Raw genomic sequence first — 57,671 nt, 5'->3', positions numbered from 1 at the left:
GGTAAAGTGAAGAAAAAATAAATTCCGGCAGCCTACCCACTGAATTGATAAAAATGCGTCATCCATAAAATTGCGATGGCGCATTTTTTTTGTGTATCTGTTGAAAATCTATCTACCAATCATCGTGTTGTAGGGTATTTTGAATTGCTTGGACTGTGTTAGGTGAGCGCAATGCCTTCTAAACTTGACCAATCGCCAATAAATTCATGAATTTGCTGCTCTGGTACTTCTTCATGCGCAGGATAAAACCATTTCACCAATTGCTCTGCCACACTCGGATGATATTGCAATTGAAAGTGGTTCAGACCATAGAACACAGCTTTGTGCGATTCAGGCAGTTTTAATTGAAAACGTGGGTTAGGATGTTCCCCCAAAGCACTTTTTATACTGACCAAATAATCGCCAATGACTTTGCGGGTCAGGTTCTGCTTTTTCTCAAACTCAATGCTGCCTGCCACGAAATAAGCATTAATGTGGGTTGGCAAAGGTGCAGGTTTACGGTTGTCATCTATCTGCCCAATTCGTGCCTGATTGTGTTCCCAGTCATCATCTCGCACACTACCATAGCGCAAATCTAAAATACCGTTGCTGCGAATATTGACCAAATGCCCGACAATTTTCACAATGGGGAAGCGACCTAATTTTTCCTGTAAATGGAAACCAAAACGCTCTAAAACTGCCCCATGATGTGGTGAGCCCAAACAAACCAGATTTTCAACCAAGTGAATCCAGTGCTGTAAATTTTGCTTGCCGTAAAATAGCGCACTGCGCGATACCAAACCGCCCATGCTGTGCCCAATTAAATCAATACTGGTAATTTTAGGATGGCGTTGAATTAAATCATCTAAGGTATTGGCAAGGCTGCGACCATTGGCAGAAATGCGACGTCCTGTATTGTAATTCAGATATAGCATGGTGTTATGGTCACGTTGTGCCAGTAATTTTTCACCAAAACCACCAAATTGATGTGTCGTCCAATCGAGGTGATTACGGCATAAACCGTGCACAAAAATTACCACACGCCCAGACAAATCGCCCTGTTGGACTTCGCCATAATGGTCATAGAGCACCATGGGTAAGGCGAGCGGATTTTGCTGTTCGAGTAGATAATCTCCCAGTATGCCATTCAGTACACCCACTAAAAAATGTAGGCTTGGTGTAAGTGCCTTGTCATGTAAGTTGGGAAATTGCGCAATAATTTTACGTAAACCAGGCGCAATAAAGTGATAGCCGTATTGTTGTAAGCTGTGGAATGTAAACTTATACAACTTTTGAAAAGTCGCAGTTTTTTGAAACTTTTGAGAGCGTTGTTCGCTCATGCCAAATACGCTGAGCAAAACTTCACGCTGAATAGTTTGAATCACTTCGCTCATCACGGCATTCAGGCGCGTGCTGACCAACTGCGCCAAGCCTTCTAGTACATCGGCCTGACTTGGAGGTGTACGGTCCCATCTACAATAGGTTTCATGGAGCGGTGTTAAACTTGGCATACTGTGTTGCCCCTTATGTTCCCATATACCGAACGCTTTATTTTTACTTGGGTTCGCGGTATAAACTCAAGGGTCTGCTGGCATTTCATGAATTTACAGGACTGTAAATTTTTAGCTGAATTGTCACCAAACCCGATACTTTTATTTTATCGTGTTCATCTTGAACTACTTGTAAAATACCGATGAATGCCAAGATGTTCGCATCTTTTTGTCTAACAATTGCATTTTTCCATGAAAATTAAATTAAAAACGCAAAATAAGTGCTGTATCAGCCAAAAAATGAATGGTGTTGCTCAGAAATGTCACGCATGAATTTAATTTACTTACATGGTTTTCAAAGTAGTCCCTTGTCCATGAAAGGGCAGTTATTGCATGCTTATGTACAGCAGCATCGCCCTGATATTCAAATGCACTTGCCCGATTTAAATGCCCCACCTTTACAGGTCTTAGCAAACGTTTCGGGATTGATTCAAAGTTTGACCAACGTGGCGTTGGTAGGGAGCAGTCTAGGCGGCTTTTATGCGACACAACTGGTCGCACAGCATCATGTACCTGCTGTTGTGATTAACCCTGCTATGCGACCATGGCAATTGTTTCAGGACTTGTTTGGCGATGTGTTGCCATACGTGGTACATCCGAACTGGAGCTTAACTGCAGCGCAATTGGATGACTTAGCAGACATTGCGTTGCCAGTTGCGCAAGATGCAGACAAAATATTGGTGTTATTGCAACAAGGCGATGAAGTTTTGGATTATCGTGAAGCGCAGCGTTATTATAGTGCTGCCTCGCCTTCGGCCATGATCATGACTGAAGCGCACGGCAATCATGCCATGGATGATTTTGCAGACAAAATTCCGATGTTACTGCAATTTTTATCGGATTCCCTAGCTTAAGGAAACAGTACAACGTGTCTCAATATACCGCTCAATCTCTTGAAGTTTTATCTGGTTTAGATCCAGTACGTCGTCGCCCGGGCATGTATACCGACACCACACGTCCGAACCATTTGGCGCAAGAAGTTATTGATAATTCGGTGGATGAAGCACTTGCAGGGCATGCCAATAAAATTACCGTAAAAGTCTATAAAGATGGCTCTTTGTCGGTAGAAGACAATGGCCGTGGTATGCCTGTCGATATTCACCCAGAATACGGGCAAAGCGGGATTGAAATTATTCTGACCAAGCTGCATGCAGGCGGTAAGTTCAGCACCGACAACTACCAATTTTCGGGTGGTTTGCACGGGGTCGGTATTTCTGTCGTGAATGCCTTATCCAGTCGGGTTGAAGTGACCGTACAGCGTCAAGGCAACCTGTATAAAATGGCTTTTGATCAGGGCGAAGCGGCAGCCCCTTTAGAAGTTTTAGAGGGCAAAGCACCAAAACGTGCTTCGGGTACGTTGGTACATTTCTGGCCTGAAGCTAAATATTTTGATTCGCCTAAATTTGCGCTTAAAGCCTTAAAACACAATTTAAAAGCCAAAGCTGTACTGGCTGCTGGTTTAGAAATTCATTACATTGATGAAATTAACGATGAAAAAATTGTTTGGCAGTTTGAAAATGGTCTAGTCGACTATTTGATGGATGAGCTGGAAGATCGTGAGATTGTACCTGCTCCTGCTTTTGTGGCCACAGGTGAGGCAGAACGTGCCAGTGCCGAATTTGCAATTTGCTGGAATGTAGAAGGCGGCGAGCAAATTCAGGAAAGTTATGTCAACTTGATTCCGACTGCGCAAGGTGGTACGCATGTCAATGGGCTGCGTTCTGGTGTGACCGATGCTTTACGCGAGTTTTGTGAATTACGCAATTTATTGCCGCGCAATTTAAAACTGTCTGCCGAAGATGTCTGGGATGGGGTCAACTATATTTTATCGTTAAAGTTCCAAGAACCGCAGTTTTCAGGGCAAACCAAAGAGCGTTTATCGAGCCGTGAAGCGGCAAGTATTATGCAGAATATCGCCAAAGATGCCTTTGCCTTGTGGTTGAACCAAAACTCTGACATTGCCATGCAATTGGCAGAAATGGCTATTTCCAAAGCAGGTCGTCGTTTAAAAGCGGCGAAAAAAGTAGAACGTAAAAAAATTGTTTCAGGCCCAGCCTTGCCAGGTAAACTGGCCGACTGCGTGGGGCAAACCCGTGAAGAATCGGAACTGTTTATTGTAGAAGGTGATTCTGCAGGGGGGTCTGCCAAACAAGCGCGCGATAAAAACTTTCAGGCGATCATGCCAATTCGCGGAAAAATTTTAAATACGTGGGAAGTATCTTCGGACGAGGTTTTGGCTTCACAGGAAGTACACGATATTGCAATTGCGATTGGGGTTGACCCAGGCAGTGATGACTTGTCTGAATTACGTTACGGCAAGGTTTGTATTTTGGCCGATGCCGACTCAGATGGTTTACACATTGCTACCTTGCTGTGTGCTTTATTCGTGAAACATTTCCCAAGCTTGGTGGAAGATGGGCATTTATACGTTGCCATGCCGCCATTATTCCGTATTGATGACGGTAAAGATGTGCATTATGCGCTAGATGAAGATGAGTTGGAAAATACGCTTAAAAAAGCCAAAACCAAAAATCCGCAAATTACCCGATTTAAAGGTTTGGGTGAAATGAATGCCAGTCAACTACGCGAAACCACGATGGATCCAAATACACGCCGTTTGGTGCAACTCGATTTAGATGACAGTCATTTTACTGCAGGTTTATTAGATAAATTGCTGGCTAAAAAGCGTTCTGCAGACCGTAAAGTATGGTTAGAGCAGAAAGGTAATTTAGCCGATTTAGCGGTTTAACTGATTTAGTTTGGAAAAAGCATCCATTATTTCAAAAAACTAATGGATGCTTTTTAGTGTGATTTTGATTGGTATTTTATAATTCAATATTTTCAGGCCATAAAAAATACCCACCATATTGACTGGTTTTAAATTCTGCACCTACGTCTTTGCCTTGTTGAGTGAGTATGTGTTTTCCAGCATCATTGATATTTAAAAAGCCTTTTTCGGTAAAATGAGCCAATAATTCATTGGTTTTCATTTTATGTTTTGCTGCAAGTTTAGATGATGTTAATTTACCAACATTATTGTCATTGGTTCCTTCAACAGATTCATTGGTTGGTTCGGCTTTCACTTCATCTAAACTAATTCTAACTTCATCACTAATACGGATAATACGCTGAGCTTCTTCATAAGCATCTTTAAAGACATCTTGATCTTCATATTTACGAATCAAAATGCCCATTTCGTTATTATTAATTTGGCTAAATTCATAAAGATTTAGACTGGAAATAATACATTCAGACTCATTGAGATAGCATTTAGCATGTAAGTTTTTACAAAAACTGAGCCGAACAAAATCAAGTTTTTGCATCCATTTTATTTCATCAGGATGTAAATCGCTTTTTCCATAAACGATTCGAATATCAATTTTGAGTCGATCTTTATCTTCAAGTAACTCTTTAATACGGTCATTTAAACGTAAATATGGGCTAATTAAAATTAACCTTTCTTTGGCATTTTTTATAAGTTCTTCTAAGAAAAAATTGGTCGCGCTCGTATTCAAAAACTTAGCCATTTAACCCTCCTCATCGTGTCTAAATTATTAAGTCCTGAGTATAGCGAATTTATTTAGGTAATTATTTGATGATTAAAATATTCTAAAATTAAGGTGAAAAAAATGGAGCATCTTGTGCTCCATTTTTATTGATACTTAACTAAAGAACCAATATACGAATAATGAAATAATAAATACGCACATGACGTTCAAGACCATGCCCACACTCATCATTTCACTTTGTTTAATTTGACCAGTACCAAATACAATCGCATTTGGTGGCGTTGCCACAGGAAGCATAAAGGCACAAGATGCCCCAATACCAATAATCACCACTAAAATTTCTTTTGGAATACCCATTTGGTCTGCAATTGCAGCAAATACAGGAACCAATAACGCAGCAGACGCTGTATTACTGGTAAATTCAGTTAAGAAAATAATGAAGATGGTCACCGCAAAAATCACTACCAATGGCGAAGTATCACCAAAGGTATTGGCAAGGGTTTGACCCAATACCAAAGATGCTCCTGAATCTTTTAAGATTGCACTGAGGGTTAGACCACCACCAAACAGTAATAACACGCCCCAATCGGTATTTTCAGCCACTTGCCGCCATGATGCAGTACCTAGCATGACCACCAAACATGCAGCAGCTAATGCAGTCCATGTATCGGGTTGGCTAATACCAAAGGTTTCGCTAAGTTTTTTACCAAAAATCCATGCCACTGCAGTACATGCGAATAAAATCATCGTTGCAATACGGGTTTTGGTCCAAGGAATGACTTCAGTTTCAAAATGAATTTTCTGGTTTAAATTTGGACGCAATACCAAGTATAAGCTGACCAACATCGCTGGTAGTAAAATCAGCATCATTGGTAAACCAATTTTCATCCAGTCAGCAAAGTCATAGTCTAATGCTTTGGCTGCAATGGCGTTTGGCGGCGAACCGACCAAAGTACCCAAACCACCTAAACTGGCAGAGTAGGCAATCCCCAATAAAATGAAAACGAAGGTTTTACGCTCTTTGGTGGCATCAAGGTGTGACAATAAACCCAGTGCTAACGGTAGCATCATTGCCGCGGTGGCTGTATTGGAAATCCACATTGACAACGCAGCAGTGACCGCAAAAATAGATAAAACCGAAATCCCCAAGTGACCGCCCGACATGGAAATAATCCACATTGCAATTTTACGATCCAGTTTCTGAATGTGCAGTGCAGTCGCTAAAGCAAAACCACCAAAGAACAGGAAAATAACAGGATCGGCAAAAGTTGCCAATGCCTTGCTGGTGCTAATTGGCTCAAGCACTTTGCTGGCATTTTCTACAGGCATGCCCAAAATTACGGCAAGCACTGGCACCAAAAGCGCGGTAATGGTAATATGTACAGCTTCGGTGAGCCATAAAATACCAATAAAAAGCAACAGACTTAGACCCTTATTTGCATTTTCGTCATAAGGCAAGACATTGTATAAACCGAAAGAGAGCAGGGCTGCAATTGCAACAATCACCCAGGTCTTGATCAGTTCTTTTCGCTTAATATTGGCTGGCACTTCTATATGGTTATTTTCCATAGAAGTTCACTCCGTCAAAAAGGAATTAAAAGAAAAGAGGGAAGATTGGTCGATGCAAACGACCGAAGCAGTCTGAATAGACTGTCTTTTAAGCTAGCTTTAATTATAGGTTTAAAAATTTATTTAAGCCAAAAAAATCTAAATAATTTTCCATTTGTTATGTACATTTTAATGATTTATACCATCAATGCAGGCTGTTTTAAAATGATGGATAATCCTTGAGCAATTGCGTAAATAGCCATAAGACCCAGTAAAGTAAATACAATCTGCTTAAATACAGCCTGAGAAATATTTTTACGAATCTGACTGCCCACATAAACCATTGCCACAGAAATTAGGCAAATTAGGGCTAAAACTTGTAATTGTATGTGATTAAATTGTTGAATGACAGGAAATAAAACTGCCAGTTGAATGAGTTTGGAAATAATAAAATTTAAGTTACTAATCACTACAATATCAGTTTTGCTGTGTTGGGTGCTGAGCAAATACATCATCAGAAATGGTGCCATGGCATTCGTTGCACCACCAATCACACCTGCTAGAAAACCAAAAATCAGCATATTTTTCAGTGAGGCAGAAATTTGCAAAGGATGCTGTCGAAATTGATCGGCCACGTAAAGCAGAATTAGTAAACCCATCGCAAATTTTAAATAGCCTTCATTTAGAATCAGCAGCAAACTGACGCCCAAATAGCTGCCAATCAGCGCACTGAGAATTAAGCCCCAATATTTTTTGCAGTAGCCATATAAACTGCTCAATAAAGATTGCTGTGTATCGCCCCGCAGCATGAATAGATTTAACAGTAAACAGGGAATAAGGACTAAGGCAACTGCGGTACTGAGTGGATACAACATCGCCACCGCAGCCGTGCTGAGCATAGGAAAACCAAAACCGCTCATGCCATGCAAAATTGCAGCAATCGCACAAAACATCAGAATAATGAAATCGGTTTTTTGCATGTGGGGGTTCACAGTGCTTTTTATTTGAAATTTAACTCAATGTAGCGGAGTTTTGCACCAAGTACAAATGGCTTGTGTGGTGGTGAGCAATGTATAACGATTGAAAATTATTTTAACGACCAATAAAAAAGCAAGACTGAAGTCTTGCTTTTTTGAATAGCGATGAGGCTGGCTTAGAAGTGGTATTTGACCAATGCGCTGACATCGTTTTGATTGATGCCTGATTTATTACCGTATTTGTTGTTCCAAACAGAGTGTTCGATACCGACATATAAACGTGTATTTGGCGAAATGTGTTTGCCTGCATTCCATTTATATTGTGTAGTCCAGTTGAGTTCGCTAGCGTGGTCATCTTCTGCAGTAGACCAATCAAGGAAACCATCTACTAAAAAGTCTTCAGCACCGACTTTAAATGGAAGACCGTAAGCAAACGTCATTTGATAATCATCTTGAGAGATATCTTTATCATTATCTGCTTTGTAGAAGTTCAATTGCGCATATTTGAAATATGGAAGCTCAAGATCAAAACCAATACCGTATAGGTAATTGTTAAAGCCTTCGCCACCTTCCCAAGTGGTTGCAATTAAAACATCTTTAATTGGACCAAAGGCAAGTTTTTGACCAGAAACAGCGCCTAAGCTTAAGCGTGGTGATACTTCAAAGTAAGTGTCATTGCCATCTACATCATTGTTTGAACGGTCAGCAAAGGCAAAAAAATCACCATATTTAAAACCAGCAGCGTATTCAAAAGTTACAGTGCTTTGTTCAATCTCTTGATCGCCAGTTAAAAAAGGTGATTTGTAATTTTCACCGTATAAACCTGTCACGCTAAAATCTTGCCAAATCGGTGCAGCTTGCGTAAAAGTTGCAGCAGTGGAGATTGCGCACAGCGCAGCAATATGTGTAAGTTTCATAAAAATAGACCCCAATAAAAGCGTTTCAAGGATACAGATCCTTTAGCAAAAATAAAGCAAAATTCGATTATTGACGGGTCATTTTTGGGTGTTTTTTATCAGTTTTTGGGTTGAGTGTTTTTTAAATGATTTAAAACCAATGGTCAAAATGTAAAGGTGAATATTGCAGGTGTGACTAAACCCTTTAAAAGCATCAAGTTTCTCATTGGCAATAGATTGAAAAACGTAGTGCTATCCAAATTGATCGCTTATTGAGCATCTAAGCTGAATTGGTGATAAAAGGGTTATTCTTTTGCTGCTTTTCTATAAATATTGCTTGCATATTTTTCAGATAGGCCCGATATTCAAGGTATAGGGACACGGTTCTGCAGAATTAAAAGTGTTCATCATTCACGTAGGAGGAAGTGATTCCAAACTAAGTTGAAGATGTACTTTATGCTGTAAAAACAGCACATTATAAACACGCCAAAACATATATATAAAATTATGTGTAAGATTTTGGCACAACAAGATTCAGAAATAACGAACGCAAGAGGATGAAATCATGAACATTGAAATCCGTACCGATAAAAACATTCAAAACAGTGATCGATTAATTAGTTACGTTCGTGAAGAACTGAATAATGAATTCCAACGCCACAGTGAGCGTATTACCCATTTTTCAGTGCATTTTAGTGATGAAAATGGTGAAAAAGGCGGTGATGACGACATTCGTTGTATGATTGAAGCACGTCCAGCAGGTTTAAAACCAGTGGTTGTGAATCATCGTGGTCATAATATTGATACAGCCATTCACGGTGCGATTGACCGTTTAAAACGCAGCCTAGAACATGCGTTTGAGAAAAATGAGAATCCTCGTGGTGCTCGCCCAGAATTTGTAGATACAGATGTTGGTGGCGACGACGAATAAGGATCAGACAGATTCCAAGAGCCTCGCAAATTTTGCGGGGCTTTTTTGTGTTTGCATGCAGCCAATGCACTAAATTCACCATTTCCTGACATTTATCTCATACAAATGTCGCTTTATTGGGCATAATAGTTCTAAATTAAACATTGAATAAGAGAGCTCTCTGCATGTTAACTGCGCAACAACAAGTCTTGGTGCAAGCAATAGAAGAATTAGACCTTGCCCAAGTGCAACGCCTATTGGCAGACGGTTTAGACCCTAACTTTATGGATGCCGAAAAAGGCCCTGTGATTTCAGTTTGGTCAGATGGTTTATTTCAATGGTGGGAAAAAGTCTGTGAAGCATACGAAGCGGGTCAACCACTCACAGAGCAGCAAAAACAGCAAGATTTACAAGTGCATCTTGATATCTTAGATGCACTGATTCAAGCTAAAGTGAATTTGCATTTATGGGATGCCGAAGAAATTTATGGCCCGTTATGGGATGCGGCTTCTGCAGCGTGTGTTCCTGCTGTACAGCGTTTATTGGATGAAAAAGTCGATCCGAACAGCAAAGATGAAGATGGTTTAACTATTCTATCTTCAATTAGTGATTTATTGTTTGATTGTGATTTTGACGAAATTCAGTGGTCGGATGCTTTGCCAGAAGAACAACAGACTTTAGAATTGTTGCGTCGTTATGGCGCAAAAATGAGCAAAGAATTGGCCTAAGAGCAGAGATAATAATATGTCAGCATTAAAAACAGTTGGTTTGATCGTGGCGGCAGGCATCAGCATGCAGGTGAGCGCGGCAGATTTTGAATTTGATCGTCCTGGTGCAGGAATCAGTACGGGTATTACACCTGTAGGGAAATTGGCTTGGGAACAGGCTTTGCCAAATGCAAGTTATCAGGAAAGCAACAATGCTTTGGGCGAAAAAGTTAAAACCACTCGCCTCAATGCTGACATGCTGTTACGTACAGGGTTGGCACAAGATTTAGAGTTGCAATTGGGCTGGCAAGGTCCTGCATGGAGCAAAAGCAAAACCGCAGGTCAATCGGTTGAAGAGGATGGTTTAGGTGATGTCAGCATTGGTTTGAAACAAGCCATTGACTTAAATGACGACAAACTTTCTATGGCTGTGTTGCTGCAAGCGTTAATTGCCACAGGCAATGATGGCTTTAGCGAAGAAGATGATATTTATAGCTTGGCTACGGCAGTCAACTATCAATACAGCGAGCTGTTAAAAACAGGCATCAACATGCGTTATGATGTGCAAAATAGCGATTGGGCGATTACAGCGATTCCCAATATTCAATACCGTTTAAACGATCAATGGTCAGGTTTTTCAGAATTGGTCTATCGTAAAGCTGAAAGTCAGGATAATGAATATGGCTTAACTTCAGGTGTAATTTACGCACTGAATGACCGCACTCAACTGGATGCCAGTGTCGGTGTCGATTTAGACGGTGCAGATAAAAGTTACCGTGCAGGTTTAGGTATGGCGTTCCTATTCTAAGCAATCAAAACCATTTAAAGCTTTAAAATACGTAGTATGCTGCAGCAGGCTAAACTCATCAAGCTTGCTGCAGATTCGTTTTCATCCTAATCAAGTTCATGCCGAGGCGAGCAGAACATGAAGCAGTTCTTATTTCAGACTTTTTGGCAAGCTGCTGTTGATCTCATGACTGACATTCTGCGTTATTTGACACAGGGCTTATCTTGTCTGCTCGCAAGTCTATTTTTGCTATGTTCGTTAAGCCTGCACGCAGAAGCGCCTTTACTCCCACCCGAACAAGCCTTTCAGTTTAGTGTTGAATCGCTCAATCCCCAGCAAGCCGAACTGCGCTGGAACATGCCTGAACAGTATTATTTGTATCAGCATCAATTTAAGGTTGAGCATGGACAGCAAATACTGGCTTTAGAGTTGCCTCCCGCAGAAGATATCTATGATGAAAACTATGGGCACACACAGGTTTATTATCGACAAGTCAGTTTTAAAATCCCCACGCAGGCTGCACAGCGCTATCAAGTGAGCTGGCAAGGTTGCGCACAAGATCGACTTTGCTATCCACCACAGCGCATTGAATTTCAGACCGACAGTACGGGTTTGGTGATTTTAGACAATCAAAGTGCAGCACAAAAAAATCTGTGGGGCGGACACAGTAACCCACCCCAGAATGTGTTTTCGACAACTCAGACCAACTCCACGCTAGCATCTTCAACAAGTCCTGCAGCAGCGCAACCCATCACCGCACAAGATCAAATGTGGTCAGAAAAATTGGCTCAGAGTTCGTTTGCTTATGGCTTGCTGCTGTTTTTTGGTTTAGGGGTTTTATTGGCCTTTACCCCATGCTCCTTGCCGATGTTGCCGATTTTGACCTCCTTGTTGGTGCGTGAACATAAAGGTGTCAAAGCGTGGACGATTGCACTGGTCTTTGTCTGTAGCATGGCAATGGTCTATGCCATATTGGGTTTGATTGCGTCATCCGCAGGTTTGAATTTTCAGCGTTGGTTGCAGCAACCTGTGACTTTAATTGCTTTTAGTTTGCTGTTTGTGCTGTTTGCCTTAAATCTGTTTGGACTGTTTGAAATCAAGTTGCCGCGTGCTTGGGTCAATCGACTCGATCAGGCACAATCCATGCAAAAAGGCGGTAATTTGGCAGGTGCTGCACTCATGGGCATGTTGTCGGCACTTTTAGTTGGCCCATGTATGACTGCACCACTGGCAGGGGCGTTATTGTTTATTTCACAAACCCAAAGTCAGATGCAAGGGGCGCTGCTGCTATTTACGCTCGGTTTTGGTATGGGCACGCCGTTATTGTTGGCCAGTGTGCTTGGTGCAAAAGCTTTGCCACGCGCAGGTTTGTGGATGCATCAAGTCAAAGTGCTGTTTGCCTTTATTATGTTGGCATTGGCATTGTATTTTATTCGTCCTTTATTGGGTGAAGCATGGATGCAATGGCTTAGTTTGGCACTTGGACTGGGTTTTGTCGGCTATGTGCTGCATCGTTTGAGTGGCTATTATGGCGTGCTGCGGGCGATTTATCTGAGTGCGTTATTGGTGGTGGTGCCGTATCTGATTTATAACCAATATCAACACAGTCAGCGTTTTTGGCAGCAGGAAAACGATGCCGTCTTAGAATGGCACCGAGCAACGACTGCAACAGAATTAAAACAGTTACTTGCCCAAGCTCCGAAAAATCAGCGCATGATTATAGATGTCTATGCCGATTGGTGTGTGGCGTGCCGTCCGATTGAACAGCAGGTATTGACATCCTCCACCGTAAAACAGGCACTTGCAGAATTTTATTTAATTAAACTCGATTTAAGCCATTACGATGCCAGTCATCAAGCCTTGTTGAATCAATGGGAAATTTTAGGGCCACCTACCTTTTTATTTTTGGATGCACAACAACAAGAAATTCGCAGCCTACGTTTAACGGGTGCATTTAACGAAAGCACTTTGTTAAATCAACTGCAGCAACTTCAAACCACACAGGAATCATCGCCATGATGCAGCTGTACATTGCCAATAAAAATTATTCGAGCTGGTCGATGCGCCCGTGGTTGGTACTAAAGGCATTTGAGTTAGCCTTTGAAGAAATACAACTGAACTTTCCATGTGAACGTGGCGAGGGTGATTTTAAAAAACGTGTCCTAGAAATTAACCCCAATGGTAAAGTGCCTGCCTTATTAGATCGGGGTAGATTGGTTTGGGATTCTCTCGCCATTTGCGAATATCTGGCAGAGCAATATCCTGAACAGGCACTTTGGCCACGTGATGCACAGCAACGAGCTTGGGCGCGTAGCATCAGCGCAGAAATGCACAGCGGTTTTACCGATTTACGCAGTTTATGTGGCATGAATATTCGCGCTAATTTAGCAGAAGTGGGTGCAAAATTATGGCGAGAACATTCGGCTTTAAGACTGGATGTGGCACGCATTGAACACATTTGGTCGGCACGTCCTGCAGCAGATGGTTTCTTGTGTGGTGAATTTAGCATTGCCGATGCGTTTTATGCTCCTGTGGTGATGCGTTTTATGAGCTATGCTTTACCTGTGAGCGCAAAAAGCCAACACTATATGCAGCGGGTCATGCAACATCCAGCCATGCAGGCGTGGGTGCAGGCAGCTTTACAAGAACCGATGTGGGTTAATTATTTAGAGCCTTATCAAAACCAAGCAAAATGAATTGTAAAAAAGTAGGATTAGGAAACATACTGCATAAGTTTTCGTGCGGTAAAAAAGGTCTTTTGTTCCAAAAAATAAAACCGAGTGTCTTATTTTTGCTAATTATTCTATTTTCGCTGCAAGATTAAAATAGCGTTATTAAATGAATACGAGAGTGGAACATCCTCATGAAAATTTTACACATCGACTCAAGTATTTTAGGTGAAAACTCAGTTTCACGTTAGTGAAGCCAAGAGAATGTGCACAATTGACTGCAAAAAATAGCAATGCGCAGATCGGTTATTTAGATTTGGCACAACAGCCAACTCCGCACTTAACTGCCGAAATTTTAATGGGGCAGGATGCAGAACAAGCGGCTTTGGGTGAAAAAATCATCCAGCAATATATTGATGCCGATGTCGTGGTGGTGGGTGCAGCCATGTATAACTTTGGTTTGACTTTAACCTTAAAAGCATGGATTGACCGCATTAGCGTGGCGGTGGGTATGGTGATAACAGCCTTGCCGACCTTGAGGAAGATTTCTTAAAAACCCTCTTCAACTTTACAGGGATGAATGATGTAGAAATTATTCGCGCTGAAGGGGTGAGCATGCCGGAATTTAAAGACCAAGCTGTTGCCAATGCAATGCAAAAAATTCAGGCGATTTAACGTATCATTGCAACAAAAAAGCTCAGTGCTTTAAGGTACTGAGCTTTTTTATAAACATGGATCGACTAAAAGGGTAGGTGAGCAAAGCCTTGTTATGGCTGAACTTAGCTCTGATCTTGCCGATGTGCAAACTCTGCCAAATCTGCCAATGCACGTTGAGCTTCTTCAAACCATGGTGAAAACATTTGAAAATTGTGCCACATACCCGTGTAGAGTTTGTAATGCACTTCTACGCCTGCTTGTTCGGCTTTTTCTTTAAAACGTGTTGCATCGTCTAGCAAAATTTCTTTAGAACCAATTTGTACTAAAACGGGTGGCAATTCATGTAAATCATCAAACAATGGCGAAATTTGCGGGTCTGCCCGATCAAGTTCAGGCGGTACATAGTAATCAATACCTGTTTCCAGCGTTTCAATTGACAGCAGGGCATCATGCTTGCTGTTATAGCGCAACGATTCACTGGTGAGGGTTAAATCTAAAAATGGTGACAGCAGCATTAAACTACTCACTTGCGGCAATTGCTCATCACGTATTTTTAAAGCCAACGCCAATGCTAAATTTGCACCACAAGAATCTCCCGACAAAATAATATCTTTGGCTTGTATACCTTGCGCCAACAGACTTTGATAGACATCAAATACAGCTTCCAAAGCATTTGGAAAGGGATACTCAGGCGCAAGCGGATAATCGACATGAATCACTTGCATTTGGGTACGTGCTGCAACTTGACTCAAAAATGCCCGATGAGTGTTTAAGGAACCCAGAAAAAAAGCCCCGCCATGAATATGAAAAATAAGTTGTGTCGCAGCATTCTGTGGTTTTAATTCTTCGGCATGCAGACCTGCTAAACGTAGTTGGCGTACCTGCACCGACTTTTGCATGGGAAATAAACGGCACATTTGCTCTAGTGCAAAACGTATAGAATTGGGGGGTAAATTAAATTGGCTTGGTTTGCGAATGGTGTTTTTTAAAAACTGCTCTGTAATAATTTGTTTCCACATCGGGTTAATCTTCATGATTTTTCCATCTTGTTATTTATTTGATCGGATATTTGTGTATTTACCAACATAATTTACAAGGGTACACTAAACGGTCACATTCAAAAATTGCAAATTTGTTGTGGATTTTTAATAATAAAGTTGTCTAATAGTAGACCAAGGAAACAAAACAATGAAAAAAATTGCACTTGCATTCGGGCTGTTAGGTTTAAGCGCTTTGGCCAATGCTGCAGATCCGCTTAATGGCACAGTTTGGAAAACAATTGACGACAAAACCAAACAACCCAAAGCCACGGTAAGATTTACTGAGCAAAAAAATGGAACTTTAACCGCCAGCATTCAGTCAATTTTAACGCCTGGTGAAGAAAATGCCTGTACAAAATGTGAAGGTCCGTATCACAACAAATCACTCAAAGGTTTGACCATTGTTCGCGGTCTGAAAAATACAGGTGGCACGAGCTACGATGGTGGTTCAATCCTTGATCCCCAAACAGGTAAAACCTACAAGCTCAAAGGTAAACTTGCCGATGGTGGTAAGAAACTTGAATTGCGTGGTTTCGTTGGTGTAGCGGCATTGGGTCGTAACCAAACATGGGTTCGTGCGAACTAAGTATGTATTCCAACCTCTGCAATTGAAATCATATTGCACTGGATGTAAAAAAACCTGCTCCAGATGAGCAGGTTTTTTATTGGTATTTTTAGAACTTAACCCAAAGCACGATAAGCCACTTCATCAAAACCCGCAATAAAGCCTGATTCGGTTTTTAAGACAGGACGTTTAATTAAACTGGTGTGGGTGCAAAGTGCCTCAATTAAGTTGGCTTCACTGGTCAAAGCGGCTTGCTGTTCTGCTTCGCTAAGTTTGCGCCAAGTAGTACCTTTTTTATTCAGTACCACATCTTGCCCAAGTGCATCTAACCAACTTTTGACAGTGCTGGCATCAATCCCTTGCTTTTTATAATCGTGAAACTCATAACTTAGCCCCAATTCATTGAGTAAATCGAAGGCTTTTTTCATTGAGTTGCAGTTTTTAATACCATAAATTTTTAACATATTTTTTCACGTTAATATCATCAAATTGGCTATAGCCTAGCCCAAAATAGCGTTAAGCGCTAGAAACCTGCAGTGAACAATGATTGGCTGTTTAAATGGTATGTGTCATCAATACGTCATATCGATGTCACCAAATTGACACTTGATCGCTCTAAAATGGGACGTATAAACAGAACAAAATAAAAAACTTGATAAGAACAGACTCAAGTGAAAATAAAAAATACAGTGAAGAACAACAGTAATAGCGCAAAATAGAAAATAAGAGGATAAAAAGAGAAAACCCGCATTTAATCATCCTGATTATGCGGGTCTCATTTTAACGTCCATTGTTACTTCCTTGAAACTAACTAAAACCAGTTAGTTTATTTTCCATCCTTCGGCTTCCAATCCTTTTGTGTCATCCTGACTGTCCCTTTGCCGTGATGCAATAATGCGCTGAATCGACTTGAAGATAAATACACAAAGTCGACAGATTATGTGCGAATTGAACCTCAGTTGAGTGAACAATTGTTCACTCATATAGACCGTGAAATTTGGTTGAATATTAAATCTTATAATCAATAATCACAGGAGCATGGTCACTAAACCATTCGTCTTTATACACCCAAGCATTGACAGTACGTGCTTTCCAGTCGGGTGAACAGGCATGATAATCAATCCGCCAACCAACGTTTTTGGCACGTGCTTGCCCACGATTTGACCACCAAGAATACAGCTCTGCTTCATGGCGTACTTCACGGAAGGTATCGACATAGCCTAAGTCATTATAAATATGATCTAACCATGCACGTTCATGTGGTAAACAGCCTGAAGACTTTTGGTTACCCGACCAGTTTTTAATATCAATACGTTTATGTACGATGTTGTAGTCACCACAGACAATGATCGATTTATTCTCTTCACGCCACTGTTTTAGAATTTTTTGATACTCTTCTAAAAAGTGATCTTTGCGCATTTGCGCTTCTTCACCTGAAGAGCCAGAAGGCAAATACAGTGAACAGATGTAAATTGGGTGATCTAGTCCTACATCAAATTCAGCACTGATAAAACGACCCTGAGAATCGGCCAATTCAAAGCCTAAACCATTTTGCACAGAAACAAAGGGCAAACGGCTATAAATGGCTGTCCCTGCGTAACCTGCGCGTTCTGCAGGGAAAAGATGCGTGTGCCAGCCTTCGGGCTTAAATTTATCGGTCCATTGGGCGTGGGTGATGCGGCTTTCCTGCATGCAAATCACGTCTGCTTCAGACTTTTCTAACCATTCGAGTAAGCCTTTGCTTACCGATGAACGCAACCCATTGACGTTAATTGAAACCACTCGAAGAATTTTTTGATCACTCGGATAGCTACTCTTTGGTATCATGCTCGGGTCTTACCTCAATGTATTAATTTGGAGCACCTCATGACATCGCCAGCTCAATTTAACCCGCAAGCTTTTATCGAACTCGCCTTATCACGTGGTGTGCTTAAATTTGGTGAGTTTACTTTAAAATCGGGTCGTGTGAGTCCTTATTTTTTTAATGCAGGTTTGTTGAATGATGGAGAGGCTTTATCGCTATTGGCTTCGGGCTATGCAGATCAACTCATGCAATGCAAACACGTAGATGTTATTTTTGGGCCTGCTTATAAAGGTATTCCATTTGTAGCAGCTACAGCAGTGGCTTTATCACAAAATCATGGCGTTAGTGTGCCGTGGGGTTTTAACCGTAAAGAAGCCAAAGACCATGGTGAAGGTGGTGTGTTAGTGGGTGCTGCAGTTGAGGGCAAAAAAGTTTGGATTATTGATGATGTGATCACTGCGGGTACCGCTATTCGTGAAGTGGTGACCATTTTGAAAAATGCGGGTGCGCAAATTGCGGGTGTATTGGTCGCTTTAGACCGTCAAGAAAAAGGTCAGGGCGATTTGTCTGCCATTCAGGAAGTACAAAAAGAGTTGGAAATTCCTGTGCATGCTTTAATTACCATGAAAGATTTAATGAATTATTTGGATGCCAAAGGTGAAAAAGAGGCCTTGGCGAAAATGGAAGCGTACCGTGTGAAGTATGGGATTTAAGTCTCATGCGCATTATTTGATGATCGTGTGAAACGTTGATCAATAATTTAGCGTGGAATGTGATAAATCTGTAAAAAACCCAGATCGGTAGGTTTGGGTTTTTGGATAATACATTTACATTGAATTGTAATGAATATTTTTTGTTTGAGAGTTGCGTGTTGTTAAGCTTATAAAATTAAATTTTTGTTTCTTTATCGATCAGCGTATATAAGAAAACAGAAGAAGCTGAACTGCTCATTTTGAAGTTAGTTTGATTAGATAGTCATAGTCAACTGGCAATTTGAACTGTAATATTACCTCCCCCTGAGCTTGATTATTCCTATTGAGGGTTCAATTAGTAGATCTAAGTGTATTCACTCAGTCTCCTCCTCACACTTCTTACACTCGAGCATCACCCCCAACTTTTCCTTGCGCCCTTGCTCTGTGATTACCCACGGGCGGTTTTGCCACGGCGGATTATGCCGCACATGCTGCCCGTGACCGCAGGCCAAATCTGCGACCCAATCATTTTCTTCATCTAAATGAAAACCAATAATTGCTTGTTGCATCGCGTACTCCCAAGTGCATGATGATTGTGGATGAAGCGTTACGAAAATTGCAGCAACACCAAAACCAAACTCAGCTATACTTTTGCTTATTCAATTCTTCAAAAGAGCACCGAAATATGCGCGTACTTGTGGTGATGGACCCTATTGAAACAGTCAATCTCAAAAAAGATTCCACCATGGCAATGCTATGGGCTGCTTCACGTCGTGGGCATACCTTGGGCTATGCATTACAGCAAGACTTATATATTGATCAGGGCAAGGCATTTGGTCTGATTGCTCCGCTTAAAGTCTTTGAAGACTATAACCATTATTACGAATTGGGCGAAAAACACAAAGAATCCTTAGCCGATTATGATGTCATTCTCATGCGTAAAGACCCGCCTTTTGACATGAATTTCGTTTATACCACGTATATTTTAGAGCAAGCTGAACGCGAAGGCGCATGGATCATCAACAAACCGCAAAGCCTGCGTGACTGTAATGAAAAGCTGTTTGCGACCCAATTCCCAGAACTACAAGTTCCGACATTGGTTACTTCACAACAAAGCCTGATTCGTGAATTTATTCAGCAACATGGCGATGTAATTGTTAAACCGCTCGATGGTATGGGTGGCATGGGTATTTTCCGTTTGTACCAAGACGGGGTCAATATAGGCTCAACCCTTGAAATTTTGACCAATAACGGCACTCAGCCCATCATGGCGCAGCGTTATATTCCAGAAATTGTAGAGGGTGATAAACGCATCCTGATGATCAATGGCGAGCCTGTGCCGTATTGTTTGGCCCGTATTCCACAAAATGGCGAAGTGCGTGGCAACTTAGCTGCAGGTGGTTTGGGTGAAGCACGTCCATTGACTGAAAATGATAAAGCCATTGCTGCCAAAGTTGGACCATTTTTACGTGAAAAAGGCTTGATTTTTGTCGGATTGGATGTGATTGGCAACTATGTCACTGAAATTAACGTGACCAGTCCAACGTGTATTCGTGAAATTGACGCACAGTTTGGTACATCTATTGCCGATGATTTATTTAAAGTACTTGAAGCAGGTCGTTTAAACTAAGTTTGGGCTTTAATGTTCACTGTATCAATACAAAAGCCGTTTTCTGTTTGAAAGCGGCTTTATTTTTAGAGACGTGGAGACAAAAAACAATTTAAACACTTTGCAAAAGGGTTCAAGCAAAGCATCTAAAATTGAATAAAACTTAACATTTTCCGTAGATTAATAATAAAACTAGTTTAAACTTGAAAATCTGTAGAAAAAAACAATCAAGCACTTGGTGAAAAAAAGTAAATAACCTTTCAAGCCCATGCGTTTGTGATTACAATTGATAGCTTATACAAGATTTTTATTTGCCTTATTTTAAGTTGAAGAATTAAACCGTGACTGATGCACAGCAACAACAGCCTAAACATGTCATGATGATGGCCGCAGGTACAGGTGGACATGTTTTTCCCGCTTTGGCCGTTGCAAAACAATTACAGCAACAAGGGATTCAAGTATCATGGTTGGCGACCCCAGCGGGCATGGAAAATCGTCTGCTTAAAAATCACAGTATCCCAATTTACCAAATTAATATTCAAGGTGTGCGTGGCAACGGTTTGATCCGTAAACTGGCTGCACCATTTAAAATTTTAGGTGCAACATTAAGCGCCATGCGTTACATGAAGCAATTAAAAGTTGATGCAGTTGCAGGTTTTGGTGGTTATGTAGCAGGACCAGGTGGCTTGGCAGCACGCGCTTTGGGTGTTCCTGTGCTGATTCATGAACAAAATGCAGTCGCGGGTTTTACTAACACTCAATTGTCACGGGTAGCTAAAACTGTGTGTCAGGCTTTCCCAAATACTTTTCCAAACAGTGAAAAAATCGTTACCACAGGCAACCCTGTACGTGAGGAAATCACCGCGACCTTAAGTCCTGCATGGCGCTATCAAGAACGTGAAAAAGCAGGCTTGCCAATCCGCATTTTAATTGTGGGTGGTTCGCTTGGTGCACAAGCCTTAAATGAATGTGTACCTGAAGCATTAAAGCAACTGAATGTTGCTTTAGATGTCTATCATCAATGTGGGCAAAACCAAGCCGAAACGACGCAGGCACGTTATGCACACAGACCTGACCATTTACAGGTTAAGGTACAGCCTTTTATTGAAGATATGGCCAAAGCCTATAGTGATGCCGATTTAATCATTTGTCGTGCGGGCGCGCTCACGGTAACCGAGGTCGCGACTGCAGGTGTTGCAGCAGTATTTGTGCCACTGCCTAGTGCGGTGGATGATCACCAAACTGCCAATGCCAAATTTTTAGCCGATTTGGGTGCAGCAAAAATCTGTCCGCAAGCCAGTATGACCCCCGAAAGTTTAACAACATTATTAACCCCGTTAATGAATCGTCAATTGTTGTCTGAAATGGCGGTCAAAGCCCGTCAGCAGGCACAGCCAGATGCAACTCAGCACGTGGTTCGTCTTATTCAAGCATTGTTCGAGTAAAATATGTCTCCATCTACACCCGCTGATCAAGCGAAAAAATTAATCAAAGTGCCTGAAATGCGCCGTATCAAACACATTCATTTTGTGGGTATTGGTGGCGCGGGGATGTGTGGTATTGCCGAAGTCTTGAAAAACCAGGGTTATAAAGTATCGGGTTCAGACATCAAAGCCTCAAAAACCACAGCGCAATTAGAAGAAAACGGCATCAAGGTTTATATTGGGCATGCGGCAGATCATATTAAAGCCGCAAATGTGTTGGTGGTGTCTACTGCAATTGACCCAGAAAACCCAGAAATTAAAGCAGCAATTGACACCCGTATTCCTGTGGTGCGTCGTGCTGAAATGCTGGGCGAGTTGATGCGTTATCGTCATGGTATTGCAGTGGCGGGTACGCATGGTAAAACCACCACCACCAGTTTAATTACCTGTATGTTGGCCGAAGAAAATATGGATCCAACTTATGTGATTGGTGGCATGCTAAACCGTACTGGTGTCAATGCAGCATTGGGTGCGAGCCGTTATATCGTGGCAGAAGCCGATGAATCTGATGCATCGTTTTTATTCCTAGAGCCCATGGCGGCTGTGGTGACCAATATTGATGCCGACCATATGGACACCTATGGTGGTAGTTTCGATATTTTAAAAGATACCTTCATTCAATTCTTGCACAAACTGCCATTCTATGGCTTAGCTGTCGTGTGTGGTGATGATGCCAATATCCGTGAAATTATGCCACGTATCGGGCGTCCTGTATTGACCTATGGTTTTAACGAAGACAACGATATTCGTGCCATTGATGTCGATCAAGACGGTATGCGCACACACTTTACCGTATTGCGTAAAGACCGCGAACCGTTACGCGTGACGGTGAATCAACCTGGTCTGCACAACGTATTAAATGCTTTGGCTGCAATTGGAATTGCCACCGATGAAGGTGTTTCTGATGGTGCAATTTGCCGTGCTTTAGAAGGCTTTAGCGGTGTTGGTCGTCGTTTCCAAGTACAAGGTGAGTTTGCGGTAGCAGACGGCAATGTGAAATTGGTAGATGACTACGGACATCACCCGAAAGAAGTGGAAGCCACTATTAAAGCTGCGCGTCAAAGTCATCCTGATCGCCGTTTGGTGATGTTGTTCCAACCACACCGTTTTAGTCGTACTCGTGACTGTTTTGATGACTTTGTTGAGGTGTTGTCACAAGTCGATCAATTGCTATTGCTCGATGTTTATCCTGCGGGCGAAAAACCAATTGTTGGTGCAGATAGTCGTACTTTAGCGCGCAGTATTCGTTTGCGTGGTCAGGTTGAGCCAATTTTGGTCGATCCAAACGATGGCAACTTACCGAATATTGTGAAACAAGTGTTACAGGCTAATGACTTGTTATTGACCCAAGGTGCAGGTAATGTGGGGGCGATTTCAATCGAACTTGCACAAAACCATTTGTATTTAAAATAATCACAACCTGTGATGTTTGAATTTGATCGACCAGTTTAAAGTTTAAGGATATAAACGTGTCAAATGCTTCAAAGTTCGGCAAAGTTGCCGTGTTATTGGGTGGAAAATCTGCTGAGCGTGAGGTTTCTCTAGACAGCGGTCAAGCAGTACTCGAAGCACTGCTACGTTCAGGGGTCAATGCAGAAGCATTTGATCCACAAACACGTAGTGTGACCGAATTGGTCAATTATGATCGTGCCTTTATTGTATTACACGGGCGTGGTGGTGAAGATGGTCAAATTCAAGGTGTCTTGGAATGGTTGAATATTCCATACACCGGTACGGGCGTGCAAGGTTCAGCGATTGGCATGGACAAAGTGAAAACTAAGCAAATTTGGCAAGGTTCGGACTTGCCAACTGCGCCATATCGTATTGTCAGCAAAGATTCCAATATTGAAGATGTGGTTGCTGAATTGGGCTTGCCACTCATCATCAAGCCTGTGCATGAGGGTTCAAGTATTGGCATGAGCAAAGTCGAAAAAGTTGAAGACTTTGCTAATGCTGTGGCGAAAGCAACTGCACATGACGCCATTGTTATGGCTGAAAAATGGATTACAGGGCGTGAATTTACCATCGTACTACTCAACGGTCAGGCTTTACCGATTATTCGTTTAGAACCCCCGAAAGATGTAGCGTTCTATGATTATGAAGCCAAATATCAGCGTAACGATGTGCAATACGGTATTCCGTGTGGTTTAAACGCTGCCGAAGAGCAACAGTTACAAGCTTTGGCATTGCGTGCCTTCCAAGCGGTGGGTGCAAGTGGTTGGGGGCGTATTGATGCCATGCAAGATGAAAAGGGTAATTTCTGGTTACTCGAAGTGAATACCGTACCGGGAATGACCAGCCATTCTTTAGTTCCGAAAGCGGCAAATGCAGTCGGCTATAGTTTTGATGAGCTGTGTGTGGCAATTTTGGCACAAACCCTCACAGGTGAAGCACACTAAATATGGCTCAACTTCCTGCATCCTTGCGCCGTAAACGGGCAGCGATTACCTCGATTCATGACAAACCGCCAACAGCCAAAGAAAAGCTGATCCATTTTGGCGGTTGGGTAATGCTTTGCGTTGCAGTGCTCGTGCTGGCAGTGGGTGCGTATGGGCTATATAAAGTCATGACCGACGCACAAATTGCAAAGCTAGATGTAGTGGGTACACGTTCAGATGCGGAACATCGTCAAGTGATGACGCATGTGAACCCTGTGATGACCAAGAACTATTTCACTTCTGATCTAGAGCAAATCCGCGATTCTGCTTTGGAGTTGTCTTGGGTAGATCGAGTGGTGGTTTCACGCGCGTGGCCGAATGCCATTCGTGTGCGGGTCATGCCGCGTCATCCAATTGCCCGTTGGGGTACAGGTCGTTTGCTCAGTGACAGCGGTGAGGTCTTTACCGAAGTCACGCCACAAAATAATCAACATTTACCGTTATTACACGGACCAACGCATCAATCTAAAATGATGATGCGTCGTTATAATGAAATTAACCAATTATTCTTGCCCATCAACGATCGTTTAAAAGAACTATATTTAACAGAACGTATGACGTGGTTTATGCAGTTTGATTCAGGTCTACGTGTTATTGTAGATAAAGATCAAACCATGAGTAAGCTGCAGCGCTTGGGACATCTTGCACAAAGTGATTTGAAACCTGTATGGTCTAAAATCTCCGCCATCGATTTGCGTTATCGCAATGGTTTGGCCATTCAATGGAAAAACTCAATTCCGCCAAAAATTGCAAATGGTCACTTTGTTGTAACGATTGATGACACAAGCATTGCAGAGGGAATAAGAGCAAAGCCATAATATCGGGCTTTAAAAAAATAGAGGCATTAAGCCATAAATTAAACATACTGGTAATGGTAGTGAATAAATGAGTGAAGCTGTTCCCTCGGTTGTTGCGATTGACATCGGGACGCACAAAGTTTCAGTTTTGATTGCTAAGGTCCATGCGCCAGACAATATCCAAGTCATTGGTATGGCCACCGCACGTAATCGAGGCATGAGTAAAGGAAAAATTGTCAGTCTCGATAAAGTGATTACTGCAATTAAAAATGCCGTACAAGAAGCGGAAGATATGGCGGAATGCCGTGTGCATTCGGCATGGATTTCTATTCCTAGTGCAGAGCTCAAAAGCTTTTATGCTTCAGGTCGAACACCTATTGAAAGCAGTGATCACACCATTACCACCAGTGAAGTGGTGCGCGCACTGGACTTGGCTAAAGCCAGTCATCTCACTTCAGACCATTATTTGGTGAGCGCAGTGCCACTCGGTTTCGATTTAGATGATTCGGGTGAGTGGGTACAAAACCCAATTCGGATGTCGGCACATAGCATGACAGGGCATTATCAATTGATGATGTTACCTATTAGCACCATGCAGAATTTAGACCGCGCTTTAAAAGGTGCCAATATTGGTGTCGAAAAAATGGTGGTGTCAAATTTAGCCACTGCAGAAGCCAGTCTGCTTAAAGATGAAAAAGAATACGGTGTGTGTCTGGTAGATATTGGCGCAGGCACGACCAGTATTGCGGTTTATTTAGATGGGCGTTTGGCCTTGGCGCACACTTTGCAGCGTGGTGGTGAGCATGTCACCCGCGATATTGCAGCAGTGTTACAAACCACAACTGAAGAAGCTGAACGGATTAAGCTATTGTATGGCTGTGTAGATATGAAGGTGGTCAAACCTGATCACATGATTCAAATTCAAGGCATTGATGGGCCACAAACCATTAGCCGTATTGAACTGGCGGAAATTATTATTGCGCGTTATGAAGAAATTTTCGCACAAATTCGTCAGGAACTTGAAAAAAGCGGCGCCATTCATGGTCTGTATCATGGTGTGGTTTTGGCGGGCGATGCCTCACAAATTGAAGGTATGATCAGCTTGGTACGTCGTATGTTAGGTGTTTCGGCGCACTTGGGGAATCATCCTTCACAAGTTTATGCTGATGAACCGCATCAGGCTGCTTTACGCCGTTCACAATATGCAACGGCCTCAGGCCTATTGCTTTATAGTCAAAACTATACTCAAGACACAATTGTAGAACATGAAGACCCTGAAACCTTATCGGTTTGGGGGCGTGTCGGACGGGCATGGTCAGGCTTGAACGAAAAGCTAAAATCTATTTTTTAGTTGAGTTTTTTGGGGAATATTGTTAGGAAGTTGTAAGGATCATCGCTGGTACTTGACAAGCCAGAAGTTGAACAGCATTCTTAAAAATAATTTTTATGAAGATCAAGGCAGTATACGGGCTTAAGTGACTGCCAATAACGTATTAGGAAATCTAAAGGTCATGGCCTCATTTGAATTTATAGATGATCAAACCGATAGCAACGGTCAAGCCCGTTTCACTGTGTTTGGTGTGGGTGGTGCAGGCGGTAACGCTGTGCAGCACATGCTTGAGTCAGATATTCAGGGTGTAAAATTTGTTTGTGCCAATACGGACAAACAAGCACTCGATCGCATGAATTCGCAATTCAAAATCCAGCTAGGTGAGCAAAGCACCCGTGGTTTAGGCGCGGGCGGCGATCCTCAAGTGGGTCAAACTGCAGCAGAAGAAAGCCGCGAGCTAATTTGTCAGCAACTTGAAGGTACAGACATGGTGTTTGTGACTGCAGGGATGGGTGGTGGCACAGGTACAGGTGCTGCGCCAGTAGTTGCTGAAATTGCCAAAGAAATGGGTATTTTGACCGTTGGTGTGGTGACTACGCCATTTAACTTTGAGGGTAAGCGTCGCTTACTTTCTGCGGAAAAAGGAATTGCGGCATTAGAGCAGCATGTAGACTCTTTAATCATTATTCCAAACCAGCGTTTAATGAAAGTTTACCGCGATATTTCAATGAAAGATGCGTATAAAAAAGCAGATGACGTTTTGTTGAACGGTGTACGTAGTATTTTTGATTTGGTGGTGCGTCCGGGTCACATCAACCTTGACTTTGCTGACTTGAAAACGGCAATGAGCACGCGTGGTTATGCGATGATGGGTGTTGGTTCAGGGCGTGGTGAAAACCGTGCGCGTCAAGCGGCTGAACAAGCCATTCGCAGCCCATTGCTCGATAGCGTGACTATTGCAAATGCCAAAGGCTTGTTGATTAACGTCACGGGTGGAGATGATGTGACCTTCGGTGAAATTGATGAGATTATGGAGGTAATTCATCAACTTTCAGATACTGAACAAACCCAAGTATTCTATGGTACGGTATTTGACCCTGAAGCGCGTGACGAAATCAGTGTAACCGTTATTGCTACAGGTTTGGCGCGTAACACAGGCGACACACCAGAGCCTGCGAAACGCACTGTGACACAAACCGCTTCTGCAGCACCAACAGCGGCAGTGGAAGAAGACGATGTTCCTGCAATTCAGCGTCAACAAGCAGAAACTGCACCTGCAATTAGTGCGACAACCACATCAGGCTCTGCGCGCCCAACGCCGATGAGTATTCAAGACTATTTGAAAAATCAGCAGCGTAAATAAGCCAAGAGGCTCAATTTCATCGTGTGATCGGGAAAAGGCAGTTTTAAACTGCCTTTTTTGTTTTTTATCAATGGCTAAATATGCTAACGTATAACGGTTTTAAAATTTAGATGAATTGAGAACATGCTGAAACAACGTACCCTACAACGTGTCGTCAAGGCGAGCGGTATTGGTCTGCACAGTGGTCAAAAAGTATTGATCAACTTTGTGCCGCATCATGCTGATGGGGGAATTGTGTTTCGTCGTATCGATTTAAATCCACCTGTTGATATTCCAGCCGATGCCATGCTGATTCAAGAAGCATTTATGTGCTCGAATTTGGTTCAGGATGATGCCAAAGTTGGCACCATCGAGCATATCATGAGTGCCATAGCAGGTTTGGGAATTGATAACTTGATTATTGAGGTGTCTGCTTCTGAAGTGCCTATTATGGACGGCAGTGCAGGGCCTTTTATTTATTTGTTGATGCAGGGCGGTTTAAAAGAACAGGAGGCTCCTAAAAAGTTCATCAAAATTTTAAAACCTGTAGCAGCATTAATTGATGATAAGCGCGCGGTATTCAGTCCGCATGAAGGTTTTCAGCTCAATTTTACTATCGACTTTGATCATCCTGCCTTTAACAAAGAATTTCAGTCTGCCACTATCGACTTTTCTACAGAAACCTTTGTCTATGAAGTTAGTGGCGCACGTACTTTTGGCTTTATGAAAGATTTGGACTATTTAAAAGCCAATAATTTGGCTTTGGGTGCGAGTTTAGAGAATGCGATTGGGGTAGATGATACAGGCGTGGTCAATGAAGAAGGTTTGCGCTTCTCGGACGAGTTTGTACGGCATAAAATTTTAGATGCTGTGGGGGATTTGTTCTTACTTGGACATCAAATTATTGCCAAGTTTGATGGTTACAAGTCAGGACATGCCTTAAATAATCAATTACTACGCAATGTTCAGAGCGATCCAAGCAGTTATGAAATTGTAACATTTGATGACATAAATTCTTGCCCGATCACTTATGTGCATGTGACATAAGTCATTGTCTTTTATTAATACGTTATAATGTAACAATACTAAAGTGTGCATTTCATCACATATTTAAGTACGAGTATTTGGAGTTTTCTGCAAACAATTATTTTTTATTGCTTGCCAAACGTAACAAAGCTTGGCTAAGCTTAGGGTCGCTCACAAAGTCAGCAGCACCTCGTAACATATCTTGAGTTTCTGGACTAAGTGTTTTTAAAGGCTTTTCGCTTTTTGGGGGCGTTTGAGATTCAACTCTTAATCGTACCTGAATTTTTTGTAAGTCTTTCAGTTCATGCAGTTGTGACAGTTGAGTAATGTATTGCTTTTGCAAATAGCCAAGTTGGCTCACCATCGCTTGATTGGTTCCGGTAATGGTTAAGACACCTTGTTGATAACAAACCACCTGCCATTGCTCTGGTTGCGGCAGTAAAGGTTGAATAAGTTTGCCAAGTTTCTGCCATGCAGCAACTTGGGTTGAGAGAAACGTTAGGTTTCCTGTTTTTATGTGTTTTCTTGTTTGTTGAAAGAGATTCACAGGTTCGGACATACATCATTCCTTCATGTTTATGCCCTAATCTTATGCGCTCCTTTCAGTAGATATCAAGGAAGAGATCACAAGGAACTTCAAGTAAGAACAGTTAAGAGGTTTTTTTATGCATTCGCGCCGTATTTTATTAGCGTTTTCACTGGCAGCTTCAGCAGCATCTGTCGCATTTGCTGATTTAGTTGAGTTAGATTCTCATAATTCATCGACTGATCGTATTGAGCAATTAACCCGTACCTTGTCACAAGGTTCTTATACAGAAACACAAGACATTGACATTCCTGCACAAACGCAGATGACCGTTAAGCTTCGTGAAAAGACCACAGAATTAAATAACGCCTCTTTAGCCAAAAAATACGGTACCAATACCAGCACTCGTTTTGCTTCTTCAAATCCTTATGCGTGGTTAGTGTCACATCCTTTACCGAATGCACGTATTAGCTCGAACTATGGCGGTCGTGTGATGAGTGGTCGCGCTGAAAACCATTCAGGCTTAGACCTTGCTGCACCAAGCGGTACACCAATTTATGCGACTGGCCCAGGTATTGTGACCAAGTCAGGCTGGGGCACAGGTTATGGTCAATATGTAGAAATTAACCACGGTAATGGTTATATCACGCGCTACGCACATGCTTCACGTTTAATTGCACGTGTGGGTGACCGCGTTGAAGCAGGCGAACATATTGCTAACGTGGGTTGTACAGGTCGTTGTACAGGTCCACACTTACATTATGAAGTAGTGAAAGATGGTCAACGTAAGAACCCTTCAACCTATTTAGCAATGTTGCCGTAATGCTTTGGCTAGAAAATCATGCTCTAGCCACATTCACTGTAAACGACGCACTACAAATTAATACATGAAATTAAAGCGGCAAAGGTCGCTTTTCTTTATACTCAAGTTTGCACTTTTTATAGTAAAACTAGTACAACCAGCAAAATCCAGTCAAGCTTTTCAGACTTCAACTTATTCACATAAAAAATAATAACACGCAGTATCTGCTTGATTGTATAAAAAACCGCCTAAATTGGCGGTTTTTTGTTATTTGATGTAAGAAAGTGTCAATCACTATTTATTTTCTAAATAGTATAAAGGGTACGCATTTAAGATTAGCCATATCTACTAAAGTTTAAATTATGATACATATAAAGCATATGATTAGGCTTAGGAATAGTGAATTATGGCGTTTTACGGTGATACGGACTCACAAGAAACCCAAGAATGGCAAGATGCCTTTGATGCTGTGTTACAACATATGGGTACTGAACGGGCAGCATTTTTACTCGAAAAATTGTACCAACGTGCAATCGCAAAGCATGTACCCATTCAGCGATTAAATACTCCCTACCTCAATACTATTTCAGTGGAAGAACAACCTGCTATGCCTGGCGATCCAGATATCGAGCGCCGTATTCGGGCCTTGATTCGCTGGAATGCGTTGGCAATGGTGTTACGTGCGAATAAAACAGGTGATGATTTAGGTGGTCACCTTGCAAGTTTTGCATCTTCAGCAACATTGTATGATGTTGGTTTTAACCATTTCTTCCGTGCCAATAGCGATCACTTTGGTGGTGACATGATCTACTATCAGGGTCATTGTGCACCAGGTATTTATGCTCGTTCATTTTTAGAAGGGCGTTTAACCGAAGATCAATTGAATAATTTCCGCCGCGAAGTGGGCGGTAACGGTTTACCTAGCTATCCACATCCTTATTTAATGCCTGACTATTGGCAGTTCCCAACAGTATCGATGGGTCTAGGTCCAATCATGTCCATTTATCAGGCGCATATTCAAAAATATTTAATGAACCGCGGTTTGATTAAAGAAGAAGACCGTAAAGTCTGGGCATTTCTGGGCGATGGTGAAATGGATGAGCCAGAAAGTCTGGGGGCGATTTCACTGGCAGGTCGTGAAAAGCTAGATAACCTGATTTGGGTGGTCAACTGTAACTTACAGCGTTTAGATGGGCCTGTACGTGGTAACGGTAAAATCATTCAAGAACTTGAGTCGTTATTCCGTGGCGCAGGTTGGCGCGTGATTAAAGTGGTTTGGGGGCGTCATTGGGATGCTTTATTGGACAAAGACGATACAGGTGCATTAAGAGCCATCATGGAAGAAGCGGTGGATGGTGATTATCAGCGTTTACAAGTGAAAGGCGGTGCATACGCCCGTGAGAAATTCTTTGGTAAATATCCTGAAGCCAAAGAATTGATCAAAGATTTAAGCGATGAAGATATTGATAACCTGAACCGTGGTGGTCACGATCCGTATAAAGTGTTTGCGGCGTATGCTGAAGCATGTAAGGCCAAAGGTCAGCCAACGGTGATTTTAGCTAAAACTGTCAAAGGCTATGGTTTGTCGGATGAAATTGAAGCGGTGAACAAAACCCACCAAATCAAAAAAATGCAGTTGGATTCTTTAAAATATGTGCGTGACCGCTTTAATTTGCCATTCAGCGATGAGCAACTTGAAGAAGTGCCGTTCTATCGTCCAAGTGAAAACTCGCCTGAATTAAAATATATGAAAGCGCGTCGTGAAGCGTTGGGTGGTTATTTGCCTGCGCGCCGTAAAGACAGCGAAGCTTTACAAATTCCTGAATTATCAGTTTTTGATTCAGTGTTGGCGGGTTCAGGTGGAAAAGAGCAATCGACCACTATGGTGATGGTGCGTTTGATTTCAGCCTTGCTCAAAGAAAAAGCCATTAAAGACCGCGTGGTACCTATTGTACCTGATGAAGCACGTACTTTTGGTTTAGAAGGCATGTTCCGTCAATTGGGTATTTATGCCGCACATGGGCAAAAATACACCCCTGAAGACCAAGAGCAGTTGATGCATTATCGTGAAGCCAAAGACGGTCACATGCTGCAAGAAGGCATTAATGAAGCTGGTGCAATGAGTGCTTGGGCAGCTTTAGGTACCAGTTATTCAACCAATAACTTGCCTATGATCCCAATGTATATGTATTACTCCATGTTTGGTTTTCAGCGTATTGGCGATATCGCATGGGCGGCAGGTGATGCGCAGGCGCAAGGTTTCTTGTTGGGGGCCACTGCAGGACGTACCACACTCAATGGTGAAGGCTTGCAACACCAAGATGGTCACTCGCATATTTTAGCCAATACCATTCCAAACTGTGTGTCCTATGACCCATGTTTTGGTTATGAGCTTGCCGTGATTGTACATGATGGTTTACAGCGCATGTATGTCAATCAGGAGCGCGTATTCTATTACCTCACTCTCATGAATGAAAACTATGAGCATCCTGAAATGCCCCAAGGTGTGGAAGAAGGCATTAAGCGCGGTATGTATTTACTGCAGGAAGATGAAAAAGCCACGGTTCAATTGTTGGGTTCAGGTGTAATTCTGCGTGAAGTCATTAAAGCGTCAAAAATCTTGCGTGAAGAGTACCAAATTCACTCGAATGTCTACAGTGTGACCAGTTTTAACGAATTGGCGCGTGATGGTATGGCGTGTGAAGAGTACAACCGTTTGCATCCTTTGGCTCAAGAAAGCAAAGAGCCTTGGATTTCACAACAGTTACGTGGCAAAGATGGCATTGTAGTGTCTGCAACCGATCACATGCGCGTCTATAGCGAGCAAATTCGAGCATACTTGCCAGACAATCGACCATTTGTTGCCTTAGGTACAGATGGTTATGGTCGTTCCGATACCCGTGCTAACTTGCGTAGCTACTTTGGGGTCGATGCTGCACACATTGTGGTAGCAACCTTGAAAAAACTGGCTGATGAAGGTGAAGTCGATGCACGCTTAGTCAAAGATGCAATTTCGACATTTGAGTTAGATACCGATCGTCCTGTTGCGTGGGCACCGCAAGCGGTTCCTGAAGTACAAGCGGTTGCTGACTACAAAGAGGAGCACTGATCATGCAAATTCAAACGCCTGATATTGGTGTCGATAAAGCCACTGTTGCAGATATTCTTGTTAAAGTTGGCGACACGATTGCAGTTGATGACAGCATTGTCCTGTTGGAATCAGACAAAGCTTCTGTTGAAGTACCCAGCACCGCTGCAGGGGTAGTGAAAAGTATTTTGGTACAACAAGGCGATGAAGTGACTGAAGGTGCGGTGCTGATTGAGCTAGAAACAGAAGCTCAAACCGCAGTTGCTACAGAAGGTGCTGCACCGCAAGCCGAAGTGGACGCGGCACCGAAGCAAGATGCTGAACCAGTGGTCGCTGCAGCACCAAGCTCAGCGACATCAAACACTGCGCAAGAAGTAGATGTACAAGTACCTGACATTGGCGTGGAAAAAGCCGTTGTTGGGGAAATTTTAGTACAAGTGGGCGATGCGATTGATGTGGATCAAAGCATTATTGTAGTAGAGTCGGACAAAGCCACAGTAGAAGTGCCGAGTACGGTGTCGGGTACAGTCACTGCCATCCAAATCAAAACGGGTGATACCGTAAAAGAAGGTGTGGTGATTCTGAAAGTGAAAACTGCCGCTGCTGCCGCAGTCACACAGGTGGAAATACCTCAATCAGCACCAGTAGAAGCGGCTGCTGCAAAAGTGAGCGCAGCAACTGCATCGGCACCACAAACCGCAGCATCAGCTCAGGTTGAAGTGGCTGTACCTGATTTAGGGGTCGATAAAGCCACAGTGGCAGAAATTTTGGTACACGTGGGCGATACAGTTGTAGCGGACCAAAGTTTGATTGTGGTGGAGTCAGACAAAGCCACGGTTGAAGTGCCAAGTACTACCGCAGGTGTGATTCAAGCGATTCATGTGAAATTAGGACAAAGTGTTGCTCAGGGCAATGCCTTAGTGACGATAGTGACCGCAGGTGCAGCTAGACCAACAGCAGTTGCAGCAGATCAAGTAGTTTCTACACCAAGCACATCGCCAGCAGTCAGTGCTGAATCTACATCACAAACCACGACGGTTGCAACAAGTGCGCATACGAATGTAGACAAACTGAGCAAGGCACAACATGAAGCCAATGCAAAAGTCTATGCAGGTCCTGCTGTGCGTAAACTTGCGCGTGAATTAGGTGTTGTTTTAGCCGAGGTAAAGCCTACTGGCCCACATGCACGTGTACTCAAAGAAGACTTGAAGGCGTATGTCAAAGCACGTCTTACTGCGCCGCAGACTGCTTCTGTCGCTGCCGCCACGCAGCAAGTTACAGGTTTGCCAAAGCTGCCTGACTTTAGTGCATTTGGTGGTGTGGAAGAAAAAAGTTTGACCCGTTTACAGCAAGTGTCAATTCCGCAATTGTCCCTGAACAATTACATTCCGCAAGTTACGCAATTTGATTTGGCCGATATTACCGAATTAGAAGCGTGGCGCGGTGAATTGAAAGCCAACTTCAAAAAAGAAGGCGTCAGCCTGACAATTTTGGCATTCATTGCCAAAGCTGTAGCACATTTGCTGAAAGATGAGCCTTATTTTGCTGCACATTTGGCAGACGATCAAAAGTCTGTGCTGCTGCGTAAAGAAATCCACATGGGCATTGCGGTGGCAACCCCTGATGGTTTAACCGTGCCTGTGCTACGCAATCCAGATCAGAAATCGATTAAACAAATTGCGATTGAACTGGGCGAGCTCGGCCAAAAAGCACGTGATAAAAAGTTGTCTCCTAAAGATTTACAAGGTGCAAACTTTACTATCACCAGTTTAGGTTCGATTGGTGGTACGGCATTTACGCCGTTGGTGAACTGGCCACAGGTTGCGATTTTGGGTATTTCACCAGCGACCATGCAGCCTGTCTGGAATGGTGAAGGTTTTGATCCGCGCTTGATGTTGCCGTTGTCATTGTCGTATGACCATCGGGTGATTAATGGCGCAGATGCAGCACGTTTTACCCATAAACTGACGCAATTGTTGGCAGATATTCGTAGCTTGCTGCTCTAAACTCAGAAAAGCTTTATAAAACCCTGCTGCGGCAGGGTTTTTTTGTCAGTGCCGTTATTCGGCTAAATTTGCTTAACTGCAGTATTCTGTTTAGAATAGCTTTACTTCATTGGGGAGTAGCCGCTTTTTACCCATTTCTGTTTCAACTGAATGTAGTAAAAAGGTGATGGTCAACATATTTGTTCCACAGAACATGGTCATCATAGCAAAGAACCAAATCAGCTTTATCAAGCTTTCTTTTGTTGGCAAGACCTTTGATTTATCACTCTGCAGATTTTGGCTAGCAGGAGGGATAGGTCATTGGTATGTGTGCTAGCCAGAGAAAAACATCATGTATGAATTCCTCATCTCGACTGCCATTGTCGCTTTAGCCGAAATGGGTGATAAAACCCAACTACTGGCTTTATTACTCGCGGCACGTTTTCGTAAACCTGCTCCAATCTTGGTTGCTATTTTACTGGCAACACTCATTAATCACGGACTTTCTGCAGTTTTGGGGCAATGGATTACTACGGTACTTAGCCCAGAAATTTTATTGTGGATTTTATCTTTAGGTTTTATTGGCATGGCAATTTGGATGCTTATTCCAGACCAATTGGATGATGAAACTGAAAGTATCAACAAATGGCAAAAATACGGCGTATTTGGCGCGACATTTGTGTTGTTCTTTTTGGCAGAAATTGGCGATAAAACTCAAATTGCCACAGTGGCTTTAGCAGCACGTTATGACAGCGTGTTTTGGGTCATGCTTGGAACTACTTTGGGGATGATGCTGGCCAATGCACCTGCGGTGTTTATTGGCAATAAATTAGCGACCCGATTGCCAATTGCTTTAATTCATAAAATTGGTGCACTGATTTTCTTGATTATTGGTTTGTCGACTTTGGCGCAACATTATTTATTCTAAATTATTTATTAAAATGCATAAATCCTGAGCAAACTGCTCGGGATTTATTTATGTGAATGGTACTGCAATTCACTGATATTTCAGATAATCTGAGCCATTTTATTTATTGTAACTTTCCATAAATAGCTATATGTTAATCAGTGATAGAAAATCTATTTTTAAAATGAAAAAATTGGGGATTGGTTATGGCATTTGACCGTACAACATCGCAGGTCTTATTTGATAATGGGACACATAAATGTATTAGTTTTACCAGTTTGGTCAAAGGTGAAGGTGTTCAGGCCAACCAATTTTTGATTATTGATAATAACCGTGCCGCAGTGCTAGACCCAGGTGGCGACCTGACCTATGTACCACTGACCATGGAATTAAACAAATATACCCGTTTGACCAATCTTGACTATGTCATGGCATCGCACCAAGACCCAGACATCATCACTTCAATGCCGCGTTGGTTGGTCTATACCGAAGCAAAAATTGTAGCATCAAAATTGTGGGCGCGTTTCTTGCCGCACCTAAGCTCATCTTTTATGAGTGATCGTATGAAAGGTGACTGGCTAGATCGTTTGGTGGAGCTGCCAGATGAAGGACAGGCGATTCATTTGGGTGAGTCTAAAATTATTGCTGTGCCTGCGCACTTCTTGCACTCTGTCGGTAATTTCCAGTTTTATGATCCTATTGCCAAAATTTTATTTTCTGGCGATATGGGTGCGTCAATGGTGCAAGATGCTTCAATTCCATTGACTGATTTTGCTGCGCATATTCCTGCTATGAAAGGCTTCCATCAGCGCTATATGTGTTCCAATAAAGTGATTCGCCTCTGGGTGAATATGGTACGCACTATGGACGTTGAAATGATTGTGCCACAACACGGTACTCCATTTGTGGGCAAAGAACAGGTGAATCAATTCCTAGACTGGATTGAAACATTGGAATGTGGCGTCGATTTGATGGATGAGCACGTGTTTAGCTACCCCGAATAAGCAACAAAAAAAGCTGAAAAAACTGTAAAAAAAACTTGAGTGCAAAAACAACTTTTTTTAAGATTTTCGCCCAAAAACGATTTTTTTGATGACGAGAACTTAACGAATGTTGTCTCAAGTACCTACAGCAGATGCCTGCTTAAGCTGCGGCGCGTGTTGCGCTTATTTTCGTGTTTCATTCTATTGGGCTGAAGGCATAAATATGCCTGAGCACTACACGGAACCAGTTACAGCAGTCTATTCATGCATGTGTGGTACCAATCAGAGTCAGCCGCGTTGTGTTGCTTTAGAAGGTGAAGTTGGACAGAAAGTGAGCTGCGGGATTTATGAATTACGCAGCAGCTCTTGTAAAGAAGTACAAATTGCCGATGATCAATGCAATAAAGCACGTCGTGCGCATAACATGATTCCATTTGTGCAGGTTGATCCAGCCATATCTGTGAATGATGATGACTTCGATCAAGTCGTTTAATTGTGAAGTCAGTTGTTGATGGCAATCTAGATTGAAGCAAGGCTGTGGCTTTGCTTTTTTTGTGACTAATTGGGGATAGATAGCCAAATCATGCTTCAGATTGGAGCGGTTTGTCTGGCTGAAAAACGAAACATCAAAATTTTTAAATCTGCGCGGCTAAAAAGTAAATTAGGCGTGAAAACCTCATTGTTTAGATAGATGAAAATTGCCTTGTTTTCGTGCAGCATCCCCAAAAAGGTAGAATAAAAAATATTTCTTAGAGAATAAATGAAATTTGTGCCTAGATTTGTTTATAATGGCTCACGGAAATTACCAGTGAGACTGTTATGCTGACCATCGTTCAAGAAGCGTTAACCTTCGATGATGTCTTATTACTCCCTGCCTATTCTACTGTTCTCCCAAAAGATGTCTCCTTAAAGACACGTTTTACCCGCGGCATTGACCTGAATATTCCGCTTGTCTCAGCAGCAATGGATACGGTGACTGAATCTCGTATGGCAATTGCGATGGCGCAAAACGGTGGTATTGGTATTTTGCATAAAAACATGGACATCGTTGCACAAGCAGCCGAAGTGCGTCGTGTGAAAAAATTTGAAGCGGGTATGGTGAAAGACCCGATTACCGTAACGCCTGAAACGACAGTACGTGAATTGATTGCGCTGACCCAAGCCAACAATATTAGCGGTGTACCTGTAGTAAAAGATGGCAAAGTTGTGGGTATTGTGACAGGGCGTGATACACGTTTTGAAACCAACCTTGAACAACCTGTTAGCAACATCATGACAGGTCAAGATCGTTTAGTGACAGTACGCGAAGACGAATCTAAAGAAAATATTCAAGCTTTATTGCAACAGCATCGTATTGAAAAAGTCTTGGTGGTGAATGATCAGCAAGAATTAAAAGGCTTAATTACGGTCACTGATTTCCGCAAAGCAGAATTGTACCCAAATAGCTGTAAAGATGACTTAGGTCGTTTACGTGTGGGTGCTGCAGTGGGTACAGGCGCAGAAACACCAAGCCGTGTAGAAGCATTGGTTGAAGCAGGTGTCGATGCGATTGTAGTCGATACTGCACACGGTCACTCTGCAGGCGTAATTGAGCGTGTACGTTGGGTAAAAGCCAACTATCCGCAAGTTCAAGTAATTGGCGGTAACATTGCAACTGGCGATGCTGCTTTGGCATTGTTAGATGCAGGTGCAGACGCAGTGAAAGTGGGGATTGGCCCAGGTTCAATTTGTACCACACGTATTGTGGCAGGTATTGGTATGCCACAAATCTCTGCCATTGACGTTGTTGCTAATGCATTGAAAGAACAGATTCCATTAATTGCCGATGGTGGTATTCGCTTCTCTGGCGATATGGCCAAAGCAATTGGTGCAGGTGCAAGTACCATTATGGTTGGTTCATTGCTTGCAGGTACTGAAGAAGCACCGGGCGAAGTTGAATTTTTCCAAGGTCGTTACTACAAAGCATACCGTGGTATGGGTTCATTGGGTGCAATGGCGGGTGCAACGGGTTCTGCAGATCGTTATTTCCAAGACTCGAAAGCTGGTGCAGAAAAACTGGTACCTGAAGGCATTGAAGGTCGCGTACCATACAAAGGCCCAATGGGCAACATCGTGCATCAGATGATGGGTGGTTTACGTTCATCTATGGGTTATACAGGTTCTTCAACCATTGAAGACCTACGCCAAAATGCTAAATTCGTGAAAATTACTGCAGCAGGTATGCAGGAATCTCACGTGCATGATGTGACGATTACCAAAGAAGCGCCAAACTATCGCGTTGGTTAATATTTAGTAGAGTTTTCAAATAAAAGCCGTCATCAATGTGACGGCTTTTTCATTTATGGTGTAAAGTAACTCGCAGTAAAAAAGTGATGATAAAGATCACCCCTAAGAAGTGAGAACAATATGAGTTATTTTGGTACAGACGGCATTCGAGGGAAGTTTGGAGAGTTACCAATTACACCTGAATTTGCATTAAAACTCGGTTTTGCAGCAGGTAAAGTTTTAAAAAAGCACACCAAAAAAAATAAACCGATTGTAGTATTGGGTAAAGATACACGTCTTTCAGGCTATATTTTAGAAGCAGCACTACAGGCAGGTTTAAATGCCGCAGGTGTCTATGTGCATTTGCTTGGTCCATTGCCGACGCCCGCCATTGCGCATTTAACCCGTGCCTTGCATGCCAGTTTAGGTATTGTGATTTCAGCATCGCATAATCCATATTTTGATAACGGGATTAAATTCTTCTCGGGCGAAGGGAAAAAGCTGCCAGATGCCTTGCAAGAAGAAATTAACCAAGAATTGCAGCAAGAATTAAAAATTGAAGATACGGCCAACTTGGGTAAAAGTGTGCGTGTCAAAGATGCCAATGGGCGTTATATCGAGTTTTGTAAATCTACCTTTCCATATCATTTAGATTTAAATGATCTCACCATGGTGGTCGATTGCGCCAATGGTGCTGCCTACAATGTGGGCCCTGCAGTATTTCGTGAATTAGGCGCGAAAGTGATTGCTATTCATAATGAGCCGAATGGTTTAAACATCAACGAAAATTGTGGCTCTACTCATCCTGAAAGTTTACAAAAAGCAGTGCTTGAGCATCAGGCGGATTTGGGTGTTGCATTTGATGGTGATGCAGACCGTGTGATTTTGGTGGACAGTCAAGGCAAGCAAATTGATGGCGACCATATTTTATATATTCTTGCCACACAAGGCTCCAAAAAACCTGCAGGTATTGTCGGGACGTTAATGAGCAATATGGCCCTGGAATTGGCGTTGGAAAAAGCCCAAGTACCGTTACTGCGTGCCAATGTTGGTGACCGATACGTGCTACAAGGTCTGGAAGAAAATGGCTGGGTGATTGGTGGTGAACCATCGGGGCATATTTTGACTTTGGATAAGAGCACTACAGGGGATGCAATTATTGCTGCCTTACAAGTGTTAACGGTGATGGTCGAACAAAACAAAGCTCTGCATGAATTGGTGGCAGATTTTAAACTGTTGCCAAACGTGCTAGAAAATGTACGCTTAGAGAATATGTTTGACCCTTATACTGTCCCTGCTTTGGTTGCAGAATTTGATCGTGCCACGGAGCAGCTTAAAGGTCGTGGACGCTTATTAATTCGTAAATCGGGCACTGAACCTGTGATTCGTGTCATGGTGGAAGGGGATGATTTGGCTGAAGTGCACGCATTGGCGAAAAATTTAGCAGCTGCTGTACGTCGTCATGCCGTCTAAAGGGGGGTAAATCATGAGTGATTTAGTTAAAGATTTAAGTGAGCTGCGTTTAAGTTACCAAAAAGGTGAATTGCTAGAAGCACAGGTCAGTGCCAATCCGCATATTCAGTTTTTGAATTGGTTTAACCAAGCCTTAGAAGCCAAGCTACATGAACCCTATGCGATGTCATTGGCAACTGCCAATGCGCAAGGTCGTCCGCATGTGCGTACCGTGTTGCTGCGTGGAGCCACCGAAGGAGGCTATGACTTTTATACCAATTATGACAGTCAAAAAGGTTTGGATTTAGCTGCCAATCCTTATGCTGAATTGTTGTTTTATTGGCCTGAACTAGAACGTCAGATTCGTGTCAGCGGCCATGTCGAAAAAATTGATGAGCAAGAATCGACTGCGTATTATCACAAACGTCCGCGTGACAATCAGATTGCTGCGCATATCAGTACCCCACAAAGTGGTGTGATTGCCAACCGTGAAGAACTACAGGCGCGTTTCCAAGACTTACACGCCCAAGTGGGGGATCAATCTGAATTGCAAAAACCTGTATTTTGGGGCGGTTACCGCTTGCAGCCTGATTATTACGAATTTTGGCAAGGCCGTCCGAACCGTTTGCATGACCGCTTAGCTTATGAAAAAATTGAAGGTGAGTGGAAACTGAAACGTTTGATGCCTTAAATAACTGGAAAATATGTCAAAAATTCTAATAAAACAAAGACCTTTACTTACACGCCCTGAAAACTTTCAGGGCGTGTCTACATTTGTTGCCCAAATTTTAGCGCGCCGTGGCGTTACATCGGAGCAGGAGCTAGAACTTAAACTGAAGCATTTGCTTGCCCCAAACATGAAAGGTCTGCCTGAAGCAATTCAGCTAATGGATCAGGCGATTGATCAGCAGAAAAAAATTGTAATTGTAGGCGATTACGATGCCGATGGCGCGACCAGCACCACACTTATGATTTTGGCACTGCGCGAAATGGGCGCACACGTGCAGTATTTAGTACCTGACCGTTTTAAATATGGTTATGGCTTAACCCCCGCCATTGCCGATTTGGCTTTTGAGCGTTATACGCCTGATTTATTGATTACGGTAGATAACGGGATTTCCAGTCATGCAGGGGTGGAACGTGCGCAAGCTTTGGGGATGCAGGTCATTATCACCGATCACCACCTTACCACGAAAGCTACTCCAAATGCAGAGGCGGTGGTCAATCCAAACCAATTGGGATGTGATTTCCCATGTAAAGCTTTGGCGGGAGTGGGCGTGGCATTTTACGTTTTGGCGAACTTATCTAGTCAGCGTAAAAAACAAGGCAAATCTGCTGCAAATTTGACTCAATATTTAGATTTGGTGGCTTTGGGGACCTATGCCGATGTCGCTAGTCTGGATTATAACAACCGTATTTTGGTCGATGCAGGCTTAAAACGGATACAGCAGAATTTATGTCGTCCTGGGATTAGTGCATTGCTGGACTTGGCAGGACGAGAACCCGCACAGCTCAAAGCGCAGGATTTGGGTTTTGTCTTGGGGCCACGTATTAATGCCGCAGGGCGCATGGAAACCATGGATATTGGAATCGAGTGTTTACTGGCAACGGATATGCAAAGTGCCTATGCTTTAGCACGTCAGTTAAATGCTTTGAATCAGGAACGTCGTCAGGTTGAAGCACAAATTAAACAAGATGCGCTGGCAGAATTGGAAAAGTTGCAGTTAGATCAAAGCGATTTACCGCACGCTTTGATTATGTTTGAAGAACATTGGCATCAAGGCGTGATTGGAATTGTCGCAGGACGTTTAAAAGAGCAGTTCCATCGTCCTGCGATTGTATTTGCTGCCGATGAAGATGGTGAGCATATTAAAGGTTCGGCCCGTTCAATAGAAGGGATTCACATACGTGACACCATTGAATTGGTCGCAGAGCAATATCCACATTTGGTTAGTCATTTTGGTGGGCATGCAGCTGCGGCAGGTTTGACCATTAAAAAGGCGCACTTTGCAGAATTTAAACAGGTCTTTGAACAGATCATTGCGCAAATGGATGCAGATTTATTTCATGCTGTGCTGTGGACAGATGGTGAATTGCCGCAAGAGGATTTTCATTTACACACGGTGGATTTATTGCAGCAGTTGGCACCGTGGGGACAGAAATTTCCGCAGCCTGTGTTTGAAGGGCGGTTTAGAGTGGTCGATTTTAGATGGTTGAAGGACAGTCATTTAAAATTGCGTTTAGCATTGGACAATGGACAAGTGGTTGATGCGATTGCGTTTGGCGCCAAAGATAAATTTGAATTTAACCCGATGTTGGATGATGTGCGTTTGGTTTATGAATTAGAGCGCAATGTGTTTAATGGCAATGTGAGTTTACAGTTGCAGATTGTGCATTTGGAGCAATCTAAATAACAAAATCCGCTCAAATTTGAGCGGATTTTTTGCTTTTAATTTATGGAATTAGAAGCGATAAGCAGCACGAAGACCGAAGACATTTGCATTTTCTTCAAAGTTAATAGAGCCTTCTAGGCTGACTTGTTGATTGAAGAATTTTTTAGCACGAATTTGGAAGGTATCATCTTCACCGTCATCGGTATAACCGAGGCCAATGCTAAATGTTTTGTCGAGATATAGATCAGTACCTAGGGTGAAAATTTCATCATCAGCAAAAACAACACCACCCTCAAAGTTCATGTCATATGCACCGACTTGAGTAACATATTTAGCGCGTAATGTTGCATCAGAATCATCAGTATCATCGTTATCATAACCAGCAATACCCGCTGTAATGAGTAAACCTGAAACTGGAAGGTAACCTACCTCAGCTGTATAAGTTGTTGTGTCAAAATCCTCAAAACCATCTTCTTTAATTGTTGATTGACCAATGCTAGCACTTACATAGAAGTCTGTATTTGGAACAAAATATTCAACACCGATACCAAAAGTTGTGCTTTCAGCTACATCAAAATCAATATAACTAATCTCAGCATTAACGTTGCTCGCACGATTTAAAAAGGCAGCTTCATTTAATGGTGAGTTCTTCACTTGAACTGGATTAAAGTAAAAAGTCCCATCAAGTGCAAAACCTGTAGAAGTATCTGCATTTTCATAATCAGGATCAATGACGAAAAGTGATCCACCAATTTCAGCTTGATACGCATGAGCAGTACTTAAACCAGCTAGAAGAGCAGTTGCAAGCGCAAGTTTTTTTAAAAATTATTGAGATTCCCTCTGTTATAGAAATATGACTGTTTTGTTACAGTTGTTGCTGATTGTACGGAAAATACTCAGCACGTCAATGCACTATTTCTACCTAACTGCTTTATTTTAGGGCATAAAAAAGCACCCTTCCGAAGAAGGGTGCTATTTGAGTAAGGAATTAGACTTAAGCTTAGAAGCGATATTTCGCAGCGACACCAAAGCGGTTGTAGTCAGCATTACCAACTTCACCAAAGCCTACACGACCTTCCAAACTGACTTGTGGTGTAAAGAATTTACGTGCACTCACACCAAACTCATCATTATCGTTGATATCGTTGCTGTAATAATCGACACCTACACTTAGCGTTTTATCAATGAAGTAATCCGCAGCAAGATTGTATTCATCGAGATCACCAAAAGCAGCACCTGCTTCAAGGTTGATGTCTTTACCATTCGAAAGTGTAGTTACGTATTTAGCACGTAAAGTCGGGTCTACACCATCATCACGGTCATTATCCCAACCTTTAAGACCTGCTGCGATTAACAAGCCTGGTGCTGGTAAATAACCAACTTCTGCACCATAGGTGGTTAAATCATTGTTTAGGTCATCATTGTCTTTCAAGTCATGACCGCTCACATTACCACTTAAGTAAAAGTCTGAATTCGGTACAAAGTACTCTGCACCTACGCCGTAAGTATGCGCTTCATTGTCGCCAACTTCGTCATATTGGTATTTGGCATTTACGTTGCTAGCACGATCAAGGAACGCTGCTTCTGCCAAAGGTGCATTACGGGTTTGTACAGGGTTAAAGTAATAAGTACCATCTACACCGAATGAACCGCTTGAACTGCCGTTGTCTGGATCAATCAGTCCTGCTGATGCACCAATTTCAGCTTGGTATGCGTTCGCAGTACCAGTGATAGCCAAAGCTGAAAGTAGGGCTGATGCGATTGCTAATTTTTTCATGGAAAGTACCCCTCTGAAATCTGGTTAACAGTTAAACTTTTTGTTACAACTTTCAGTCTAGGCGAAAAAAAATCAGCGTCAATCACAGGAAAGTTGCCGCTTTGTTACAAGCGTAAATTTGTGTAATATTTTGAGTTTAAGTGATTGAAATAAAAATGAAATAATTAAATGTTTTGTTTTATTAAAACTATGTGTATTTTGTGAATTTTACTAAAGTTGATCATTAAATCATCAAATTTGTTTCATCTTTGTTTTATTTTAGCGGGTTGAAGCAATTACCATACACCACTTTTTAAGCATTTTTTCAGCTGAATGTGTCAGGCAAAAAATCAGGGCGATAGATCGGCCATTAAGATAAATATCCGTGTTAATCGTGCATGCTATTTTAGGTTGGATATCATCAGGCTTTCACTTTAAAAGTTGAGAGCGATCTTTTTTTTAACCACATTTAGCATTCAACTTATAAAAGCTGAAAAGTTATGCTGGAATTTACAGCAGGATAGAAATGCCAGAACATGTCTGTGCTACAATTATCAGTTAATAAGCTTCATTGTTAATTGAGAGAATTTACGTGGAAATTAATCCTTATCTAAACCAATTAAAAGACTTGAACGAACGTAGTCAAACACTACGGGGGTATCTTTGACTACGATCTGAAAAAAGAGCGTTTAGAAGAGGTTCTCCGCGAGTTAGAAGATCCGGCCATCTGGAATGATCAAAGTCGTGCGCAAGCTATGGCCAAAGAAAAGGGCGAGCTTGAAAACGTGATTCATGTCCTAGAAGGTTTGGCGACCCAGTTAGAAGATGCCCAAGCCATGCTAGACTTAGCCGTTGAAGCCGATGATGAAGATTTATTGGTTGATGTGCAGTCTGAATTGACTTCTGCAGAAGAAGAACTGGCGAAGCTTGAATTCCGCCGTATGTTCAGTAATCCAATGGATCCAAACCCATGCTATGTCGAAATTCAGGCGGGTTCGGGTGGTACAGAAGCGCAAGACTGGGCATCGATGCTGTTGCGTATGTATATGCGCTGGATTGAACGTCACGGCTTTAAAGCAGAATTGATGGAAGAATCGGATGGTGATGTGGCAGGGATTAAATCTGCGACCATTCGCGTTGAAGGCGAATATGCCTATGGTTGGTTGCGCACTGAATCGGGTGTGCATCGTTTAGTGCGTAAATCGCCATTTGACTCAGGTAACCGTCGTCATACGTCATTTTCTGCAGTGTTTGTTTCACCAGAAGTGGATGACAACATTGAAATTGATATTAACCCTGCCGATGTCCGTACCGATACTTACCGTGCTTCAGGTGCGGGTGGTCAGCACATTAACAAAACAGACTCTGCGGTACGTTTAACCCACGCACCTACAGGTATTGTGGTTGCTTGTCAGAACCAGCGTTCACAACACGCCAACCGTGACCATGCGTGGAAACAGTTACGTGCTAAGTTGTATGAACTGGAAATGAGTAAACGTAATGAGGCGGCTCAAGCACTTGAAGACTCGAAGTCTGATATTGGTTGGGGCAGCCAAATTCGTTCTTATGTATTGGATGATTCACGTATTAAAGACTTACGTACAGGCGTGGAAACTTCAAATACAGGTGCAGTTTTAGATGGTGATTTAGATAAGTTTATTGAAGCCAGTTTAAAGCAGGGTCTATAACTTACGGTCTGTAAGATCCTAATGAGCCTGCCTAATTCAGTTGAGTTGCTTAAAAAATTTATATAAATCGTAAAAAAACGATATTAATATCGAAAAAATACGATATATTAAGGGCAGCTGCTGAATTGGGCTTATATTTACGAATATGTGTCTGAATGATGGATGTCGATTTAATTTTTAAAGCCTTAGCCAATCCTACCCGTCGGCAAATTTTAGAATGGTTAAAAGCACCAGAACAATTTTTGTCGATCGATGAGTGTGGCGACTTTAAGCGTGGTGTATGTGCAGGACATATTGAGCGTTTGGGCAACGTGTCGCAATCGACCATGTCAAATCATTTATCGGTACTGCAACAGGCAGGTCTTATTCGTGCAGAAAAATACGGACAATGGTCGTATTTTTCTCGTAATGAAGCACTCATTCAGCAATACGTCGAATATTTGAAACACTCACTTTAACTGTGAGATTAGAGGCAAAAATGGCTGAATTAGACTCTCCTTTGGTTTTGGGTGATCTGCATCTTAAAAACCGTGTCATCATGGCGCCGCTGACCCGTAACCGCGCAACTGCTGATCGCGTTCCAACCCCAATGATGGTTGAGTACTATGCGCAACGTGCAAGTGCTGGCCTGATAATTTCTGAAGCTACAGTGATTTCTGAAGAAGCCAATGGCTATTTAAATACTCCAGGATTGTTCACCGATGCTCAGGTCGATGGCTGGAAAAAGGTCACTCAAGCGGTTCATGAGAAGGGCGGTCTGATTGTTGCCCAGCTTTGGCATGTTGGTCGTGTATCGCATCCGGATCTGTTAAATGGTGAAACACCAGTCTCTGCAAGTGCAGTACAACAAGCGGGTCATGTCAGCTTGTTACGTCCAAAACGTCCATACGTTACGCCACGTCCTTTGGAAGTTTCTGAAATTCACGCGATTACCAAGCAATATAAGCAAGCCGCGATTCGTGCTAAAGAAGCCGGTTTTGATGGTGTTGAATTACATGCTGCCAATGGTTATCTGATTGACCAGTTCTTGCAAAGCAAAACCAATCAGCGTGAAGATGAATACGGCGGTTCAGTGGAAAATCGTACACGTTTCCTGCTAGAAGCAACTGATGCACTGATTGAAGTATGGGGCGCAGATCGTGTAGGTGTGCATTTAGCGCCGCGTTGTGATGACCATGACATGGGCGACAATGATCCACGTGAAACATTTGGCTATGCCATGGAGCAGCTGGGTAAGCGCAAGATTGCCTTCTTCTTTACCCGTGAATATCTTGCTGAAGACAGTATTTCTGAATATATGAAAGAGCGTTCAGGTGGAGTGCCTTATATTGCCAATATGCAACTAAGTCGTGAAGATGCGATTGAGCTGTTGGCATCAGGCAAGGCTGATGCGGTGGCTTTTGGTAGGGCGTATATTGCCAATCCAGACTTGTATGAGCGTTTATTGGTAGATGCACCTTTAAATGAACTCAAACTAGAAAACATGATTGGCACTGCTGTTGCAGAAGGCTATATCGATTATCCAACTATGGCTGAAACACAACACGCTGTAGAATAAAAGCCCGTATAGCGCCACACATGCAATTAACATGCGCGTGTGGCTCTGTTATATTTTGCCGATAATCTTTCTTTGGGGCGCATCTTTTGGCTACTCCATTTTGGTATAACGCAGCCTTGGCGCTGTTAAAACCGATTTATCAGTCACGTATTCGTAAACGTGCCGAACATCCTGAGCAATTACAACAAGAACTGCTTGAGCGTTTTGGCCCATTTCAGCCCGCTAAAAATTTACATGCCATTTGGTTTCATGTGGTGTCGGTGGGAGAAACCAATGCCGTGCAACCTCTAATTGAACATTATTTAAAAGCGGGGCATCCTGTTTTAGTCACCAATACCACCAAAACAGGGCAGGCACGCGCCAAATCATTATTTTTAAAAGCACCGTATTTAGATTTATTTCAAGCTGTGTATTTACCTGCCGATCAGGTACATTTAATTCGTGAGTTTTATCAGAAATATCAGCCTAAATTATTGGCACTGGTCGAAACAGAATTGTGGCCTAATTTGATTGATCAGGCGCAGCATTTTCAAGTCCCGTGTTTGTTGATTAATGCGCGGCTTTCGGAAAAATCGGCCAAAGGCTATGCCAAAGTTAAAGGATTGACTCGTGGCATGTTGCAAAAATTGCAGCAACTTTTGGCGCAAGACTCTGCCACACAGCAGCGTTTTATCGCATTGGGGATGCCTGCCGAGCGTACAAACGTGGTGGGTAATATTAAATTTGATATTACTGCGCCAGAAGATTTTGTAGAGCAAGCCGCGCAGTTGCAACAGACATGGCAATTGGCACATCGCAAAATTATTACCCTTGCCAGTACCCATGCGCCTGAAGAACAGCAATTATTGACTGCACTGAAACCTTATTTCGCACAGCATCCTGAACTGTTATGTATTGTTGTGCCGCGCCATCCAGAGCGTTTTGATGAAGTGGCTATGCAGGTACAAAAACTGCAACTTAATATGCAGCGCCGTAGCTTGGCCGAAGTGATTCAACCCGACACACAGGTGTATTTAGCCGATAGTATGGGAGAGATGTGGTTATGGTACGCCTTGAGTCAGGCGTGTTATGTCGGCGGCTCGCTGAATGAACCTGGTGGCGGTCATAATATTTTAGAGCCTTTGGCCTTAAGTGTCGCCACGGTATTGGGTAAAAATTATTTTAATTTCCAAAGTATTGTGGATGAGTTTGTTGCAGCAGAAGCTGTGTACGTGGTCGAAGAGGCTGAACAAGCTGTAGAGACGTTAATGCAATTGTTGCTTGAACCCGCTTTGCGTGCACAGCTGAACCAGAACGCCCAAGTGATTATGTATAAAAATCGTGGCTCTTTATCGGAGCATATACACGTGATTAATCAATATCTTTAAAAAATGAATATCGTTTTACTTGACCCGCGACAGGGTCCAAATGAAGTGTGGTCTATTAGCGCCCAGCGCCAAGTACAGCATTTGCATACGCATGTCGGTATACAAGTGGGTGATACCTTGAAAGTCGGGATTCGCGGTGGCAAGCGTTATTTGACCGAAGTGGTAGAAGTTCGTGAGCAGTGGATTCAAGTCAAAGCCCTACATGAAGAAGCAGTCCCGAAAAAACTGCCAGTGACCCTGATTGTGGCGTTACCTCGCCCCAAGGTATTGCGTCGTTTAATTATGGATAGCGTGACACTAGGTGTGGAAAAAATTATTTTACTGCACAGCTATCGGGTCGATAAAAGCTATTGGCAAACACCATTTTTGCAACAACTCGATCAATATGTAAACTTGGGTTTGGAACAAGCAGGCGATACCATTGCACCTGAGATTCAGCTTTATAAACGCTTTAAACCTTTTGTGGAAGATGTCTTACCCAGTTTGATTTATGCCGATTGTCCTGCTTATGTGGCGCATCCTTATACTGATCAAGCTATGCCACATGCCATTCAACATCCATGCAGTATTGTGATTGGTCCAGAAGGTGGATTTATTCCCTACGAAATTGATTTGCTCGAAAAAAACGGCTGCCAAGCGCGGCACTTGGGCAACCGTATTATTCGTACTGAAACTGTGATTGCTTATGTTTTAGGGCGTTTGTTTAGTGCGGGCTGAATCATCTTCATTGACTGCTGCATCACCACGATAAACTTTCACTTCCTGCACAGGATAAGGAATCGAAATGTGATGTTCGGCAAACGCGGCAATCACCCGTTCCTGCACTTCACTGATGGATGCTGAGGTGGTGGTTTCGGTGGTATTTACCCACCAACGCACATTTAAATTAATCGAAAAATCGGCCAAGGCAGTGACATTGACGCTAAATGCAGGCTGGCTCAAGATTTTGATGTCACGGTCTAAAATGGCCAAAATAATATCTTTGGCTTTTTGTACGTCATCTTCATAACCAATACCGACCACAAACTCGCAACGACGACGGGTATAAGCCGTATTGACCGTCACGGCACTGGTATACACCGTAGCATTTGGAATCACGATGCGACGTCCATCGGGAGAGCGCAGGAAGGTGGCACGAATCTGAATATCTTCTACCGTACCTTCCATATTATTTACGATAATGTCATCACCAATTTTAAATGGCTCACCAATCAAAATCAGCACGCCCGATAATAAATTCTGGAAAATATCTTTAAAAGCAAAACCAATTGCAACAGAGCCTAGACCCAAAGCACTCATCAGTTGGCTTGGGGTAAAACCTGGAATTGCAATCACCATCGCAATTAGAAAACCAAAGAAAATAATTGCAGAGCTACCGACCCGATTCAGCACCAAAACCAAATTTTGTCGGGTATAGGAACGATTGTTCAGGGTCTTGCGAATAAACCATTTAAACAGTCGAGCAAGCAGCCAAAATACAATCAGCACTACGGCTGCAATTATCAAATACGGCACACGCTCCCAAAATCCTTCCATAATTTTATCGATGGTTGAATAGGCGTCATTGTACTTGGCTGTATGATTGATCACGGTCTGCGTAGTTTTTTCAGTGGCCTCATGCAACAGTTGACTGGTATTTTCAGACACTTCACTGAGTGAGGGTTTGGATTCTGCCACGATAATTCCGAATTCAAAATGAAGCGACTATTTTGCCTGAAAAACTCAATTTGGTTAATGCTGCAACGCTTGCTTGTGAGTATTTTAGACAACTTGGAAAGATGTCATGAGCGTACTATTTTGTAGCACTTAGGCTGCTAGTTATATGTTGTTTTTACTATAAGACAGGGTCGCAGGTATGAATGATGGGCTGCGTAAAAAATTGTTAATACTCACGGTTATTAGACGATATTTTCTTTAAAAATAATGCAATGCGCAGTACAGTGGCATGTAAAACCTGAAAAGTATGAATGCAAGAACATGGCATTTGATCAACGCTTTGGCATGCTATTGTTTGTATAAAGTTTATGCGACTAAAGCCGAATGGTGAGCCATAAAAAAGAAAGTTCATACTGTGAATATGCAGAAATAATAATCAATAACGTGGCATACATCTCGTGATGAGATGCGAGAATATCAAGGAAGTAGCAGATGAAAGACGTATATCCTGTTCCAGATGAATTTAAAAAGACTGCCCGCACCACTGAGGCAGAATATTTTCAACGCTATCAACAATCTATAGATGACCCTGAAACTTATTGGGCAGAGCAGGCCCAACGCTTAGATTGGATTAAACCTTTTACCCAAGTCAAAAATACTAGCTTTGACCCTGAGAATTTTAAAATTGAATGGTTTGTGGATGGGCAACTGAATGTCAGTGCCAATTGCTTAGACCGCCATTTAAAAGAACATCCGCATAAACCTGCAATCATTTGGGAAGGAGATCATCCTTCGCGGCATAAAGTGGTTTCTTTTGCTTCTTTGCATGATGAAACCTGTCGTTTTGCCAACGTACTGAAAAAGAAAGGGGTGCAAAAAGGAGATCGGGTGGTGCTGTACATGCCGATGATTTCCGAAGCTGCGATTGCCATGCTGGCCTGCGCGCGGATTGGTGCAGTGCATTGTGTGGTTTTTGGTGGTTTTTCTCCCGATGCTTTGGCTAGCCGAATTGAAGATTGTCAGGCCAAGTTAATTGTCACTGCAGACTCGACCATGCGTGGTGGTAAGCCAATTTATTTAAAAGCTAATGTCGATGCTGCCCTAAAAGTAGCAGGTACTGACTGTGTGCAAAATGTGATTGTGGTGCATCGTACAGGGAATCCGATTGAGATGCTGCCCGAACGCGACTTGTGGTATCACATGGAAATTATGTCGGTGAATGATATCTGCCCACCTGAGCCAATGAATGCAGAAGATCCACTATTTATTTTATATACCTCAGGTTCTACTGGAAAACCCAAAGGCGTTTTGCATACCACAGGCGGTTATTTGACCTATGTGAACAGCACGTTTCGAGAAGTCTTTGACCTGAAACAAGATGATGTATTTTGGTGTACCGCAGATGTAGGCTGGATTACAGGGCATTCCTATGTCTTATACGGGCCATTGTCGAATGGTACATCAACCGTGATGTTTGAAGGTGTACCGAACTATCCAAGTTGGGCGCGCACAGGGCATATTGTCGATAAACACAACATCACCATTCTATATACCGCGCCGACTGCCATTCGCGCCATGATGCGAGAGGGAGATCGTTTTGTACGTGAGAGTGACCGCAGCAGCTTGCGTTTACTCGGTTCAGTCGGTGAGCCGATTAATCCCGAAGCGTGGAACTGGTATTACAACGTGGTAGGCGAAGGACGTTGCCCAATTGTAGATACATGGTGGCAAACCGAAACAGGGGGCATATTAATTTCAGCATTGCCAGGTGCAACGCCACTGAAACCCGGTTCGGCGACGCGCCCTTTATTTGGGGTACAACTCGCAATTGTCGATGCCGAAGGTAATGAACTGGAAGGCGCGACCGAAGGCAATTTAATTATGAAAGATTCATGGCCAGGGCAAATGTGCGGTATTTGGGGCGACCCTGCACGTTTTATTGAAGCGTATTTTTCGACCTATCCTGGGGCATATTTTACAGGAGATGGTGCACGCCGTGATGAAGATGGCTATTACTGGATTACAGGGCGTGTGGATGATGTCTTGAATATTTCGGGGCACCGTTTAGGTACTGCGGAAATTGAAAGTGCCCTAGTAGCGCATGAAGCTGTGGCTGAAGCGGCAGTGGTGGGTATGCCCCATGAGATTAAAGGGCAGGGGATTTGCACCTTTGTAACCTTGCAAGTTGGTACACCTGAGTCAGAGGAGTTGCGTGAAGAATTAGTCAATTGGGTTCGCAAAATTTTGGGACCTGTGGCAACGCCTGATGCGCTGCATTGGGCACCTGCTTTACCTAAAACCCGTTCAGGTAAAATTATGCGCCGTATTTTGCGGAAAATTGCAGCGAATGAATTGGATAGTTTAGGAGATACATCTACTTTGGCTGAGCCGCAAGTGGTGGAGCATTTGATTGCAACGGTGTATGGGGAGAGATAGGTTAAGGTTGCTGTCACTGTACACAAAGAAGTTAGATAAGGTTTGTTTTTTATTTTTTTCGATGAAGTAAGGTGATTGTTTATATCATCTTACTTTATGCGACAACTCGTGTCGTCTTGCTTGGTAATTTGCTTGGGTGATTAAAGAATAACTGTAGAATAAATAACCATCATACAGATGATGTGGAATGGCATGAATATTCTAGGGTTACAGGCCAAGTATCGGCGTTTATATCATGAAAACTCAATTTGGAAATTTTTAAGAGCAGATAACGCACCACATATTTTAGCGTTCATTGTTGACTTATTTGCAGAACAAAATGAAGTCCCTTATGGCCGTGCAAGAAATGTCTTGGATGAGTTGATTAAATCTAGTCGTGAGCAGGGTATTTGGCAGACAGAAAATAATGCAGCGCATTATTTAAATCATTGGATTCATTCAGGCTGGCTCAGAGAAATAGATGGCAAGCTGAGTAAAACGGATATTAGCGAAACCGTATTACGTTTTTGTCAGGGCTTGGATGAGCGAGCTACCCATACCACAGCATCACATTTAAGAATTGTGCAGGATGCGGTTCGTGATTTTGTGGTCGCATTGAGTGAAAATATTGAAGAACGAGTGGAGTTGCTCGAACAAAAAAAATTAGTGATTCAAAATGAAATAGATGCTTTGTTGGCGGGTGTTGTTACACAATTAGAAGAATCAGAACAAAAAGAAAGAATACGAGAAATTTATCAACTTGCTTCCATTCTTACAGGCGATTTTAGACGGGTCGAAGATGAGATTCGTCTACGAGATAAAGAGTTGCGTCTAGATATGATTAGTGGTGCTTATTCACGTGGAGAAGTATTGCTGAGCTTAATGGAAAAAGAGCAGTTGCTTGCCCAAAGTGATGCAGGCAGTGCTTTTGATGGGTTTTGTCAATTACTTCAGGATCAAGATCGTTCTACTGAGTTTAGAGAGCAGTTACGCAGTATTTTGAATCATCCTATTGCACAACAATTAAGCGAATCTCAACGTAAATATTTAGGTCAGTTAATGCGTGAGTTAGGACGCGAAAGTAGCCGAGTTTTCCAAGTCCGACGTCGTACAGAAGAAGGTTTGAGAGCTTATATTGAAAGTGGTGCAGCATTGGAAAACCGTTTGATTGATCAGTTGTTGTCGGAATTAGAAAAAAATGCAGTGGCATTGTTGGAATCGGAGTGTGATTTAAAAACAGAAGTACAAGTGGATTTAGCCGTGGGTTCCATCCAGCTGAATTCGCCTGAAAGTCTTGCTTTAAAAAGTCCCACAGAACATATGGATACACGTGAGGTCGAAGAGCAACAAAACAAGACTGAACCTAGTGATCAGATGCTGAAGTACTTAGACAATGTACGGGTTCGTGCTGTTGCTGAAAAAGTATATCAAACGCTCGCACAGAAAGGGGTGATGAGTATTGCCCACTTAACACATGAACATCCTTTACAAGCGGGGCTTGAAGAACTTGTTGCTTATTTGCGTATAGCAAAAGCCATTAAAGCACCACAAATGCAGCATACCGAGCAAGTTGAACTTAAGGATCGTTCAGGTGTGCATTTGCAGGCCAGTATTCCAGTGTATTACTTGAGTGCAGATTTATTTCCCAAAAATATAGATGAGCTGGCACTTTAAGGAGATCGAGATGCAATCAGAAAATAAGATACAACAGCATGACAACTTCTTTGAAATGGTACGCAGACCATCTTCAAATTCAGAGAAAAATATAGAAATCCAAGCTAATCAGCCTGTAGAAGATTCGTTTCCTACAACTGGGGCAGAGGAACAACATGCAGATAATCAAACAGAGATGGAGCATGCTCAGGATCGTGATACAGATGCGCTTATGCCACATGCAGCCCGACGCGTATTGGTCTATCTCATGCGTCAAGGGGTTATTCTTGCAGCAGAAAACTTAAAACTTTTTGATTTATTGTGCCGATATGAAGCGGAAATTCGTAGACATTTGGCAGAGGTTTATATCCAGTTGGTTTTGGATGCCAAGCAAGGGGTGGCTTATATCATCAATCTCGAAAGTATTGAGGATGAACAGGAAGATGAGAACCAGCCTTTAGATGATTTTCCTGTACTGATACGAAAACGAACTTTGACTGTATATGACACCTTAATTTTACTTATTTTGCGGAAGTATTATCAGGAGCGGGAAACTGCGGGTGAGCAAAAAATTATTATTGATGTTGAGCGAATCCAGAGCAGTTTAATTCCATTTATTCCTTTAACGAATCATGACAGCAAAGATCGTAAAAAGCTAAATGCAGCATTAGAAAAATTTATTGAGAAAAAAGTATTAACGGGACTGCGTGGTGAAGAAGGGCGTTATGAAATTACGCCAATTATCCGCTATGTCGTGAATGCCGAGTTTTTACAAAGTTTATTATCTGAATATCAACAATTAGCAGCAAAGGCCAAGTTGCAGCAATCCGAACAAGAATATGGAGAATCATCATGCAAGAAATGACCCTCTCAACTTTATTTGCACAAGGCCAAATTCGCTTGTCAGAAATTTCAGTATTTAACTGGGGCTCCTTCCATAACTTGCATACCGCACGTATTGATCCTGAAGGGACACTTATTACGGGAGATAATGGTGCAGGTAAATCTACCTTTATTGATGGTTTAATGGCATTGTTACAACCTGCAAGTAAAGCTAGTTTTAACGTAGCAGCTGCGCAGGGCGATCGCTCAGACCGTACATTACTCTCTTATATGCGTGGTAGTTTTGGTTCAGAACATGATGGTGCTGGAACGCGAGTAAAAAATAAGCGTGAAAAAGCAGTGACAACAGCATTAAGAGCGCTATATACCGCTGATGACGGTTCGATGATTACTTTAATTGGATTGTTTTGGGTTGGACAAGGTCAACATTCGCTGAGTGAAGTGAATCGTTTATATATGATTGCAAGTCGTAATGTGCAACTGACTGAAGTGTTAGAAAAATTTGCAGACGGTAATACTCGCCAGCTAAAACAACATTTTAATCCTAAAACAGATGCACGCGTGCATTATTTTGATAGCAAATTTGAAGACTATCAGGAGATGTATCGTAAATATTTATTTATGGATAATAAAAATGCACCTGCGTTGTTATCACGTGCTTTAGGCTTAAAGAAAATTGATGATTTGACTAAATTAATTCGCGAGTTGGTTTTAGAACCAAGCCAGGTTCGTGCTTTGGCACAGACTGCAGTAAATGAGTTTGCTGACTTAGAGGCAAACTATAAGCATTTGGTAGATGCGCGTGAACAAGTCCTACATTTAAAGAAATTACCTGAGTTAGCTGTTCAAATAACAGCGTTAACTCTGCAACTGAATAATCTACAGCTCGAAAAACAAGCTTTTCCTGCATATTTAGGTGAATTGTATGTTCAGTTTTGGACTGAAAAAATACATCAGCTGGAGCAAGAGATACAGCGATTACATACGCAGTTTAAGCAATTAGAACAACAAGAACATGATGCGGAAAAACGACAAGAGCGCTGCCATGAAGACTATTTACAAGTAGGCGGTAATCGGATTGAAAACTTACAAAAAGAGCTAGAACTGATACAGCGTCAGTTAAATCAATTAACCATAGAGGCATCGCGCTATCAGGAAGATGCTCAGCAATTACAATTGCAAGATGATTTAACCGAGCAAAATTTAATTGATAACCAAAAAATAGCCCATGAGCAGCTTCTAAATATTGGGCAAGAGAAAACCCAACGACAAGATGAGTTTGCTCAAGTCAGTAGCAAATACGCACAAACGCAACAGCAACTGAAAGAAACTCAAAGCGATATTCAGGAAATAGAAACCTGACCTAATAGTAATATTCATGATGTACATTTATTGCGTTTAAGAGATGAGCTTAGACAGCACTTAGATTTTGATGAACATGAATTAATGTTTATTGGTGAGCTCATTGATGTAAAAGAGGCTGAAAAAAGCTGGCAAGGCGCAATTGAACGAGCATTAGGTGGTTTAAAAACAACGTTATTGGTGCCGAAAGATCGTTATTCGATGGTCACTCAATGGGTGAATGCGCGTCATAATAAAACCCATGTGCGTTTACAGGTGATCCATCTTGATGCTACAGAAAGTGTGTATTTTAAAGAAAATGGTTTTCTGCGGAAATTGGTTTGGCGAGAGCATCCATATCGTGATTGGTTAAAACAACATCTGCTTCGCTTTGATCTGCAATGTGTGGCAGATACAACAATCATGAATACAACGCCTTTTTCTATGACACAACAGGGCTTAATTCATCGTGAGCAAGGTCGTTTTGAGAAAAAAGATCAACAGCGGATTGATGATCGAAAAATTTGGTGTTTGGGATTTTCCAATACTTCACGTTTAAATTTATTAAAGCATGAAGCGAAACAACTTGAGGTACAGTTGGAACAGTATGCCTTGAGTGTTGCACAATCGCGTAAGGTGTTAGATCAGGTAACACAGCATAAGAGTTTGTGGGAGCG

At 42.4% G+C, this 57,671-nt stretch carries 48 protein-coding genes, 3 pseudogenes and 1 riboswitch (2 of these 52 running past the window's edge); of the genes and pseudogenes, 38 read left to right on the top strand and 13 right to left on the bottom strand.

Translation table 11 applies throughout. The annotated features are described in order from the left end of the window. A protein-coding gene (locus tag K1T76_RS12925) for a disulfide bond formation protein B (RefSeq protein ID WP_230245558.1) crosses the window boundary here: on the top strand, positions 1-21 show its final stretch. It extends 513 nt beyond the left edge of the window; the window shows 21 of its 534 coding nt (coding positions 514-534); its start codon lies beyond the left edge, outside the window; the stop codon is at positions 19-21. A gap of 137 nt (positions 22-158) precedes the next feature. Here K1T76_RS12925 and K1T76_RS12920 read toward each other — a convergent pair whose 3' ends face one another. Further along, a complete protein-coding gene (locus tag K1T76_RS12920) occupies positions 159-1,490 on the bottom strand; it encodes an alpha/beta fold hydrolase (RefSeq protein WP_179995476.1) in 1,332 nt (443 codons plus the stop codon). A gap of 308 nt (positions 1,491-1,798) precedes the next feature. Between K1T76_RS12920 and K1T76_RS12915 the strand changes: the two genes are divergently transcribed. Then, the gene (locus tag K1T76_RS12915) at positions 1,799-2,383 is read left to right on the top strand and encodes a YqiA/YcfP family alpha/beta fold hydrolase (protein ID WP_230245668.1); all 585 of its coding nucleotides are present in this window, start codon (positions 1,799-1,801) and stop codon (positions 2,381-2,383) included. 14 nt (positions 2,384-2,397) lie between these two features. Beyond that, positions 2,398-4,278, top strand: a complete 1,881-nt coding sequence (gene parE, locus K1T76_RS12910) for a DNA topoisomerase IV subunit B (RefSeq protein ID WP_230245557.1) — start codon at positions 2,398-2,400, stop codon at positions 4,276-4,278. A 76-nt stretch (positions 4,279-4,354) separates the two neighbouring features. Here parE and K1T76_RS12905 read toward each other — a convergent pair whose 3' ends face one another. From K1T76_RS12905 to K1T76_RS12890, 4 genes are all read right to left on the bottom strand, one after another. Further along, positions 4,355-5,056 (bottom strand): phospholipase D family protein, encoded by a 702-nt coding sequence (locus K1T76_RS12905; RefSeq protein WP_230245556.1) that lies wholly within the window; start codon positions 5,054-5,056, stop codon positions 4,355-4,357. A gap of 135 nt (positions 5,057-5,191) precedes the next feature. Next, the gene (locus tag K1T76_RS12900) at positions 5,192-6,607 is read right to left on the bottom strand and encodes an SLC13 family permease (RefSeq protein ID WP_230245555.1); all 1,416 of its coding nucleotides are present in this window, start codon (positions 6,605-6,607) and stop codon (positions 5,192-5,194) included. 176 nt (positions 6,608-6,783) lie between these two features. Next, positions 6,784-7,566 (bottom strand): sulfite exporter TauE/SafE family protein, encoded by a 783-nt coding sequence (locus K1T76_RS12895; protein WP_070155831.1) that lies wholly within the window; start codon positions 7,564-7,566, stop codon positions 6,784-6,786. 173 nt (positions 7,567-7,739) lie between these two features. After that, on the bottom strand, positions 7,740-8,480 hold the full coding sequence (locus K1T76_RS12890; protein ID WP_070155832.1) for an outer membrane protein OmpK: 741 nt from the start codon (positions 8,478-8,480) through the stop codon (positions 7,740-7,742). Between the two features lie 544 nt (positions 8,481-9,024). Here K1T76_RS12890 and K1T76_RS12885 point away from each other — a divergent pair. The 6 genes and pseudogenes from K1T76_RS12885 to K1T76_RS12860 all read left to right on the top strand — a co-directional run bounded on the left by K1T76_RS12885 (position 9,025) and on the right by K1T76_RS12860 (position 14,207). After that, positions 9,025-9,390: an HPF/RaiA family ribosome-associated protein gene (locus tag K1T76_RS12885; RefSeq protein ID WP_004974190.1), complete on the top strand. Its 366-nt coding sequence runs from the start codon at positions 9,025-9,027 to the stop codon at positions 9,388-9,390. 164 nt (positions 9,391-9,554) lie between these two features. Next, positions 9,555-10,097, top strand: coding sequence for an ankyrin repeat domain-containing protein (locus tag K1T76_RS12880; RefSeq protein WP_230245554.1), 543 nt, complete (start codon positions 9,555-9,557; stop codon positions 10,095-10,097). Positions 10,098-10,113: 16 nt separating this feature from the next. Beyond that, on the top strand, positions 10,114-10,884 hold the full coding sequence (locus K1T76_RS12875; protein ID WP_230245553.1) for a transporter: 771 nt from the start codon (positions 10,114-10,116) through the stop codon (positions 10,882-10,884). A 165-nt stretch (positions 10,885-11,049) separates the two neighbouring features. Further along, entirely contained in the window at positions 11,050-12,882 is a 1,833-nt protein-coding gene (gene dsbD, locus K1T76_RS12870) for a protein-disulfide reductase DsbD (RefSeq protein WP_230245667.1), read from the top strand. Further along, entirely contained in the window at positions 12,879-13,559 is a 681-nt protein-coding gene (locus tag K1T76_RS12865) for a glutathione S-transferase family protein (protein ID WP_230245552.1), read from the top strand. Before dsbD ends, K1T76_RS12865 begins: the two co-directional genes overlap by 4 nt. Before the next feature lie 167 nt (positions 13,560-13,726). After that, positions 13,727-14,207 (top strand): annotated as a pseudogene (locus K1T76_RS12860) (FMN-dependent NADH-azoreductase). Positions 14,208-14,311: 104 nt separating this feature from the next. Here the strand turns inward: K1T76_RS12860 and K1T76_RS12855 are convergent. Continuing rightward, positions 14,312-15,223, bottom strand: coding sequence for an alpha/beta hydrolase (locus K1T76_RS12855; protein WP_230245551.1), 912 nt, complete (start codon positions 15,221-15,223; stop codon positions 14,312-14,314). A 154-nt stretch (positions 15,224-15,377) separates the two neighbouring features. Between K1T76_RS12855 and K1T76_RS12850 the strand changes: the two genes are divergently transcribed. Continuing rightward, a complete protein-coding gene (locus K1T76_RS12850) occupies positions 15,378-15,815 on the top strand; it encodes a DUF2147 domain-containing protein (protein WP_230245550.1) in 438 nt (145 codons plus the stop codon). A gap of 95 nt (positions 15,816-15,910) precedes the next feature. On the opposite strand, the gene K1T76_RS12845 is transcribed toward K1T76_RS12850, so the two are convergent. After that, positions 15,911-16,258 carry a Spx/MgsR family RNA polymerase-binding regulatory protein gene (locus K1T76_RS12845; protein ID WP_230245549.1) on the bottom strand — a complete coding sequence of 116 codons (348 nt, stop codon included), beginning with the start codon at positions 16,256-16,258 and terminating at the stop codon, positions 15,911-15,913. A 544-nt stretch (positions 16,259-16,802) separates the two neighbouring features. Next, a complete protein-coding gene (locus K1T76_RS12840; RefSeq protein WP_019838101.1) occupies positions 16,803-17,621 on the bottom strand; it encodes an exodeoxyribonuclease III in 819 nt (272 codons plus the stop codon). A gap of 39 nt (positions 17,622-17,660) precedes the next feature. On the opposite strand from K1T76_RS12840, the gene pyrE reads away from it, so the two are divergent. Further along, positions 17,661-18,311, top strand: a complete 651-nt coding sequence (gene pyrE, locus K1T76_RS12835; protein WP_070155850.1) for an orotate phosphoribosyltransferase — start codon at positions 17,661-17,663, stop codon at positions 18,309-18,311. A 353-nt stretch (positions 18,312-18,664) separates the two neighbouring features. On the opposite strand, the gene K1T76_RS12830 is transcribed toward pyrE, so the two are convergent. Then, positions 18,665-18,859, bottom strand: coding sequence for a DUF3565 domain-containing protein (locus K1T76_RS12830; protein WP_070155853.1), 195 nt, complete (start codon positions 18,857-18,859; stop codon positions 18,665-18,667). Between the two features lie 116 nt (positions 18,860-18,975). On the opposite strand from K1T76_RS12830, the gene gshB reads away from it, so the two are divergent. The 8 genes from gshB to lpxC all read left to right on the top strand — a co-directional run bounded on the left by gshB (position 18,976) and on the right by lpxC (position 28,337). Then, positions 18,976-19,920, top strand: a complete 945-nt coding sequence (gene gshB / locus K1T76_RS12825; protein WP_230245548.1) for a glutathione synthase — start codon at positions 18,976-18,978, stop codon at positions 19,918-19,920. Positions 19,921-20,240: 320 nt separating this feature from the next. Then, the gene (murG, locus tag K1T76_RS12820) at positions 20,241-21,344 is read left to right on the top strand and encodes an undecaprenyldiphospho-muramoylpentapeptide beta-N-acetylglucosaminyltransferase (protein WP_230245547.1); all 1,104 of its coding nucleotides are present in this window, start codon (positions 20,241-20,243) and stop codon (positions 21,342-21,344) included. A 3-nt stretch (positions 21,345-21,347) separates the two neighbouring features. After that, positions 21,348-22,796: a UDP-N-acetylmuramate--L-alanine ligase gene (murC, locus tag K1T76_RS12815; protein ID WP_230245546.1), complete on the top strand. Its 1,449-nt coding sequence runs from the start codon at positions 21,348-21,350 to the stop codon at positions 22,794-22,796. A gap of 56 nt (positions 22,797-22,852) precedes the next feature. Then, positions 22,853-23,782 carry a D-alanine--D-alanine ligase gene (locus K1T76_RS12810; RefSeq protein ID WP_019837077.1) on the top strand — a complete coding sequence of 310 codons (930 nt, stop codon included), beginning with the start codon at positions 22,853-22,855 and terminating at the stop codon, positions 23,780-23,782. Positions 23,783-23,784: 2 nt separating this feature from the next. Beyond that, the gene (locus tag K1T76_RS12805) at positions 23,785-24,639 is read left to right on the top strand and encodes a cell division protein FtsQ/DivIB (RefSeq protein WP_230245545.1); all 855 of its coding nucleotides are present in this window, start codon (positions 23,785-23,787) and stop codon (positions 24,637-24,639) included. Between the two features lie 67 nt (positions 24,640-24,706). Further along, positions 24,707-25,969 carry a cell division protein FtsA gene (ftsA, locus tag K1T76_RS12800; protein ID WP_004974236.1) on the top strand — a complete coding sequence of 421 codons (1,263 nt, stop codon included), beginning with the start codon at positions 24,707-24,709 and terminating at the stop codon, positions 25,967-25,969. Positions 25,970-26,129: 160 nt separating this feature from the next. Further along, complete coding sequence (ftsZ, locus tag K1T76_RS12795) at positions 26,130-27,311, top strand: cell division protein FtsZ (protein ID WP_019837079.1); 1,182 nt, start codon at positions 26,130-26,132, stop codon at positions 27,309-27,311. A 123-nt stretch (positions 27,312-27,434) separates the two neighbouring features. Then, a complete protein-coding gene (gene lpxC / locus K1T76_RS12790; RefSeq protein ID WP_230245544.1) occupies positions 27,435-28,337 on the top strand; it encodes a UDP-3-O-acyl-N-acetylglucosamine deacetylase in 903 nt (300 codons plus the stop codon). A gap of 97 nt (positions 28,338-28,434) precedes the next feature. On the opposite strand, the gene K1T76_RS12785 is transcribed toward lpxC, so the two are convergent. Further along, positions 28,435-28,875: a DUF721 domain-containing protein gene (locus tag K1T76_RS12785; protein ID WP_230245543.1), complete on the bottom strand. Its 441-nt coding sequence runs from the start codon at positions 28,873-28,875 to the stop codon at positions 28,435-28,437. Between the two features lie 106 nt (positions 28,876-28,981). Between K1T76_RS12785 and K1T76_RS12780 the strand changes: the two genes are divergently transcribed. The 10 genes from K1T76_RS12780 to recJ all read left to right on the top strand — a co-directional run bounded on the left by K1T76_RS12780 (position 28,982) and on the right by recJ (position 42,738). Further along, complete coding sequence (locus K1T76_RS12780) at positions 28,982-29,665, top strand: M23 family metallopeptidase (protein ID WP_230245542.1); 684 nt, start codon at positions 28,982-28,984, stop codon at positions 29,663-29,665. Positions 29,666-30,050: 385 nt separating this feature from the next. Further along, on the top strand, positions 30,051-32,753 hold the full coding sequence (gene aceE, locus K1T76_RS12775; protein WP_230245541.1) for a pyruvate dehydrogenase (acetyl-transferring), homodimeric type: 2,703 nt from the start codon (positions 30,051-30,053) through the stop codon (positions 32,751-32,753). Between the two features lie 2 nt (positions 32,754-32,755). Beyond that, on the top strand, positions 32,756-34,738 hold the full coding sequence (locus K1T76_RS12770; protein ID WP_230245540.1) for a 2-oxo acid dehydrogenase subunit E2: 1,983 nt from the start codon (positions 32,756-32,758) through the stop codon (positions 34,736-34,738). Positions 34,739-34,837: 99 nt separating this feature from the next. Next, a riboswitch (yybP-ykoY riboswitch) is annotated at positions 34,838-34,998 on the top strand. Between the two features lie 71 nt (positions 34,999-35,069). Next, the gene (locus tag K1T76_RS12765) at positions 35,070-35,645 is read left to right on the top strand and encodes a TMEM165/GDT1 family protein (protein ID WP_019837085.1); all 576 of its coding nucleotides are present in this window, start codon (positions 35,070-35,072) and stop codon (positions 35,643-35,645) included. Between the two features lie 185 nt (positions 35,646-35,830). Next, the gene (locus K1T76_RS12760; RefSeq protein ID WP_230245539.1) at positions 35,831-36,628 is read left to right on the top strand and encodes an MBL fold metallo-hydrolase; all 798 of its coding nucleotides are present in this window, start codon (positions 35,831-35,833) and stop codon (positions 36,626-36,628) included. Between the two features lie 106 nt (positions 36,629-36,734). Beyond that, a complete protein-coding gene (locus K1T76_RS12755; RefSeq protein WP_074964477.1) occupies positions 36,735-37,100 on the top strand; it encodes a YkgJ family cysteine cluster protein in 366 nt (121 codons plus the stop codon). Positions 37,101-37,426: 326 nt separating this feature from the next. Then, on the top strand, positions 37,427-38,893 hold the full coding sequence (gene guaB / locus K1T76_RS12750; protein WP_019837088.1) for an IMP dehydrogenase: 1,467 nt from the start codon (positions 37,427-37,429) through the stop codon (positions 38,891-38,893). A gap of 120 nt (positions 38,894-39,013) precedes the next feature. Continuing rightward, positions 39,014-40,345 carry a phosphoglucosamine mutase gene (gene glmM / locus K1T76_RS12745; protein WP_230245538.1) on the top strand — a complete coding sequence of 444 codons (1,332 nt, stop codon included), beginning with the start codon at positions 39,014-39,016 and terminating at the stop codon, positions 40,343-40,345. A 13-nt stretch (positions 40,346-40,358) separates the two neighbouring features. Continuing rightward, complete coding sequence (gene pdxH, locus K1T76_RS12740; protein ID WP_230245537.1) at positions 40,359-41,015, top strand: pyridoxamine 5'-phosphate oxidase; 657 nt, start codon at positions 40,359-40,361, stop codon at positions 41,013-41,015. Between the two features lie 13 nt (positions 41,016-41,028). Continuing rightward, positions 41,029-42,738 carry a single-stranded-DNA-specific exonuclease RecJ gene (gene recJ, locus K1T76_RS12735; RefSeq protein WP_230245536.1) on the top strand — a complete coding sequence of 570 codons (1,710 nt, stop codon included), beginning with the start codon at positions 41,029-41,031 and terminating at the stop codon, positions 42,736-42,738. Between the two features lie 48 nt (positions 42,739-42,786). Here recJ and K1T76_RS12730 read toward each other — a convergent pair. Further along, positions 42,787-43,539, bottom strand: a pseudogene (locus tag K1T76_RS12730) (putative porin); the annotation flags it as partial. Positions 43,540-43,717: 178 nt separating this feature from the next. Then, positions 43,718-44,494, bottom strand: coding sequence for a putative porin (locus K1T76_RS12725; RefSeq protein ID WP_004974263.1), 777 nt, complete (start codon positions 44,492-44,494; stop codon positions 43,718-43,720). A gap of 571 nt (positions 44,495-45,065) precedes the next feature. Between K1T76_RS12725 and prfB the strand changes: the two genes are divergently transcribed. From prfB to K1T76_RS12700, 5 genes are all read left to right on the top strand, one after another. Beyond that, positions 45,066-46,161 (top strand): peptide chain release factor 2 gene (prfB, locus tag K1T76_RS12720; protein ID WP_096901669.1). Its coding sequence is split into 2 segments (ribosomal slippage): positions 45,066-45,137 and positions 45,139-46,161, totalling 1,095 coding nucleotides; the frame shifts between segments, so codons are not numbered across the junction. Between the two features lie 158 nt (positions 46,162-46,319). Then, on the top strand, positions 46,320-46,619 hold the full coding sequence (locus K1T76_RS12715) for an ArsR/SmtB family transcription factor (protein ID WP_016658749.1): 300 nt from the start codon (positions 46,320-46,322) through the stop codon (positions 46,617-46,619). Between the two features lie 20 nt (positions 46,620-46,639). After that, a complete protein-coding gene (locus K1T76_RS12710; RefSeq protein ID WP_230245535.1) occupies positions 46,640-47,719 on the top strand; it encodes an alkene reductase in 1,080 nt (359 codons plus the stop codon). A gap of 86 nt (positions 47,720-47,805) precedes the next feature. Continuing rightward, a complete protein-coding gene (locus K1T76_RS12705; protein WP_230245534.1) occupies positions 47,806-49,086 on the top strand; it encodes a 3-deoxy-D-manno-octulosonic acid transferase in 1,281 nt (426 codons plus the stop codon). Between the two features lie 3 nt (positions 49,087-49,089). Beyond that, on the top strand, positions 49,090-49,803 hold the full coding sequence (locus tag K1T76_RS12700) for a 16S rRNA (uracil(1498)-N(3))-methyltransferase (protein ID WP_230245533.1): 714 nt from the start codon (positions 49,090-49,092) through the stop codon (positions 49,801-49,803). Here the strand turns inward: K1T76_RS12700 and K1T76_RS12695 are convergent. Further along, a complete protein-coding gene (locus tag K1T76_RS12695; RefSeq protein ID WP_230245532.1) occupies positions 49,777-50,763 on the bottom strand; it encodes a mechanosensitive ion channel family protein in 987 nt (328 codons plus the stop codon). The two genes, K1T76_RS12700 and K1T76_RS12695, sit on opposite strands and share 27 nt — an antisense overlap. Positions 50,764-51,234: 471 nt before the next feature. Between K1T76_RS12695 and acs the strand changes: the two genes are divergently transcribed. The 4 genes and pseudogenes from acs to K1T76_RS15055 form a co-directional block, all read left to right on the top strand. Then, complete coding sequence (gene acs, locus K1T76_RS12690; RefSeq protein ID WP_230245531.1) at positions 51,235-53,178, top strand: acetate--CoA ligase; 1,944 nt, start codon at positions 51,235-51,237, stop codon at positions 53,176-53,178. Positions 53,179-53,370: 192 nt separating this feature from the next. After that, positions 53,371-54,831 carry a DUF3375 domain-containing protein gene (locus tag K1T76_RS12685; protein ID WP_230245530.1) on the top strand — a complete coding sequence of 487 codons (1,461 nt, stop codon included), beginning with the start codon at positions 53,371-53,373 and terminating at the stop codon, positions 54,829-54,831. A gap of 10 nt (positions 54,832-54,841) precedes the next feature. Next, positions 54,842-55,675: a DUF4194 domain-containing protein gene (locus K1T76_RS12680; RefSeq protein WP_070155920.1), complete on the top strand. Its 834-nt coding sequence runs from the start codon at positions 54,842-54,844 to the stop codon at positions 55,673-55,675. Next, positions 55,663-57,671: pseudogene (locus tag K1T76_RS15055) on the top strand (ATP-binding protein); it runs 1,369 nt beyond the window's last position. The gene K1T76_RS12680 and the pseudogene K1T76_RS15055 overlap by 13 nt, the downstream one beginning before the upstream one ends.

The sequence above is a fragment of the Acinetobacter sp. PW68 genome, from assembly GCF_020982655.1.
GTDB classification, from domain to species: Bacteria; Pseudomonadota; Gammaproteobacteria; order Pseudomonadales; family Moraxellaceae; genus Acinetobacter; species Acinetobacter towneri_A.
Note: the sequence above shows the minus strand (reverse complement) of the source record. Positions and strands in the feature narration are given on the sequence as shown.

Excerpts from the sequence above, each read along its gene's own strand:
- K1T76_RS12920 (WP_179995476.1), bottom strand. The coding sequence starts at position 1,490 with ATGCCAAGTTTAACACCGCTCCATGAAACCTATTGTAGATGGGACCGT.
- K1T76_RS12915 (WP_230245668.1), top strand. The coding sequence starts at position 1,799 with ATGAATTTAATTTACTTACATGGTTTTCAAAGTAGTCCCTTGTCCATG.
- K1T76_RS12905 (WP_230245556.1), bottom strand. The coding sequence starts at position 5,056 with ATGGCTAAGTTTTTGAATACGAGCGCGACCAATTTTTTCTTAGAAGAA.
- K1T76_RS12900 (WP_230245555.1), bottom strand. The coding sequence starts at position 6,607 with ATGGAAAATAACCATATAGAAGTGCCAGCCAATATTAAGCGAAAAGAA.
- K1T76_RS12895 (WP_070155831.1), bottom strand. The coding sequence starts at position 7,566 with ATGCAAAAAACCGATTTCATTATTCTGATGTTTTGTGCGATTGCTGCA.
- K1T76_RS12890 (WP_070155832.1), bottom strand. The coding sequence starts at position 8,480 with ATGAAACTTACACATATTGCTGCGCTGTGCGCAATCTCCACTGCTGCA.
- K1T76_RS12885 (WP_004974190.1), top strand. The coding sequence starts at position 9,025 with ATGAACATTGAAATCCGTACCGATAAAAACATTCAAAACAGTGATCGA.
- K1T76_RS12880 (WP_230245554.1), top strand. The coding sequence starts at position 9,555 with ATGTTAACTGCGCAACAACAAGTCTTGGTGCAAGCAATAGAAGAATTA.
- K1T76_RS12875 (WP_230245553.1), top strand. The coding sequence starts at position 10,114 with ATGTCAGCATTAAAAACAGTTGGTTTGATCGTGGCGGCAGGCATCAGC.
- dsbD (WP_230245667.1), top strand. The coding sequence starts at position 11,050 with ATGACTGACATTCTGCGTTATTTGACACAGGGCTTATCTTGTCTGCTC.
- K1T76_RS12865 (WP_230245552.1), top strand. The coding sequence starts at position 12,879 with ATGATGCAGCTGTACATTGCCAATAAAAATTATTCGAGCTGGTCGATG.
- K1T76_RS12855 (WP_230245551.1), bottom strand. The coding sequence starts at position 15,223 with ATGAAGATTAACCCGATGTGGAAACAAATTATTACAGAGCAGTTTTTA.
- K1T76_RS12850 (WP_230245550.1), top strand. The coding sequence starts at position 15,378 with ATGAAAAAAATTGCACTTGCATTCGGGCTGTTAGGTTTAAGCGCTTTG.
- K1T76_RS12845 (WP_230245549.1), bottom strand. The coding sequence starts at position 16,258 with ATGTTAAAAATTTATGGTATTAAAAACTGCAACTCAATGAAAAAAGCC.
- K1T76_RS12840 (WP_019838101.1), bottom strand. The coding sequence starts at position 17,621 with ATGATACCAAAGAGTAGCTATCCGAGTGATCAAAAAATTCTTCGAGTG.
- pyrE (WP_070155850.1), top strand. The coding sequence starts at position 17,661 with ATGACATCGCCAGCTCAATTTAACCCGCAAGCTTTTATCGAACTCGCC.
- K1T76_RS12830 (WP_070155853.1), bottom strand. The coding sequence starts at position 18,859 with ATGCAACAAGCAATTATTGGTTTTCATTTAGATGAAGAAAATGATTGG.
- gshB (WP_230245548.1), top strand. The coding sequence starts at position 18,976 with ATGCGCGTACTTGTGGTGATGGACCCTATTGAAACAGTCAATCTCAAA.
- murC (WP_230245546.1), top strand. The coding sequence starts at position 21,348 with ATGTCTCCATCTACACCCGCTGATCAAGCGAAAAAATTAATCAAAGTG.
- K1T76_RS12805 (WP_230245545.1), top strand. The coding sequence starts at position 23,785 with ATGGCTCAACTTCCTGCATCCTTGCGCCGTAAACGGGCAGCGATTACC.
- ftsA (WP_004974236.1), top strand. The coding sequence starts at position 24,707 with ATGAGTGAAGCTGTTCCCTCGGTTGTTGCGATTGACATCGGGACGCAC.
- ftsZ (WP_019837079.1), top strand. The coding sequence starts at position 26,130 with ATGGCCTCATTTGAATTTATAGATGATCAAACCGATAGCAACGGTCAA.
- lpxC (WP_230245544.1), top strand. The coding sequence starts at position 27,435 with ATGCTGAAACAACGTACCCTACAACGTGTCGTCAAGGCGAGCGGTATT.
- K1T76_RS12785 (WP_230245543.1), bottom strand. The coding sequence starts at position 28,875 with ATGTCCGAACCTGTGAATCTCTTTCAACAAACAAGAAAACACATAAAA.
- K1T76_RS12780 (WP_230245542.1), top strand. The coding sequence starts at position 28,982 with ATGCATTCGCGCCGTATTTTATTAGCGTTTTCACTGGCAGCTTCAGCA.
- aceE (WP_230245541.1), top strand. The coding sequence starts at position 30,051 with ATGGCGTTTTACGGTGATACGGACTCACAAGAAACCCAAGAATGGCAA.
- K1T76_RS12770 (WP_230245540.1), top strand. The coding sequence starts at position 32,756 with ATGCAAATTCAAACGCCTGATATTGGTGTCGATAAAGCCACTGTTGCA.
- K1T76_RS12765 (WP_019837085.1), top strand. The coding sequence starts at position 35,070 with ATGTATGAATTCCTCATCTCGACTGCCATTGTCGCTTTAGCCGAAATG.
- K1T76_RS12760 (WP_230245539.1), top strand. The coding sequence starts at position 35,831 with ATGGCATTTGACCGTACAACATCGCAGGTCTTATTTGATAATGGGACA.
- K1T76_RS12755 (WP_074964477.1), top strand. The coding sequence starts at position 36,735 with ATGTTGTCTCAAGTACCTACAGCAGATGCCTGCTTAAGCTGCGGCGCG.
- guaB (WP_019837088.1), top strand. The coding sequence starts at position 37,427 with ATGCTGACCATCGTTCAAGAAGCGTTAACCTTCGATGATGTCTTATTA.
- glmM (WP_230245538.1), top strand. The coding sequence starts at position 39,014 with ATGAGTTATTTTGGTACAGACGGCATTCGAGGGAAGTTTGGAGAGTTA.
- pdxH (WP_230245537.1), top strand. The coding sequence starts at position 40,359 with ATGAGTGATTTAGTTAAAGATTTAAGTGAGCTGCGTTTAAGTTACCAA.
- recJ (WP_230245536.1), top strand. The coding sequence starts at position 41,029 with ATGTCAAAAATTCTAATAAAACAAAGACCTTTACTTACACGCCCTGAA.
- K1T76_RS12725 (WP_004974263.1), bottom strand. The coding sequence starts at position 44,494 with ATGAAAAAATTAGCAATCGCATCAGCCCTACTTTCAGCTTTGGCTATC.
- K1T76_RS12715 (WP_016658749.1), top strand. The coding sequence starts at position 46,320 with ATGGATGTCGATTTAATTTTTAAAGCCTTAGCCAATCCTACCCGTCGG.
- K1T76_RS12710 (WP_230245535.1), top strand. The coding sequence starts at position 46,640 with ATGGCTGAATTAGACTCTCCTTTGGTTTTGGGTGATCTGCATCTTAAA.
- K1T76_RS12700 (WP_230245533.1), top strand. The coding sequence starts at position 49,090 with ATGAATATCGTTTTACTTGACCCGCGACAGGGTCCAAATGAAGTGTGG.
- acs (WP_230245531.1), top strand. The coding sequence starts at position 51,235 with ATGAAAGACGTATATCCTGTTCCAGATGAATTTAAAAAGACTGCCCGC.
- K1T76_RS12685 (WP_230245530.1), top strand. The coding sequence starts at position 53,371 with ATGAATATTCTAGGGTTACAGGCCAAGTATCGGCGTTTATATCATGAA.
- K1T76_RS12680 (WP_070155920.1), top strand. The coding sequence starts at position 54,842 with ATGCAATCAGAAAATAAGATACAACAGCATGACAACTTCTTTGAAATG.